56 protein-coding genes (2 of these 56 running past the window's edge) are annotated in these 54761 nt (G+C 71.3%); 25 read left to right on the top strand and 31 right to left on the bottom strand.

The window, feature by feature from the left end; all coding sequences use genetic code 11:
* Positions 1–173, bottom strand: partial view of a DUF4331 domain-containing protein gene (locus OG453_RS16980; RefSeq protein WP_266868719.1) — the start only. Its footprint begins 1387 nt before the window's first position; 173 of the gene's 1560 nt are visible here — the first part of the coding sequence; it begins with the start codon at positions 171–173; its stop codon lies beyond the left edge, outside the window.
* A 192-nt stretch (positions 174–365) separates the two neighbouring features.
* On the opposite strand from OG453_RS16980, the gene OG453_RS16985 reads away from it, so the two are divergent.
* The 4 genes from OG453_RS16985 to OG453_RS17000 all read left to right on the top strand — a co-directional run bounded on the left by OG453_RS16985 (position 366) and on the right by OG453_RS17000 (position 4026).
* Positions 366–920, top strand: coding sequence for a sigma-70 family RNA polymerase sigma factor (locus OG453_RS16985; RefSeq protein ID WP_266868720.1), 555 nt, complete (start codon positions 366–368; stop codon positions 918–920).
* Positions 917–1708, top strand: a complete 792-nt coding sequence (locus OG453_RS16990) for an anti-sigma factor (RefSeq protein ID WP_266868721.1) — start codon at positions 917–919, stop codon at positions 1706–1708. Before OG453_RS16985 ends, OG453_RS16990 begins: the two co-directional genes overlap by 4 nt.
* Positions 1709–1824: 116 nt before the next feature.
* Positions 1825–2094 (top strand): hypothetical protein, encoded by a 270-nt coding sequence (locus tag OG453_RS16995; RefSeq protein WP_266868722.1) that lies wholly within the window; start codon positions 1825–1827, stop codon positions 2092–2094.
* A 204-nt stretch (positions 2095–2298) separates the two neighbouring features.
* Positions 2299–4026, top strand: a complete 1728-nt coding sequence (locus tag OG453_RS17000) for an amidohydrolase (RefSeq protein WP_266868723.1) — start codon at positions 2299–2301, stop codon at positions 4024–4026.
* A gap of 30 nt (positions 4027–4056) precedes the next feature.
* On the opposite strand, the gene OG453_RS17005 is transcribed toward OG453_RS17000, so the two are convergent.
* Positions 4057–4839 (bottom strand): ABC transporter permease, encoded by a 783-nt coding sequence (locus OG453_RS17005; RefSeq protein WP_266868724.1) that lies wholly within the window; start codon positions 4837–4839, stop codon positions 4057–4059.
* 290 nt (positions 4840–5129) lie between these two features.
* Positions 5130–6059 (bottom strand): ATP-binding cassette domain-containing protein, encoded by a 930-nt coding sequence (locus OG453_RS17010; RefSeq protein WP_266868725.1) that lies wholly within the window; start codon positions 6057–6059, stop codon positions 5130–5132.
* Between the two features lie 63 nt (positions 6060–6122).
* On the opposite strand from OG453_RS17010, the gene OG453_RS17015 reads away from it, so the two are divergent.
* Positions 6123–6833 (top strand): TetR/AcrR family transcriptional regulator, encoded by a 711-nt coding sequence (locus OG453_RS17015; RefSeq protein WP_266868726.1) that lies wholly within the window; start codon positions 6123–6125, stop codon positions 6831–6833.
* 33 nt (positions 6834–6866) lie between these two features.
* Here OG453_RS17015 and OG453_RS17020 read toward each other — a convergent pair whose 3' ends face one another.
* The 7 genes from OG453_RS17020 to hmgA form a co-directional block, all read right to left on the bottom strand.
* Entirely contained in the window at positions 6867–9647 is a 2781-nt protein-coding gene (locus tag OG453_RS17020; RefSeq protein ID WP_266868727.1) for a helix-turn-helix transcriptional regulator, read from the bottom strand.
* An 81-nt stretch (positions 9648–9728) separates the two neighbouring features.
* On the bottom strand, positions 9729–9905 hold the full coding sequence (locus OG453_RS17025; protein WP_266868728.1) for a hypothetical protein: 177 nt from the start codon (positions 9903–9905) through the stop codon (positions 9729–9731).
* 89 nt (positions 9906–9994) lie between these two features.
* Positions 9995–10978: a zinc-binding dehydrogenase gene (locus OG453_RS17030; RefSeq protein ID WP_266868729.1), complete on the bottom strand. Its 984-nt coding sequence runs from the start codon at positions 10976–10978 to the stop codon at positions 9995–9997.
* Positions 10979–11040: 62 nt separating this feature from the next.
* Positions 11041–11631 carry an NADPH-dependent FMN reductase gene (locus tag OG453_RS17035; RefSeq protein ID WP_266868730.1) on the bottom strand — a complete coding sequence of 197 codons (591 nt, stop codon included), beginning with the start codon at positions 11629–11631 and terminating at the stop codon, positions 11041–11043.
* 678 nt (positions 11632–12309) lie between these two features.
* Complete coding sequence (locus OG453_RS17040; RefSeq protein WP_266868731.1) at positions 12310–13515, bottom strand: type ISP restriction/modification enzyme; 1206 nt, start codon at positions 13513–13515, stop codon at positions 12310–12312.
* Positions 13516–13540: 25 nt separating this feature from the next.
* Positions 13541–14290 (bottom strand): GntR family transcriptional regulator, encoded by a 750-nt coding sequence (locus tag OG453_RS17045; protein WP_266868732.1) that lies wholly within the window; start codon positions 14288–14290, stop codon positions 13541–13543.
* Positions 14291–14324: 34 nt separating this feature from the next.
* Positions 14325–15650, bottom strand: coding sequence for a homogentisate 1,2-dioxygenase (hmgA, locus tag OG453_RS17050; protein ID WP_266868733.1), 1326 nt, complete (start codon positions 15648–15650; stop codon positions 14325–14327).
* Between the two features lie 101 nt (positions 15651–15751).
* Here hmgA and OG453_RS17055 point away from each other — a divergent pair, with 101 nt between their 5' ends.
* From OG453_RS17055 to OG453_RS17070, 4 genes are all read left to right on the top strand, one after another.
* The gene (locus OG453_RS17055) at positions 15752–16384 is read left to right on the top strand and encodes a TetR/AcrR family transcriptional regulator (protein ID WP_266868734.1); all 633 of its coding nucleotides are present in this window, start codon (positions 15752–15754) and stop codon (positions 16382–16384) included.
* A 137-nt stretch (positions 16385–16521) separates the two neighbouring features.
* Positions 16522–17961 carry a CitMHS family transporter gene (locus OG453_RS17060; RefSeq protein ID WP_266868735.1) on the top strand — a complete coding sequence of 480 codons (1440 nt, stop codon included), beginning with the start codon at positions 16522–16524 and terminating at the stop codon, positions 17959–17961.
* A complete protein-coding gene (locus OG453_RS17065) occupies positions 17961–19202 on the top strand; it encodes an MFS transporter (RefSeq protein WP_266868736.1) in 1242 nt (413 codons plus the stop codon). Before OG453_RS17060 ends, OG453_RS17065 begins: the two co-directional genes overlap by 1 nt.
* A 155-nt stretch (positions 19203–19357) precedes the next feature.
* Positions 19358–20578: a transposase gene (locus tag OG453_RS17070; protein ID WP_266868737.1), complete on the top strand. Its 1221-nt coding sequence runs from the start codon at positions 19358–19360 to the stop codon at positions 20576–20578.
* Between the two features lie 82 nt (positions 20579–20660).
* Here the strand turns inward: OG453_RS17070 and OG453_RS17075 are convergent, their stop codons facing one another.
* Positions 20661–21257: a DUF2867 domain-containing protein gene (locus OG453_RS17075; protein ID WP_266868739.1), complete on the bottom strand. Its 597-nt coding sequence runs from the start codon at positions 21255–21257 to the stop codon at positions 20661–20663.
* Between the two features lie 168 nt (positions 21258–21425).
* Between OG453_RS17075 and OG453_RS17080 the strand changes: the two genes are divergently transcribed.
* From OG453_RS17080 to OG453_RS17090, 3 genes are all read left to right on the top strand, one after another.
* Positions 21426–22814, top strand: coding sequence for an aldehyde dehydrogenase family protein (locus OG453_RS17080; protein WP_266868740.1), 1389 nt, complete (start codon positions 21426–21428; stop codon positions 22812–22814).
* 74 nt (positions 22815–22888) lie between these two features.
* Positions 22889–23971, top strand: coding sequence for a Zn-dependent alcohol dehydrogenase (locus OG453_RS17085; RefSeq protein WP_266868741.1), 1083 nt, complete (start codon positions 22889–22891; stop codon positions 23969–23971).
* Between the two features lie 414 nt (positions 23972–24385).
* Positions 24386–25753 (top strand): MFS transporter, encoded by a 1368-nt coding sequence (locus OG453_RS17090; RefSeq protein WP_266868742.1) that lies wholly within the window; start codon positions 24386–24388, stop codon positions 25751–25753.
* Here OG453_RS17090 and OG453_RS17095 read toward each other — a convergent pair.
* Positions 25719–26762 carry an urea transporter gene (locus tag OG453_RS17095; protein ID WP_266868743.1) on the bottom strand — a complete coding sequence of 348 codons (1044 nt, stop codon included), beginning with the start codon at positions 26760–26762 and terminating at the stop codon, positions 25719–25721. The two genes, OG453_RS17090 and OG453_RS17095, sit on opposite strands and share 35 nt — an antisense overlap.
* A gap of 112 nt (positions 26763–26874) precedes the next feature.
* A complete protein-coding gene (locus tag OG453_RS17100; RefSeq protein WP_266868744.1) occupies positions 26875–27534 on the bottom strand; it encodes a TetR/AcrR family transcriptional regulator in 660 nt (219 codons plus the stop codon).
* 72 nt (positions 27535–27606) lie between these two features.
* On the opposite strand from OG453_RS17100, the gene OG453_RS17105 reads away from it, so the two are divergent.
* The 3 genes from OG453_RS17105 (at position 27607) to OG453_RS17115 (ending at position 29826) form a co-directional block, all read left to right on the top strand.
* The gene (locus OG453_RS17105; RefSeq protein ID WP_266868745.1) at positions 27607–28758 is read left to right on the top strand and encodes an acyl-CoA dehydrogenase family protein; all 1152 of its coding nucleotides are present in this window, start codon (positions 27607–27609) and stop codon (positions 28756–28758) included.
* Between the two features lie 88 nt (positions 28759–28846).
* Positions 28847–29137, top strand: coding sequence for a YiaA/YiaB family inner membrane protein (locus tag OG453_RS17110; protein ID WP_266868746.1), 291 nt, complete (start codon positions 28847–28849; stop codon positions 29135–29137).
* Between the two features lie 56 nt (positions 29138–29193).
* The gene (locus tag OG453_RS17115; protein WP_266868747.1) at positions 29194–29826 is read left to right on the top strand and encodes a TetR/AcrR family transcriptional regulator; all 633 of its coding nucleotides are present in this window, start codon (positions 29194–29196) and stop codon (positions 29824–29826) included.
* Positions 29827–29859: 33 nt separating this feature from the next.
* Here OG453_RS17115 and OG453_RS17120 read toward each other — a convergent pair whose 3' ends face one another.
* Positions 29860–30324, bottom strand: a complete 465-nt coding sequence (locus tag OG453_RS17120; RefSeq protein WP_266868748.1) for a MaoC family dehydratase — start codon at positions 30322–30324, stop codon at positions 29860–29862.
* Positions 30325–30419: 95 nt separating this feature from the next.
* Between OG453_RS17120 and soxR the strand changes: the two genes are divergently transcribed.
* Positions 30420–30887 carry a redox-sensitive transcriptional activator SoxR gene (soxR, locus tag OG453_RS17125; protein WP_266868749.1) on the top strand — a complete coding sequence of 156 codons (468 nt, stop codon included), beginning with the start codon at positions 30420–30422 and terminating at the stop codon, positions 30885–30887.
* Here the strand turns inward: soxR and OG453_RS17130 are convergent.
* Complete coding sequence (locus OG453_RS17130) at positions 30844–32154, bottom strand: uracil-xanthine permease family protein (RefSeq protein ID WP_266868750.1); 1311 nt, start codon at positions 32152–32154, stop codon at positions 30844–30846. The two genes, soxR and OG453_RS17130, sit on opposite strands and share 44 nt — an antisense overlap.
* Before the next feature lie 4 nt (positions 32155–32158).
* Complete coding sequence (locus OG453_RS17135; RefSeq protein WP_266868751.1) at positions 32159–33298, bottom strand: aryl-sulfate sulfotransferase; 1140 nt, start codon at positions 33296–33298, stop codon at positions 32159–32161.
* Positions 33299–33375: 77 nt separating this feature from the next.
* On the opposite strand from OG453_RS17135, the gene OG453_RS17140 reads away from it, so the two are divergent.
* Entirely contained in the window at positions 33376–33960 is a 585-nt protein-coding gene (locus OG453_RS17140; protein WP_266868753.1) for a helix-turn-helix domain-containing protein, read from the top strand.
* Between the two features lie 39 nt (positions 33961–33999).
* Here OG453_RS17140 and OG453_RS17145 read toward each other — a convergent pair whose 3' ends face one another.
* Positions 34000–35067, bottom strand: a complete 1068-nt coding sequence (locus OG453_RS17145; RefSeq protein ID WP_266868754.1) for an RNA ligase (ATP) — start codon at positions 35065–35067, stop codon at positions 34000–34002.
* A gap of 179 nt (positions 35068–35246) precedes the next feature.
* Here OG453_RS17145 and OG453_RS17150 point away from each other — a divergent pair, with 179 nt between their 5' ends.
* On the top strand, positions 35247–36023 hold the full coding sequence (locus OG453_RS17150; protein ID WP_266868755.1) for a hypothetical protein: 777 nt from the start codon (positions 35247–35249) through the stop codon (positions 36021–36023).
* On the opposite strand, the gene OG453_RS17155 is transcribed toward OG453_RS17150, so the two are convergent.
* A complete protein-coding gene (locus OG453_RS17155; RefSeq protein WP_266868756.1) occupies positions 35975–36697 on the bottom strand; it encodes a 3-keto-5-aminohexanoate cleavage protein in 723 nt (240 codons plus the stop codon). The genes OG453_RS17150 and OG453_RS17155 overlap by 49 nt on opposite strands.
* 28 nt (positions 36698–36725) lie before the next feature.
* Here OG453_RS17155 and OG453_RS17160 point away from each other — a divergent pair, with 28 nt between their 5' ends.
* Positions 36726–37247, top strand: a complete 522-nt coding sequence (locus OG453_RS17160; protein ID WP_266868757.1) for a hypothetical protein — start codon at positions 36726–36728, stop codon at positions 37245–37247.
* 40 nt (positions 37248–37287) lie between these two features.
* Here OG453_RS17160 and OG453_RS17165 read toward each other — a convergent pair whose 3' ends face one another.
* The 3 genes from OG453_RS17165 to OG453_RS17175 all read right to left on the bottom strand — a co-directional run bounded on the left by OG453_RS17165 (position 37288) and on the right by OG453_RS17175 (position 40002).
* Positions 37288–37896: a hypothetical protein gene (locus OG453_RS17165; protein WP_266868758.1), complete on the bottom strand. Its 609-nt coding sequence runs from the start codon at positions 37894–37896 to the stop codon at positions 37288–37290.
* A 134-nt stretch (positions 37897–38030) separates the two neighbouring features.
* On the bottom strand, positions 38031–39293 hold the full coding sequence (locus tag OG453_RS17170) for a serine-threonine protein kinase (protein ID WP_266868759.1): 1263 nt from the start codon (positions 39291–39293) through the stop codon (positions 38031–38033).
* Positions 39294–39411: 118 nt separating this feature from the next.
* Entirely contained in the window at positions 39412–40002 is a 591-nt protein-coding gene (locus OG453_RS17175) for a hypothetical protein (RefSeq protein ID WP_266868760.1), read from the bottom strand.
* Positions 40003–40192: 190 nt separating this feature from the next.
* On the opposite strand from OG453_RS17175, the gene OG453_RS17180 reads away from it, so the two are divergent.
* On the top strand, positions 40193–41212 hold the full coding sequence (locus OG453_RS17180) for a LysR family transcriptional regulator (protein ID WP_266868761.1): 1020 nt from the start codon (positions 40193–40195) through the stop codon (positions 41210–41212).
* A gap of 88 nt (positions 41213–41300) precedes the next feature.
* Here the strand turns inward: OG453_RS17180 and OG453_RS17185 are convergent, their stop codons facing one another.
* On the bottom strand, positions 41301–42554 hold the full coding sequence (locus OG453_RS17185; protein ID WP_266869904.1) for an MFS transporter: 1254 nt from the start codon (positions 42552–42554) through the stop codon (positions 41301–41303).
* Positions 42555–42706: 152 nt separating this feature from the next.
* Positions 42707–44038, bottom strand: coding sequence for an erythromycin esterase family protein (locus tag OG453_RS17190; protein ID WP_266868762.1), 1332 nt, complete (start codon positions 44036–44038; stop codon positions 42707–42709).
* Between the two features lie 134 nt (positions 44039–44172).
* Here OG453_RS17190 and OG453_RS17195 point away from each other — a divergent pair, with 134 nt between their 5' ends.
* Positions 44173–44877: an alpha/beta fold hydrolase gene (locus OG453_RS17195; protein ID WP_266868763.1), complete on the top strand. Its 705-nt coding sequence runs from the start codon at positions 44173–44175 to the stop codon at positions 44875–44877.
* Here the strand turns inward: OG453_RS17195 and OG453_RS17200 are convergent.
* Positions 44874–46145: a DUF1343 domain-containing protein gene (locus OG453_RS17200; protein WP_266868764.1), complete on the bottom strand. Its 1272-nt coding sequence runs from the start codon at positions 46143–46145 to the stop codon at positions 44874–44876. The genes OG453_RS17195 and OG453_RS17200 overlap by 4 nt on opposite strands.
* A gap of 158 nt (positions 46146–46303) precedes the next feature.
* Between OG453_RS17200 and OG453_RS17205 the strand changes: the two genes are divergently transcribed.
* Genes OG453_RS17205 through OG453_RS17215 form a run of 3 tightly spaced genes read left to right on the top strand, consistent with a single transcriptional unit; the run spans position 46304 to position 49363 of the window.
* Entirely contained in the window at positions 46304–47068 is a 765-nt protein-coding gene (locus OG453_RS17205) for an SDR family oxidoreductase (RefSeq protein ID WP_266868765.1), read from the top strand.
* Positions 47065–48747: a class I adenylate-forming enzyme family protein gene (locus tag OG453_RS17210; RefSeq protein WP_266868766.1), complete on the top strand. Its 1683-nt coding sequence runs from the start codon at positions 47065–47067 to the stop codon at positions 48745–48747. The genes OG453_RS17205 and OG453_RS17210 overlap by 4 nt, the downstream gene beginning before the upstream one ends.
* A gap of 22 nt (positions 48748–48769) precedes the next feature.
* Entirely contained in the window at positions 48770–49363 is a 594-nt protein-coding gene (locus OG453_RS17215) for a TetR/AcrR family transcriptional regulator (RefSeq protein ID WP_266868767.1), read from the top strand.
* A 93-nt stretch (positions 49364–49456) separates the two neighbouring features.
* On the opposite strand, the gene OG453_RS17220 is transcribed toward OG453_RS17215, so the two are convergent.
* The 3 genes from OG453_RS17220 to OG453_RS17230 form a co-directional block, all read right to left on the bottom strand.
* The gene (locus tag OG453_RS17220; protein WP_266868768.1) at positions 49457–50689 is read right to left on the bottom strand and encodes an acyl-CoA dehydrogenase family protein; all 1233 of its coding nucleotides are present in this window, start codon (positions 50687–50689) and stop codon (positions 49457–49459) included.
* Between the two features lie 7 nt (positions 50690–50696).
* Entirely contained in the window at positions 50697–51728 is a 1032-nt protein-coding gene (locus OG453_RS17225) for a phosphotransferase family protein (protein ID WP_266868769.1), read from the bottom strand.
* 223 nt (positions 51729–51951) lie between these two features.
* Positions 51952–52248, bottom strand: a complete 297-nt coding sequence (locus tag OG453_RS17230) for a hypothetical protein (protein ID WP_266868770.1) — start codon at positions 52246–52248, stop codon at positions 51952–51954.
* Positions 52249–52416: 168 nt separating this feature from the next.
* Between OG453_RS17230 and OG453_RS17235 the strand changes: the two genes are divergently transcribed.
* On the top strand, positions 52417–53352 hold the full coding sequence (locus tag OG453_RS17235; RefSeq protein ID WP_266868771.1) for an NADP-dependent oxidoreductase: 936 nt from the start codon (positions 52417–52419) through the stop codon (positions 53350–53352).
* 25 nt (positions 53353–53377) lie between these two features.
* Here the strand turns inward: OG453_RS17235 and OG453_RS17240 are convergent, their stop codons facing one another.
* The 4 genes in view from OG453_RS17240 to OG453_RS17255 are tightly spaced (at most 40 nt apart) and all read right to left on the bottom strand, a layout consistent with a single transcriptional unit that may run on beyond the window.
* Positions 53378–53698, bottom strand: coding sequence for a DUF202 domain-containing protein (locus OG453_RS17240; RefSeq protein WP_266868772.1), 321 nt, complete (start codon positions 53696–53698; stop codon positions 53378–53380).
* Positions 53695–54087, bottom strand: a complete 393-nt coding sequence (locus tag OG453_RS17245; RefSeq protein WP_266868773.1) for a YidH family protein — start codon at positions 54085–54087, stop codon at positions 53695–53697. Before OG453_RS17245 ends, OG453_RS17240 begins: the two co-directional genes overlap by 4 nt.
* A gap of 40 nt (positions 54088–54127) precedes the next feature.
* Positions 54128–54664 (bottom strand): NUDIX hydrolase, encoded by a 537-nt coding sequence (locus OG453_RS17250; protein WP_266868774.1) that lies wholly within the window; start codon positions 54662–54664, stop codon positions 54128–54130.
* A 15-nt stretch (positions 54665–54679) separates the two neighbouring features.
* Positions 54680–54761, bottom strand: partial view of an SDR family oxidoreductase gene (locus OG453_RS17255; RefSeq protein ID WP_266869905.1) — the 3' portion only. 683 nt of this gene lie beyond the right edge of the window; only the last 82 of its 765 coding nucleotides appear in the window; the start codon falls outside the window, past its right edge; it ends in the stop codon at positions 54680–54682.

Below are 54761 nucleotides of genomic sequence, written 5' to 3' on the forward strand. Positions count from 1 at the left end.
GGCTGCCCCGAGATCAGCGGGGCCTCCCGGTGGCTTGCGGCATCGGCCGCTCCCGGTTCGAGTGCGGTCACGCCGGCGGCTGCGAGCCCCCCGGCGACCAGCGCGCCACAGACAAGCGCGGCGAGGCCGCGCCTGTTGCGACGCCCCGCACGGCTCCTGGCGATAGCTGTCATCGCGTCCGTCCTTACGTTCCTTCGCGCGACCCGGCGCGTGGAGCGCGGGAGCCGCCTGACGAACGCCATTCGGGGCGAACGGCCCGGCGGATTGGCCTCTTTCCCAATCCGGTCCCCTCTCTCGCCCCGAAGACCGGGCGACCGGACAATGAGCCCCGCGCGCAGAAGGGGCCCGGAAAAGGGGGACACCGCATGGACGCCGACGCACTGCTCCCGTTGGTCGCACAGGGCGACCAGCAGGCGTTCGAGAAGCTGTACGGCCTGGTGTCCGGGCCGGTGTACGGGATGGTGCGCAGGGTGCTGCGGGATCCGGCGCAGTCCGAGGAGGTGGTCCAGGAGGTGCTGCTCGAACTGTGGCGCACGGCGGCCCGCTTCGACCCCGCGCGCGGCAGCGCCCTCTCCTGGATCCTCACCCTCGCCCATCGCAGGGCGGTGGACCGGGTGCGCAGCGCCCGTGCGGCGAGCGACCGCGAACAGCGCGTCGCGGGGCGCGCCGAAGTCCCCGCCTTCGACCACGTGGCCGAGGAGGTCGAGGGCAGCCTGGAGCGCGAATGGGTGCGCCGCTGCCTGCGGCGCCTGACGGACCTGCAGCGCCAGGCCGTGACGCTCGCCTATTACGACGGCTATACGTACCGCGAGGTGGCCCGGCGGCTCTCCGTACCGCTCGGCACCGTCAAGACGCGGATGCGGGACGGGCTGCTGCGGCTGCGCGACTGTCTGGGCGCCGCCACGGGAGACGCGGCATGAGGTGGCCCGGCGGCCTGCGGCGGCCGCCCGGGACACGCACAGCCTGGCTGCCGCGCAGGCCCGTGCACTCCCTGGCCGTCCCCTACGCCCTGGACGCCCTCGAACCCCGTGAACTGCGCCGCTTCGAGCGGCACCTGGCCCGCTGCGGCCGCTGCCGGGAGGAGACCAGGCAGCTGGCCGAGGACGCCGTGCGGCTCGCGGGCGCGGCCGCGACCCCGCCGCCGCCCGCCCTGCTCGACCGGGTGATGACCGCCGTACGTACGACGGAGCAGGAGCCGCGGTCGCAGGCGCCCGTCGCCGCGAGCGCGCCCCCACGTACGCGTGCGCTTCTGGTTCCGCTCGCCGGCGCCGCGCTCGCCCTGGTCGCCTGCGTGGTCCTCGCGGTCCAGCTCGCCCGGACCGACGACCGGCTCGACCGCGAGCGGGCCGCCGCACGTGAGATCGCCCACGTCCTGGCCGCGCCCGACGCCCGCGCCACCGGCGAGCACGACGCACGGGGCCGCGGCATCAACGTCGTGGCGTCGGAGTCCAGGCGGCGCGCCGTGGTGACCGTCGTGGGGCTCGACGGGCCGCCACGGGGCCGTGTGCACCAACTGTGGCTGGTGCGCCCGGCGTCGGAGCCCCGTTCCCTCGGTGTGCTCGACGGCGAAACGCCCGTGCTCGCCACAGGGCTGAGTGCTGCCACTTCCTCACTCGCTGTCACCACCGAGCCCGATGGGGGCTCAGATCGGCCCACTTCTGCCCCTCTTGTCCAACTCGCCCTGGAATCAGTTGTATTCGGAGAGTAATCGTCAACCTCCTTGCGCAGAAGGTGAATCCTGCGACCGGGATACACGAGTGTCATGACGGGGCGATAGGGTTAACCTGCCCTGGGCCGGGTGCCCTCGTACGGGTGGGGAGTGACATGGAACAGATAACGGTGCGCAGCAGGGCGCGTGTCCCTGCGATCACTTGCGGGAGCAGCGCGACCAGCTCTCGTCTCGACCGCCATCTCGCGGTGCTGGGCGGCCCTGCCGTTCCGCAGCGCGAGTCGCACGAGGCGACGCTGCTGATGCGTGAGCTGACCTCGCGGGGTTCGGCGCACGACCGCAGCGCGCGCGGTGCGCGTGTGCGGCGGGTTTCCCTTTTTGCTCCGCTGCGCAGGTTGCGGCGGTCGCTTTTCGGGAGTCGTTGACCACGGGGTGGTCGGGGGGCTTTTCCCGCCGCTTCGCGGCGGATCTGTCCCACCCACCCACTCACCCGATCACTCCGCATCCATCACCCAGCACGTCCCTGCGTAACACCCGTGTCATGCGCACCTGTTGACGCCGCAACGATTCAGTCGCACTGTTGCTGATCGATTGGCCGATACACCCAACCTCACCCCCCGGAGGTGCGCGTGTGTGACCTGCACGATCAGCATGAGCATGAAGCACTCCCCGCGAGCGGCCCGCCGTTGAGCCGGCGCCGCATCATGCAACTGCTCGGCGCGGCCGGTGTGACCGGCGCCGTCATGACGGCCGATGCCGATCCGGCGATGGCCGCGAGCGCCGACGACAGCCCCGCCGCCTATGAAGCCCCCGAGAACCTCGCGGCCGACACCCCCGCCAAGCGTTCCGCGCTCGACTGGATCACCTCACACGACGACCGGATCACCGGCCTGAACGCCGAGATCTGGGACAACGCCGAACTTTCCCTGCGCGAGTGGAAATCCTCGATCGCCGAGGCCGATTTCCTCGAACAGGCCGGATTCGACGTGCAGTTCGGCACCGCCGGATTCCCCACCGCCTTCACCGCGACCTTCTCGTACGGCAGCGGCGGCCCCGTCATCGGCTTCAGCGGCGAGTACGACGCGCTGCCCGGCCTCTCGCAGAACAAGGGCGTCGGCCACCACGACCCGCGCGAGTACGTCCACGACCCCTTCGCGCCCAGCTACGGCCCCGGCCACGGCTGCGGCCACAGCGCGCTCGGCACGGCGGCGGCAGCCGCGGCGGCCGCCCTCGCCCAGGCCGCGAAGCGGCACAAGCTGCCCGTGACCGTGAAGTTCTTCGGTTCCACCGCCGAGGAGACGCTGATCGGCAAGACGTACGCCGTCAGCAGGGGCGTGTACGACGGCGTCGACGCGTTCCTGGACTGGCACCCCTCGACGGCCAACGCGACCGGCTGGGGCACCACCACCGCGATGACCGCCGTCACCTTCACCTTCCTCGGCGTGGCAGGCCACGGCGGCACCCCGCTGGGCAACAAGTCCGCGCTCGACGCCGCCGTGATGATGGCGACGATGTCGGAGTTCCTGCGCGAGGAGAACCTCGCGCCGAGCGGCAGGCTGCACTGGGTGATCAACAACGGCGGTGACATCCCGAACGTCACCCCGGAGATCGCCGAGATCAGCTACTACGTACGCGAGGGAAGCCCGGCCCGCGTCCAGGTGCTCCTGGACAAGGTGATCGCCGTCTCCGAGGCGGCCGCGAAGGCGTCCCAGACCTCGGTCCGCCACCGCATCACATCGGCCTGCTGGAACCAGCTGCCCGCCAAGGCCTTCGCCGAGCTCCTGCACGCGAACATGAAGGAGATCGGCCCGCCGCGATTCACCGACGAGGCCCATGAGTTGGCGAAGGAGCTCCAGGAGTCCCTGGGTCTTCCGCAGCGGGGCATGCACGACAAGATCGGTGAACTCACCCCGCCCAACCCGGTGTTCATGGGCGGCGGCTCGACAGACGTCGCGGACATCAGCTGGAACGTGCCCACCGTCTCGATGGGGGCCGCGCTCGCCCCCATCGGCACCAAGATGCACACCTGGTCCACCGCGGCCTGCGCGGCCGCGGCTCCCGGGCAGGCGGCCGTCATCGCCGCCGCGAAGTACCTCGCGGCGACCGCCGTCGACCTGCTCACCCAGCCCGAACGCGTGAAGGCCGTCAAGGACGAGTTCAAGGAGCGGACGAAGGGCGTGAGGTGGAAGACCGCGCTGCCGGACGGCTATGAGCCGCCGATGTACGAACCCCCCGCGTGGTTCCTGAAGAAGACGGGCCAGAAGTGGCCGCCGTCGAACATCACCTGGCCGCCGAAGCGCGTGGTGTCCCAGGAGAAGTTCTCCTCGCTGGGGCCGGAGCTCGACCCCCAGAAGTAGCTTGCGCCAACGGCGAGTTCGGCCGTCCGCTCACCGTCCCCCGCGCGCGTAGCGGCGGACGGCGAGCGGCACGCACAGGGCGAGCAGCACCGCGCACCACAGGACCGAACCGGCCACGGGATGCGTCACCGGCCAGGCGGCGTCCGTCGGCACGGGCGCGTTGCCGAACAGGTCCCGCACCGCCGTGGCCACCGCGCTGATCGGGTTCCACTCGGCGACCGTGCGCAGCCAGCCGGGGAGCCCGTCGGTGGGGATGTACGCGTTCGAGAGCAGCGGCAGCATGAACGTCGCGCTGCCCAGCTGTCCCGCCGCCTCCTCGCTCTGCGACGCGAGCCCGAGCAGGATGCCGATCCACGTCGTGGTGAACCGGAAGAGCAGCAACAGGCCGAAGGCGCCCAGGGCTTGCGGCGCACCGCCGTCGATCCGCCACCCCATCGCGAGCCCGACCAGCATCAGCGGCACAAGCCCCACGGCGGTGGTCAGCAGATCGGCGACGGCCTGCCCGAGCGGGACCGCCGACCGGCTCATCGGCAGCGTACGGAAGCGGTCCATCACACCGCGGTGCGAGTCCTGGGCGGCGGTGAACATGCCGGTCATGATCCCGTTCGCGGCGGTCGCGACGAGCATCCCCGGCACGAGGAAGGCACGGTAGTCGGAGCCGGGCATGGCCAGGGCGCTGCCGAAGACGTACCCGAAGAAGAGCAGAAAGACGATGGGCATCGTCTGCGTCATGATCAGAATGGCGGGCGCGTGCTTGATGCGCTGCAGATGCCGCCCGAGGACGGCGGTGCCGTCATAGAGAATGGCGCTCACAGGAAATCCTTCCGTTCGATCGGCTGAACCACCCACCCAGGTCCCGCACTGCGGGCATTCGGGCGACACCCACCCTGGTCCCGCGCTGCGGGGCAGTCGCGGGGCATTCGGGCGGCACCCGCCCCCGCGCTGCGGGGCGGCCGCGGGGCATTCGGGCGGCGCCCACCCCGGTCCCGCGCTGCGGGGCGGCCGCGGGGTAATCGGGCGGCGCCCACCCCGGTCCCGCCTGCGAGGCAGTCGCGGGGCAATCGGGTGGGTGGGCGGGAAAAAATCCGCCGCGAAGCGGCGGTCTAGGAAACGCGGGAGACGAGCCGCAGAAAGACCTCGTCCAAGGTCGGCGCCCGCAACGTCACGTCGACGACCGGCACCCCCGCAAAGTCCAACTCCCGGACGAGGACGGGCAACGTGACGGAGGGATCCAGCACCACGGCCCCGGCGGTCAGCCGCCCGGCGTCGAGCACCGGCTCGGCCCCGGTCAGCTGATCCAGCACGATCGCCGCCGCAGGCACAGCCGCACCCTCGGAGACAACGACCTCCGCGTAACTCCCGATCTGCGCCTTCAGCGCCGTGGGCGTACCGCGATGCGCCGCCCGCCCCTCGTCGATCAGGACGACCTCGTCGGCCAGCTGATCCGCCTCCTCCAGATACTGCGTGGTGAGGAGCACCGTCGTCCCCTCGGCGGCCAACTCCCGCACGGCGTCCCAGATGCCGCCCCGGCTATGCGGATCGAGCCCGGTGGTCGGCTCGTCGAGGAACAGCACACGGGGCCGCACCAGCAGACTCGCCGCGAGGTCGAGCCGCCGCCGCATGCCGCCGGAGTACGTCCGCGCGGGGCGATCGGCGGCCTCGACGAGCCCGAAGCGCTCAAGCAGCTCGTCGCCCCGCGCCCGCGGAACCCGCAGAAGGCGTGCGAAGAGCCGCAGGTTCTCCCGCCCGGTCAGATCGCCGTCGACCGACGCGTACTGCCCGGTCACCCCGATCACCCGCCGCACGGCGGCGGCCTCCCGCACCACGTCGTGCCCCGCGACCAGGGCCGTGCCGGCGTCCGGCGACTGGAGCGTGGTCAGCACCCGTACCGCGGTCGTCTTGCCGGCCCCGTTCGGGCCGAGCACCCCGCACACCGTGCCCTCCGGGACGGCGAGGTCGAGGCCCCGCAAGGCCTGGACCTCCCCGAACCGCTTCTCCAGACCTTCACTAAGTACAGCGTACGTAGAAGTCATGCCGTCACCGTACCCCACTACGTACGCCGTACGTAACTAACATGGGGAGCGAGGTGATGATCAATGGCGGGCCGAGCGGCCGAACCGGAAGTGATCTGGGCGCGCCCCGAGCGTGCGGGCCGTGGCCCGAAGCCCGCGTACAGCAGGGCGGACATCGCCGCGGCGGCGGTCCGCATCGCCGACGCGGACGGCATCGACGCGGTCTCCATGCGCAGGGTGGCCGGCGAACTGGGCTGCGGCACCATGTCGCTCTACAACTACGTGCCGCGCAAGGAGGACCTGTACGAGCTGATGGTCGACGCGGCGAGCGGCGAGTACGTGCTCCCCGCGGGACCGCCGGGCGGCGACTGGCGTACGGAGATGATGGCGGTCGGCCGCCAGACGCGCGAGATCATGCACCGCCACCCCTGGCTGGCGCGGATCATGTCGACGCTTTACGGCTACAGCCCGAACGCCCTGCGCTTCCTGGAGCACTGCCTGGCCGCCCTGGACGGGCTCGACGCCCCGTCCGGCACCAAGATGGAGCTGATCGGGATGCTCAACGGCTCCGTCATGACGTACGTGGCCAATGAGTTCGCCATGGCGGAACGCGCGCGGGCGCTGCCGTGGTCGGAGGAGCAGGAGCAGGCCGTGCGGTTCGCGTATCTCGCGGGGCAGGTCGGCAGCGGGGCGTATCCGCGGCTCGCCGCCATGCTCACCGAGGGGCCGCCGCCGGGGGACGCGGACGAGGTCTTCGAGCGGATGCTGAACAGGCTCTTCGACTCCTTCTCCTGAGCAGACCCCGCGCCGGCCCCTGTGCTCACGGCCCTACGCCGTCGGCTCCTCCTGCTCCTCCCGGAACTCGAGCCGGGCCAGCTCGCCGCGCGACGCCACGCCCAGCTTCGGATAGGCGTTGTACAGGTGGTAGCCCACCGTGCGCGGCGACAGGAAGAGCCGGGCGCCGATGTCCCGGTTGGTCATGCCGGTCGCCGCGAGCCGCACGACCTGGCGCTCCTGCGGGGTGAGCCGCTCGACGGGGGCGCGGTCATCGGTGTGCCGCGCCCGGCTCTCGCCGGTGGCGCGCAGCTCGGCGCGGGCCCGTTCGGCCCACGGCGCCGCCGCGAGCAGCTCGAAGGTGTCCAGGGCGGAGCGCAGCGGGGTGCGGGCCTCGCTGCGGCGGCCCGCGCGCCGCAGCCACTCCCCGAAGAGCAGCTCCGTGCGGGCCCGTTCGAAGGGGCGGCCGTCGTCGGTGTGCAGCGCCAGTGCTTCCTCGTACGCCGCTCCTGCCGCCGCCTCCGGGGCGAGCAGTGCACGGCAGCGGGCGGCCAGGGCGCCCGCCCAGGCCGCACCCGTGTGCCCCGCCCACTCGGCGAAGCCGGCCGCCAACTCCCGTACGGAATCGGCCTTTCCGGTCCGTGCGGCAGCCTCCACCCGGTCCGGCGCGCAGTACAGGACGGCGACCGTATGGCCCGACGGGCTCGCCGCGACATCCTCGTACGCGCGGCGGGCCGCCTCGTAGCGGCCGTGGCCCAGCTCAAGGAGGCCGATGGCGACCGCGCCCCACACCTGGCCCGGCAGCACCTGCCGCAGATCGGCGCCCCGGCCCGCGAGATCGCGGCAGCGCTCCTCGTCGCCGTCGAGCGCGGCGAGGTAGGCGAGGACGGCCGTCAACTGGCCGACATAGTGCGGCTGTCCGGTGTCCTGCGCGATCCGCAGACCCTCGGCCGCGCCGGGCAGCGCGCAGCCGTGCCGGCCCAGGAAGATACGGGTGCGTGTACGCATGAGCAGCACGAGCGGCAGCGGGCCGAGTGCGCCCTGCTCACGGCATTCGCGCTCAAGATCGGCGGCCAGGTCGTCGCCGGCCGCCAGCTCGCCGAGCGGCGCGAACCAGGACGCGATGGAGATCCGTTCGCGCAGGCTGTGCCCGTGGTCGTCGCGCTCGGTCCGCAGGCTCCCGAACAGCGCGCGCAGCGGCGGAAGTCCGGCGCCCGGGTCACCCGCCGCGAGCCGGGCGAGGCCCTCGGCCGCCGGGAGATAGGGCGGCGCGTCCGGCGGCGCCTTGAGATCGAGGGCGGCAAGGCGGGCGCTCATCCCCTCGATGGACTGCCGGTGCCCGGAGAGCCAGGCGGCGGTCATCGCCTCGTACGCCATGAACGCGGCCGTCTGCGGAGCGTGCGGGGCGATCTCGGCGGCCGTGTCGAGGAGCACGGAGCTTGAGGCGTCGAGCCTGCCCTGCTCGCGGGCGACGGCGGCCCGCGCCTGCGCGAGCCGCGCGAGCTCCGCCGGGTCGGTGAGGTGCGGGGCGGCGCGCAGCGCCAGTTCGGCCGCGCGTTCGTTCTGGCCCGCGTCCGCCGCGGCCGACGCGGCGAGCGCGAGACGCCGGGCGCGGTCGGCGCCGTCCGGGCTGAGCTGGGCCGCGCGTTCGCAGGCCGCGGCGACGGCCGCGTAGCCGCCGCGCTCGCGTGCGTGCTCGGCGGTCCGCTCCAGGACGGCGGCGACGTACTCGTCCGGCTCGGTCGTGGCGGCCGCCAGATGCCAGGCACGCCGGTCGATGTTGCCGACGCAGGGCAGCGCGTCGGCGAGCGCGCGATGCGCGGCGATGCGGTCGCCGACCGGGGCGCTCTGGTAGGCGGCGGCGCGGATCAGGGGGTGCCGGAAGGTGAACCGGCCGCCGTCCAGGCTGAGCAGCTCCTTGCGTTCGGCGGGCTCCAGATCGGTGACCGAAGCGCCGAGCCCGCTCGCCGCGGACGCCGTCACCGCGAGGTCCCCGGTGCCCTCCGCGGCCGCGATCACCAGCAGCGAACGGGTCGCGCGCGGCAGCGCGGAGATGCGGTCGGCGAACGTCTGCAGAAGACGGGAGTGGCTGGGCAGCGCGCTCAAGTGGTATCCGTAGGCGGGTATCTGGCCCTCGCGCTGGGCGGCGGGCAGCTCGCGCAGGGCGAGCGGGTTGCCGCCCGACTCGCCGCGGATCTGATCGCGTACGTAGCGGGGCAGATCCCCCGCGTGCTCGGCGAGGAGCTCGCCGGCGGCCCCGTCGTCGAGCCCGCCGAGCCGCAGCTCGGGCAGCCCCTGGGCGGGGAACGGCGGGGCGTGCGCGTCGCGCGCGGCGAACAGCATCACGACGCCCTCGGCGGCGAGACGCCGGGCCGCGAAGAGCAGGGCGTCGGCGGAGGCCTGGTCCAGCCAGTGGGCGTCGTCGACGAGGCAGAGGAGGGAGCCGCCGTCGCTGTCGGCGAGATCCGCGAGGAGGGTGAGTACGGCGAGGCCGATGAGGAAACGGTCGGGCCGTGCGTCGCTCCGGTTCGGGGCGAGGCCGAGGGCCGCGCGCAAGGCGGTGGCCTGCGGTTCCGGGAGGTCGTCGATGCGGGCGGTCACGCGGTGCAGGAGCAAGTGCAGGCCTGCGAAGGGGAGTTCGCTCTCCGCCTCGATGCCGGTCGCTTGGAGGACGCGGGTCCGCTGGGCCGCGGCGGTCGCCGCGGTGTGCCGCAGCAGTTCGGACTTGCCGATGCCGGCCTCTCCCCGCAGGACCAGGGCGGTGCTTGTGCCCTGCCGGGCGTGGGACAGGATGTCGTCCAGCCTCGTCGTCTCTTCGTCGCGTCCGTAGAGCATGGGTTTGACCTTAACTGGCTGTTGGTGGGGGGCTTTTCGAGCCCGCCGCTTCGCGGCGGATGTTTCCCGCCCGCCCACCCGTTACCCCGCAGCGGACCGGTGCGTCAGGACCACCTTTCCGCGACCGTGGCCCGTCCCGACATCCCGCTGCGCGTCCCCCGCCCGCGCCAACTGCGCGGCCGGCGTGCCGAGTTCGCCCGCCGCCGCGTTGATCAGGACCGTGTCGCCCGGGCCGACCCGCATCGCGGTCAGCGCCATGTCTCCTCGGGCTTGCGCACCAACTGGTCGGTGCCCACGACGGCGTACTGCGCGTACGCGCCGAGCAGGGATGAAGGCGCCCCCGGCGGCTATGGGATCAGGACCACCTTCCCGACCGTCTCCCTGCCCACGAGGGCCGCATGCGCCGCCCCCGCGTCCCGCAGCGGGAACGTCGTCACCGCCGGGACGAGCGTGCCCCGTGCCGCCTCCGCGAGCGCCCGTTCCTGGAGGCCCCGCAGGCCGCCGGGGACGCGGGCGATGCGTGGGCCCAGTGCGTAGGCCGCCGTCAGGAGGTTCGCCTGCAGGTCCTTGGCGGTGAACTCCGTGGGGGTGCCCGACGACCAGCCGTACATCACGAACCGGCCGCCGCAGCCCAGGAGTTCCAGCGCGGCGCGCCCCGCCTCGCCGCCCACGCTGTCGAACACGACGCTCACCTCGCGGCCGCCGAGCGCCGCACGCACCTCGTCCGCCCAGCCGGGCCGCGTGTAGTCGACGGCCACGTCCGCGCCGCAGGACCGCACCCGCGCGACCTTGCGGGGGCCGCCCGCCGCGCCCACCACGCTCACGCCCGCGTTCCTCGCGGCCTGCACGAGCAGGGTGCCGATGCCGCCGGCGGCCGCCGTCACCAGCGCCACGTCGTCCGGTTCAAGGGCGGCGACGTGCAGGACGCCGAGCGCCATCCTGCCGGTGCCGACCATGGCGATCGCCGCCTCGTACGAGAGGGCGTCCGGCAGCGCGAACAGCGCCTCCGTCTCGCGCACGGCCAGCTCCGCATAGCCCGCGTTGACCAGGCCGAGGTGGGTGACGACCCGGCGTCCGAGCCACTCGTCGGCGACCCCCTCGCCCAGGCCGTCGACGACGCCCGCCACCTCGCGTCCCGGAGTGATGGGCAACTCCGGGACAGGGAAGGGGAGTTTGCCGGAAGTCCCCGCCTGGAGCGCGGTGTCGACGAGGTGGACTCCCGCCGCCCGTACGGCGATCCGGACCTGCCCGGGGCCCGGCACGGGGTCGGGCAGGTCCTCGTACCGCAGGTTCTCGGGTCCGCCGAAGGTGTGCAGCCGAATGGCACGCATGGTCAACTCGCTTTCGTCGTACGAGGATCAGGAGGGGCGGGAGTCAGAGGAGGGGGCAGGGGTCACGCGGCGTAAGGGCGGGCCGCCTTCGCGTCCCGGAGCGTCACGCCCCACCACGTGAGCTGATCGAGCAGCACCTTGGCGGCGCCCGCCGGGCCCGCCTCGTCGTGCGGCCGCCCGTCGGGCCCGAACCGCTGCCATACGCCGTGGAAGCTGACCGTGTCCCGCATCGTCGGCGCGTGCAGCTCGGCGAAGACCAGCCGCAGCTGCTCCACCGCGCGCAGCCCGCCGGCGACACCTCCGTACGAGACGAAGCCCACCGGCTTGGCCTGCCACTCCTCCCGGTGCCAGTCGATGGCCTGCTTGAGGTCACCGGGGAAGCTGTGGTTGTACTCGGGCGTGATGACGACGTACGCGTCGGCCGCCGCGATGCGCGGAGTGATCGAGCCGATGGCGGGAGCGGCCGGGCTGTCGAGGATCTCCGGGCGCTCACCGCCCGCGCCCGCCAGGTCGATCACGTCGACGGCGAGGTCGTCGCGCTGCCCGGCGACCGAGACGAACCAGTTGCGGACGGTCGGTGCGAAGCGGCCCTCGCGGGTGCTTCCGACGATGACCGCCACCTGAAGTCGCTGCGTGGTCAGCTGCGTGGTCATGGGGGTTCCTCCATAGCTCTCGGGGCTCGGCTCGTGGCTGCCGTGCCGACACCGAGAAAGCTAGGGAGGGCCGAGGGTGCGCGGCCTCTGTCGGACGACGGGGATCGTGACCGGGGGATGACCGGGGTTCCGGCCGAACTCGCCACCTGGTCACCCCCAGTCGTACGACAGAGGCGAGACGACAGCCCCGGTTCCTGGCGTCAGACCCATGACGCAGACGACACGCGACACCACGCCCCCCCGCCAGCAGCGGCAGCGGCACCGACACCGCAAAGACCCCTCGACCGGTCGGCAGGGGCTGACGCGGCCCGACCGTCCCTGGTGGGCGACGGCCTGGTCCTGGGCGGTGCGGTGACCGCGCTCCTGGTGGGCTTCGACCGGATCGAGGCCGGGCAGCCCGTGGTCGCCGCGCTGTTCGGGGCGGCCGGCGCGGCGCGCGCGGTGTGCTGGGCGCGGATGCGCTCGGCGGCCCCGGTGATCGGCCTCCTGTGGCGCGGGCCCATCGGCCTTCCGATGCTCGCCCTCCTGCTGACCGGCACCTTCGTGGGCCTGTCCTACTTCCTGCTGCCCTTCTGCATCGCGGACGTCCTGGACCGGGGTGCCGCCATGAGCCTGTTCAGGAGGCGCTGCGGGGTAATCGGGCGGGTGGGCGGGAGAGGCTTTTCTGCGGGGTGCCCCTCAGATCAGCGCGAACTGGCCCCCCGGGCCCTCTTCGTGGTGGTCCAGGACGGATGCCGGACGTCGTGCCGCGGCCGGTACGGGCAGGATGCCCGCCTTGTGCAACTCATCGGCGGTGACCGTCGGCGAGTCGGCGAGGGAGCCGCTCAACTCCCGCTGCTGCGGCTCCAGTTCATGGAGCAACGCCAGCACGGTGATGAGTTCAAGGAGCTCCGACGTCCACGCCTGCGGCCACGCCGAGGGGCGGATCGCCTCCAGCGTGCCGGGCTCGCCCGGCTCCGTGCGGCGGGTGAACCACAGGTCGAGCACCCTGACCCCGCTCACCTCGTACTCCCATGCCTCCCTCGGCACCGGCGAGACGCGGCCCTCGTCCAGGAACAGCGCCTCCTCGTCGGCGTCGTAGGACAGTTCCGAGGGGCGGGCGGGCAGCGGCGCCCGTACGTAGGGCCTGCGTCCCCCGGGGAGCTTCGGCCGTGCCCCGTCGCCGCGCGCCTGCAGCCGCAGGACGCGGCGGCCGAGCTCCGTGCCCCGCGCCCACACCTCGGCGTCGGAGGTCAGCGGCACCCGGCATCCGGCGGCCGACGTGTCGGCCACGGAAAGGGTCCAGGCGAGGAGCTCCCCGGCGTCGACGTCGTGCCCGAGCAGGTCGGAGAGATGCCCGAGCAGACCGGGCGCCACATTGGGCTCAAGCCCTCCGGGGCGGCGGAAGAGCGGGCGGATCCTGCCGGGGCGCCCGGCGGGGGAGCGGCCGTCGGGCAGCACGGCCGACGCGAGCACGGCGGGCCCCGCGGAACCGGCGACGTGCCCCTGCTCCACCAGGAACAGCTGGCCATCGCCCGCGACGCGCCACAACTCCGGCCGCGCGGCGTCGATGAGCCGGTGGTCCGGGATCAGCCACTGCTCGTCGAAGGGGCCGTGCAGGACGCGCACCGGCTCGGGACAGCGGCCCGTCTCGCCGGCCAGCGGGCCCGTTCCTGCCCGGTGGCCGGGGAGTTGGGCGACCGAGGTGTGCAGGGTGCGCGAGCGTGACGGGGAGAGCAGCCGGTCGCGCTCGGTGTCGTCCGCGCGGACGAACGCGTCCCAACGGGCCCTGAGGGATGCGGCGTCCGGACCCATCGGCCACCCCCGGCCGGTCCTCAGGGGCGCGACGGACCACGGCATCAGGTCGGCGAGCAGCGGCGCTTCGTCGTGCGTCACGCCCGGCATCGTACGACGTCGGAGGCGGGCGCCATCAGGTGGCGTCGAGGGTGACCGTGAAGGAGAAGCGGTCGCCGCGATAGTGGATGCGGGCCACATCGAGGGCGCGCCCGTCCTCGTCGTACGTGATGCCCGTGTAGTGCAGGATCGGGCTGAGCAGCGGCACTTGGAGGAGGCGGGCCGTCTCCGGGTCGGCGAGGGTGGCCTCGACGGTGTCGGTGATCCTGCTGATCTTGACGCCCACCACGTCGCGCAGGACCTTCGTCATGGGCCAGCGCGCCAGATCGTCGAGCTCGACCCGTTCGGCCAGCTCGGGGCGGATGAAGTTATGGGCGTGATTGGTGGGTTCGCCCGTCTTCTCGTCGCTGCGCAGACGGTGGTACGTCGTCACCTCGGCGACATCGGGGAAGTACTCGGCGAGCTCGCCGGAGACCGGCGCCGTGCCGTGCGAAAGGAGTTCGGTGCTCATGCCCGACTGCTGGGCCACGATCGCGTCGACCGAGCCGAGCAGCCGGACGGGAGAGCCCCGCCGGACGCTCGGCTCGATGAACGTGCCGCGCCGCCGGTGCCGGGTGATCAGGCCCTCGTCCTCCAGCTCCTTGAGGGCCTGGCGCATGGTGAGGACGCTCACCCCGTAGTGCCCCGCGAGCTGCTCCTCGGTGGGCAGCCGCAGCGGGGCGTCGGGTGTGCGGCCGAGTATCGAGGCGCGCAGGGACTGCGACACCTGATACCACAGCGGCAGCTTGCGATTCAGGACGATCGAGTCCGGGGCGAAGGCGGTCACGGTCTCTCCGAATCAGTACGGAATCAGAGCTGGATCAGCTACGGAAATGGCGCTCCAGACCTTGCCACACGTCGTCGTACCCGCGCTGCAGGTGGGACGCCTGAGCTGCCTGTTCCGTCGCCGTCACCGGCCAGCGCGTCTCGAACATGAAGGCAAGGCCGTCGTCGATCTTCTGCGGCTTCAGCTCGGCGGCCGAGGCCTTGTCGAAGGTCTCGCGGTCGGGTCCGTGCGCCGACATCATGTTGTGCAGCGAGCCGCCGCCCGGCACGAAGCCTTCCGCCTTCGCGTCGTACGCGCCCTCGATGAGGCCCATGTACTCGCTCATCACGTTCCGGTGGAAGTACGGCGGCCGGAAGGTGTTCTCGCCCACCAGCCAGCGCGGCGCGAACACGACGAAGTCGACGCCCGCGAGGCCCGGGGTGTCCGACGGCGAGGTAAGCACGGTGAAGATCGACGGGTCCGGGTGGTCGTAGCTGATCGAGCCGATCACATTGAAGCGGTGCAGGTCGTAGACGTACGGGACGTGATTGCCGTGCCAGGCGACCACGTCGAGCGGTGAGTGGTCGTAGGTCGCACGCCACAGGTTGCCGCAGAACTTGTTCACCACCTCCACCGGCCGCTCGACGTCCTCGTACGCGGCGACCGGCGCCCTGAAGTCCCGCGCGTTCGCCAGGCCGTTGGCGCCGATCGGGCCGAGGTCGGGGAGCTGGAAGGGCGCGCCGTAGTTCTCGCACACGTACCCGCGTGCGCTCTCGTCGAGCAGCTCCACGCGGAAGCGGACGCCGCGCGGGATCAGCGCGACCTCGCCGGGTTCCGCGTGCAGCAGCCCGAACTCGGTGCGCAGGAGAAGGCCGCCCTGCTCGGGCACGATCAGGAGCTCGCCGTCCGCGTCGCTGAACACCCGGTCCGTCATGGCGGAGTTGGCGTAGTAGAGGTGAATACCCATGCCGGTGCGCTGTGTCGCGTCGCCGTTGCCGCCGAGCGTCCAGAGCCCCGCGAGGAAGTCCGTGCCGGGCGCAGGCTCGGGGAGCGGGTTCCAGCGCAGCCGGTTCGGGTCGGGCGCCGCCTCGGCGAAGGGCGCCGTACGGATCGCGCCGTTGTCGACGCGCGTGAACCGCGGATGCGCCGCGGAGGGGCGGATGCGGTAGAGCCACGAGCGCCGGTTGTGTGCGCGGGGCTCGGTGAAGGCGGTTCCGCTCAGCTGCTCCGCGTAAAGACCCAGCGGTGCGCGCTGGGGCGAGTTGCGACCGTGCGGCAGTGCGCCGGGCACCGCCTCGGAGCTGTGTTCGTTGCCGAAGCCGGAGAGATAGGCCAGCCCTTCGGCGGTCTTCCGTGCGTCGGTGGTGTGATCCCCGCTCATCATCGCTCCCTCGTCAACGATTCCTATAGGACACCGTAGGATTCACGTTTTCCTTCCGCAAGGGGAAGCGCCGAATGTGAGCGGTGCTCTACTCTCCCGGGATGCCCCACCGGAACCCGCCCCCGACCGGCCCTCTGCGCCGCACACCCGTGCAGCAACGCAGCGCGGAGCGCCTGACCCGGATCCTCGACGCCTGCGCCGACCTCCTGGACGAGGTCGGCTACGAAGACCTCAGCACCCGCGCCGTCGCCCGGCGCGCGGACGTCCCGATCGGCTCCGTCTACCGCTTCTTCGGCAACAAACGGGCCATGGCCGACGCCCTGGCCCACCGCAACCTCGATCTGTACGGGGAGCGCGTCGCGGCCCGCGTCGCCGGCGTCGATCGCGGCGACTGGCGCGGCGCCGTCGACGCCGCCTTCGACGAGTACCTCGCCATGAAGCGCACCGTCCCCGGCTTCGGCCTGGTCGACTTCGGCATCCCCTCGGCCCCCGACGCGATGCCCGACGCCAACTCCGACGTCGCCGAACGGGTGGCCGCGCTGCTCGCCGACCATCTCGACCGTCCACTGGACGCACGGCTGCGCCGCACCGTGCTCGTCGGGGTCGAGGCGGTCGACGCGGTCCTCCAGCTCGCCTTCCGCGTCGACGCGTCGGGAGACCCGGCCCTCATCGACGAGACACGGACGCTGCTGCACGCGTACTTCGCCGGCTCCCTCGACGCGCCACCGCGCTGACTCACCACCTCGTTGACCTGGAGTTTTGCGCTTATTGCTCGCGCGTCAACATCTTGTTAACGCTCAAATGCCGGCCCTAACGTCATCCGGACCGCCAGACCTGGTGGGAGTTCGATGGTGAACGTTAGGTAGCCCCCATGCTGACAATCCTCGGATTCGTCATGATCGCCACGTTCCTGGTGCTGATCATGATGAAGAAGATGTCGCCGATCGCGGCACTGGTGCTGATCCCCGCGCTCTTCTGCGTGTTCGTAGGAAAGGGAGCCCATCTCGGGGACTACGTCCTCGAAGGCGTCGGCAATCTGGCGCCCACGGCGGCCATGCTCATGTTCGCCATCGTGTACTTCGGCGTCATGATCGACGTCGGCCTCTTCGACCCGATCGTCCGGGCCATCCTGCGCTTCTGCAAGGCGGACCCGGTGCGCATCGTGGTCGGCACCGCGCTGCTCGCCGCGATCGTCTCGCTCGACGGCGACGGCTCGACGACCTTCATGATCACGGTCTCGGCGATGTATCCGCTCTACAAGCGCCTCAAGATGAGCCTCGTCGTCATGACGGGTGTCGCGGCCACCGCCAACGGCGTCATGAACACCCTGCCCTGGGGCGGCCCGACGGCCCGTGCCGCGACCGCGCTGAAGGTCGACGCGGCCGACATCTTCGTCCCGATGATCCCGGCACTCGCCATGGGCCTGGTCGCCGTCTTCCTCCTCTCCTACGCACTGGGCCTGCGCGAGCGCAAGCGGCTCGGCATGCTCTCGCTGGACGAGGTCCTGGAGAAGGAGACGGCGAGCGAGACGGTTCTGGTGGGTACGGGTGGCGGCACCGACGGACGTACGTCGCTCACGAAGAAGACCACCGGGGGCACCGGAGCCACCGGGGGAGCGGGTTCGGGAACGGACGCCGACGCCGCCGACGAAGCCGACGAGGACGACGGCTTCCAGGGGCTCGACCCGAACCGCGCGACGCTGCGCCCCAAGCTCTACTGGTTCAACGCGGGCCTCACCGTCCTGCTCCTGACCGCCATGATCATGGAGTGGCTGCCGATCCCGGTCCTCTTCCTGCTCGGCGCCGCGCTCGCCCTGACGGTCAACTTCCCGCACATGCCCGACCAGAAGGCCCGGATCGCCGCCCACGCGGAGAACGTCCTCAACGTCACCGGCATGGTCTTCGCGGCCGCCGTCTTCACCGGCGTCCTGCAGGGCACCGGCATGGTCGACAGCATGGCCAAGTGGCTCGTCGACGCCATCCCCAGTGGCATGGGCCCGCACATGGGCCTGGTGACGGGTCTCCTCTCGCTCCCGCTCACCTACTTCATGTCGAACGACGGCTTCTACTTCGGTGTCCTGCCGGTGCTTGCCGAGGCCGGCCAGGCGCACGGCGTCGGCACCCTCGAGATCGCCCGCGCCTCGATCGCCGGTCAGGCCCTGCACATGTCGAGCCCGCTCGTGCCCGCCGTGTACGTCCTGGTCGGCATGGCCAAGGTCGAGTTCGGCGACCACACCAAGTTCACCGTCAAATGGGCCGTGCTCACCTCGCTGGTGGTGCTCGGCTCCGGAATCCTCTTCGGCATCATCTGATGCCATCGACACCGGGCCGTGCCTGGTTGCTGCGCCTCGTCATCGCCTTCAGCTTCGCGCAGGGGGCGGTGTCGATGGCGCGTCCGGCCGTCTCCTACCGGGCCCTGTCCCTGGGCGCCGACGAGCGGGCGATCGGTGTCATCGCCGGGGTCTACGCCCTGCTCCCGCTCTTCGCGGCCGTGCCGCTCGGCCGCAGGACCGACCACGGGCGGTGTGCGCCGCTCCTTCCGGCCGGCGTCGTGCTGATATCCGGCGGGTGCGCGCTCAGCGGCACGGCGGGCTCGCTCGGCGCGCTGGCCGCCTGGAGCGGCGTGATGGGGCTCGGCCACCTCTGCTTCGTGATCGGCGCGCAGTCGATCGTCGCGCGGCAGTCCGCGCCCGACGAACAGGACCGCAACTTCGGGCACTTCACGATCGGCGCCTCGCTGGGGCAGCTGATCGGGCCGGTCGCCGCGGGGTCCCTCATCGGCGGGGACATGGGCCGCAGCAGTGCGCTCGCCCTGATCGTGTCGGCGGTGGTCGCGGCGGTCTCCCTCACCTCGCTGTGGCGCATCGAGCACGTCAGGCCGTCCGGCGGCGGCCCGAAGCGGGGCGAGAAGGTGCCGGTGCTCGGCATCCTGCGCACCCGGGGCGTGCCCGCGGGGATCTTCATCAGCCTCGCGGTGCTTTCCGCGACCGACATCCTCACGGCGTATCTGCCGGTGGTCGGCGAGCACCGGGGCATCGCGCCCGCCACGGTCGGGGTGCTGCTCTCGCTGCGGGCCGCCGCGACGATCGCCTGCAGGCTCGTCATGACGCCGCTGATCAGTCTCCTGGGCCGTACGACGCTGATCGTCGTGACGTGTGCGGTGGCCGCCCTGCTGTGTGCGGGGATCGCGCTGCCGGTGCCGGTGTGGGGGCTCGGCATGATGCTGGCCCTGCTCGGCTTCTGCCTCGGGGTCGGCCAGCCGCTGTCGATGACGACGGTGGTCCAGGCGGCCCCGGAGGGCGCCCGCTCGACCGCGCTCGCGCTGCGGCTGACGGGGAACCGGCTCGGGCAGGTGGCCGCGCCGGCGGGGGCAGGGTTGATTGCCGGAGTCGCGGGGGTTGCTGCCCCGTTCGTGATGCTCGGTGGGTTGTTGCTGGTGGCGGCCGGGTTGGGGCTGAGGCGCAGCCCAGCGGGGCCTTCCCCAACCCCGCCCCTTCCCGAAACTGAGGGCTCCGCCCCCAGAGCCCCGCTTCTCAGACGCCGGAGGGGCTGAACTACCCCAGCACGGGTGCGAACGCGTGTGCCTGTGGTCGCTGGTTGGGGTGGTGGCTGCAGGAATGGGGCACGTGCGTGCGGCAGTCGTACCTATGGTCCTTCGGAGGGTTCGGGATGCGGTGGCGGCCCGGTCGGGGGCTGTGAGGGGGCGAGATGGCGCAGGTGAGGGAGGCCGCGGAGGCCGGGCATGCCCGGTACACCTACCGGCTACGCGTGTCGTCCACCGCCCGCACCGCGTTGGCGGCGGAGTGGGACCGATGCCGGTGGGTGTGGAACGAATGCGTCGCCAAGTCCAAGGCCGTACACCTGCACAACGCGGCCACCGGCCAGAAGGCCACGTGCGGCCCAGCTCAGCTCCATAGGATGCTGACCGAGGCCCGCGCCCGTACGCCGTGGCTGCGCGCGGGTTCGTCGGTTGCCCAGCAGCAGATCATCCGCGATTTCGGCCGATGCCGCGCCAAGGCGCACAGGGACGTCAAGGAGCGGCTGCCGGTGGCACGCCGGGCTGGGATGCCGAAGTGGAGGACCAAGCGTGAGGCACTGCCGACCCTCAACTACACCCGGCCTGGTTTCCGGTTGAAGGACGGCCGTCTGCACTTGGCGGGCGGCATCGCCGTGGCGGTGGTGTGGTCGCGGGAGCTGCCCGCCGACCCGTCCTCGGTGCGCGTCTATCAGGACAGCCTGGGGCACTGGTACTGCTCGTTCGTCGTTCCAGCCCAGGTTCAGCCCTTGCCGGAGACCGGCCGCGCACTCGGCGTCGACTGGGGCGTGAAGGAGACCGCGACCACCACATCCGACGCGTACGACCTGCCGCACGCCGAGCACGGCAACAAGGCCAAGGAGAAGCTGACCCGGTACGACCGGATGATGGCCCGCCGCAAACCGAAGAAGGGCCGGCCCGGATCGAAGGGCTACCGCGAGGCGAAGAAGCTGCGGGCCAAGGCGCACAAGAAGGTGGCCCGGCAGCGTGCGGACAGCGGCCGCAAGTGGGCCAAGAAGGTTGTCCGCGACCACGATGCCGTCGCTGTCGAGGACTTCCGTCCGAAGTTCCTCGCCAAGACCACGATGGCCCGCAAGGCCGCTGACGCCGCCATCGGCGCCACCAAGGCCGCACTGATCGAGATGGGCCGCAAGCACGGGCGGGACATCCGCCTCGTCCACCCCGCGTACACCACGATGGACTGCGCGCAGTGCGGAGCGAGAGCCAAGCACGTACTGCCGCTGGGGATGCGCACCTACACCTGCACCGCGTGCGGAGCCGAGTCCCCCCGGGACAAGAACTCCGCACGCGTGATGCTCGTCCGGGCAGGTCTCAACCCGGCTGGTGCTGAGGGCGGAAGACCTCCTGGAGCGCTGCTCCAGGAGGCGGCCTGAGCCAGGAATCCCCTCCCTTCAAGGAGGGGAGGATTCAAGAGGGAGTCCTCCTCATAGGCTGGCCGCGCCCTGGGGCGGGCGATCAGTCGACGCGCCTCTCGGCCGAATCCGCCTCCCACTCGCGGCCGATCGACCGGATCAGCGCCGGGTACACCCCCAGGTACCGGAAGGGGGCGATGGCGGCCATGTAGGCGGAGCCGAGCAGCCCGTTGGGCTTCACGATGACGGCCATCTGGCCGCGGTGGCCGCCGGATCCGTCCGGCACCCAGCCGATGTGCATCAGCCCGTGCACCGTCTTGTTGCCCATCTCGGCGACCCACTCGTCGTGCGTCTGGTAGACGGACGTGAACGGACCCGTGGGGAAGTCGGGCCCCCGCGTGCCCTCGCGGAGATCGGCGGGCAGTCGATCCCGCAGTGACGCCACCCGCCCGCCGACGCCGTCGCGGGACCTGTCCAGGCCGAGCAGCCCGCCGAGTTTCCAGCGCGCCGCGAAGAGGAAGCGCGGTACGGGCGACTGGAGATGGGCGCGGCGGTCGTTGGTGAACTGCCGCACCAGCCGGTCGAGATCGTCGGGGCCGCCGGGTGTCGGCAGTGCCCACACGTCGTGGACCCGGAAGTCACCGGCGATCTCGTGGATCCGCCAAGGGCGTGAGGTGTGCGCGGACATGGGGAGTCTCATGGGCGGGCCTCAGATCTATACGTTGCCGTATAGATCAAGCTAGCAGCGCATGTACGGCACCGTATAGATGGGGTCGTGGCCGGGAAGTGGGCCCTTGGGGCAGGCGCCCCTGGTGTCGAAAAACTATCAGCGCTAGTTTGGTGCGCGGACGACTATCAGGAGGATGCGATGAAGGCCCACGACGGGATGTACATCGGCGGCGCCTGGCGCCCCGCCGCAGGCACGGACACGATCGAGGTCGTGAACCCGGCCGACGAACAGGTCATCGACCGGGTGCCGGCCGGCACGGCACAGGACGTAGACGCCGCGGTGCGCGCCGCCCGCGACGCCTTCCCCGCCTGGTCCACGACACCGCCCGCCGAGCGTGCCGCGCTCATCGGTGCGCTGCGCGACCAACTGGTCGCCCGCAAGGACGAGATCGCCGAGACCGTGACGGCCGAGCTCGGCGCCCCGCTCCCGTTCTCGCAGATGGTGCACGCCGGGGTGCCGATCCTGGTCGCGGGCTCGTACGCGGATCTCGCCGCGACGTACTCCTTCGAGGAGAAGATCGGCAACTCCACCGTCTACCTCGAACCGGTCGGCGTGGTCGGCGCGATCACCCCCTGGAACTACCCCCTCCACCAGATCGTCAACAAGGTCGCCCCCGCGCTCGCCGCGGGCTGCACCGTCGTCCTCAAGCCCGCCGAGGACACCCCGCTCACCGCCCAGCTCTTCGCCGAGGCCGCGCACGAGGCGGGCATCCCCGCCGGTGTCTTCAACCTCGTCACCGGCCTCGGCCCGGTCGCGGGCCAGGCGCTCGCCGAGCACGAGGGCGTCGACCTCGTCTCCTTCACCGGCTCCACCGCCGTCGGCAAGCAGATCGGCGCGACCGCGGGCGCCGCGGTCAAGCGCGTCGCCCTGGAACTCGGCGGCAAGTCCGCGAACGTCATCCTGCCGAGCGCCGACCTCGCCAAGGCCGTGAACGTCGGCGTCGCCAACGTCATGTCCAACTCCGGCCAGACGTGCAGCGCGTGGACCCGCATGCTGGTGGACTCCGCGCGCTACGACGAGGCCGTGGAGCTCGCCGCGGCGGCCGCCGCCAAGTACGGCTCGCGCATCGGCCCCGTCGTCAACGCCAAGCAGCAGGCGCGGGTTCGGGGTTACATCGAGAAGGGCGTGGAGGAGGGTGCGCGCGTGGTGGCCGGCGGCGCCGAATCCACGGCCGACCAGGGCTATTTCATCCAGCCCACCGTCTTCGCCGACGTCACCCCCGAGATGACCATCGCCCAGGAGGAGATCTTCGGCCCGGTCGTCTCGATCATCCGGTACGAGGACGAGGACGACGCCTTGCGCATCGCCAACGGCACCGTGTACGGGCTCGCGGGCGCGGTCTGGGCGGCCGACGACGCGGAGGCGGTCGCCTTCGCCCGCCGCATGGACACCGGCCAGGTCGACATCAACGGCGGCAGCTTCAACCCTCAGGCGCCGTTCGGCGGTTACAAGCAGTCGGGGGTCGGCCGCGAGCTGGGCCCGCACGGCCTGACGGAGTACCTGCAGACCAAGTCCCTCCAGTTCTGAGCTCTGAGTCCTGAGCTCTGAGTCCTGAGTCCTGATCCTCTTCCTGTTCCGCGCCTTTTGAGGAGTACGTCATCGTGGTCCGCGCCGCTGTTCTGCCCGCCGTCGGGTCCCCTCTGGAGATCGCCGAGATCGACCTGCCCGAGCCGGGCCCCGGCCAGGTGCGGGTGCGCCTGGCCGCCGCCGGGGTCTGTCACTCCGACCTGTCCCTGACCGACGGCACGATGCGGGTCCCGGTGCCGGCGGTGCTCGGACACGAGGGCGCGGGCACGGTGGTGTCCGTGGGTGCCGATGTCACCCATGTCGCGCCGGGCGACGGGGTGGTGCTCAACTGGGCGCCGTCCTGCGGCAGTTGTCACGCCTGCTCGCTCGGCGAGGTGTGGCTGTGCGTGAACGCGCTGGCGGGCGCGGCCGACGTCTACGCCCACCGCTCCTCGGACGGCGGCGATCTCCACCCCGGTCTGAACGTCGCGGCGTTCGCCGAGGAGACGGTGGTCGCCGCCAACTGCGTACTGCCGGTCCCGGACGGCGTCCCGCTCGCCGACGCGGCCCTCCTCGGCTGTGCGGTGCTCACCGGGTACGGCGCGGTGCACCACTCGGCGAAGGTCCGCGAGGGCGAGACGGTGACCGTCTTCGGGGTCGGCGGGGTGGGCCTCGCCACGCTCCAGGCGGCGCGGATCGCGGGGGCCTCGCAGATCATCGCGGTCGATGTCTCGCCGGAGAAGGAGGAGTTGGCGCGTTCGGCGGGGGCGACGGAGTACGTCGTCGCCTCCGAGACCACCCCCAAGACGATCCGCAAGCTGACCGGTGGTCAGGGTGTGGACGTGGCGGTGGAGTGCGTGGGCCGCGCGGTGACGATCCGGGCGGCGTGGGAGTCGACGCGGCGCGGCGGGCGGACGACGGTGGTCGGCATCGGCGGCAAGGACCAGCAGGTCACCTTCAACGCCCTGGAACTCTTCCACTGGGGGCGGACGCTTTCGGGCTGCGTGTACGGGAACTCGGACCCGGCGGTGGACCTGCCGGTCCTGGCGGAGCATGTCCGGGCGGGGCGCCTTGACCTGGGGGTCCTGGTGACCGACCGGATCGCCCTGGACGGCATCCCGGCGGCGTTCGAGAACATGGTCGCGGGGAAGGGCGGCAGGGCGCTGGTGGTGTTCTAGGCGGGGGCCAAGCGGTTTCCTCTCCCCAACCCCGCCCCTACCCGAATCTCTTCCGGCTCCGCCGGCCGCGAGGTGGCCGCAGATCACCGCCTTCGGCGAGTTCGTCCTCAAACGCCGGACGGGCTGAAATACCTGCGGCCGGGCTCGAAGACCTACTGACGGGGTGGGCGGGCAACTCCGGGTAATCGGGCGGGTGGGCGGGAAAGATCGCCGCGAAGCGGCGGTACGGCGGCGCGGCCGACGACGGCGAAGGCGCCGGACGGGATGCGCTGCGGGGCCTCAGACGCACCGTTCGCTGCCCAGGGGCAAGAAACTGTCCGAACCGTTGACCACATACCCACCGGTCGGTACGTTCCCTGCAATCACGGCGCCACCCCCCGTCCCGTCCCCGGAACCACCGGAGTGTGCACCCGCATGGACCCCGCACCGACCTCCGCAGCCCCCCTCTCCGCTCCCACCCAGAAGTCCCAGGACCCGGCGGATCCCCACCGCCGCAAGGTCGCCACCGCCGCCGCCCTCGCCTCCGCTGTCGAGTGGTACGACTACTTCGTCTTCGGGATAGCCGCCGCCCTCGTCCTCGGCGACCTCTACTTCCCCGCGGGCAGCTCCTCCGCGGGAGTCCTCGCCGCCTTCGCGACCTTCGCCGTCGGCTTCCTCGCCCGCCCCATCGGCGGCGTCATCGCGGGCCAGCTCGGGGACAAGCGGGGCCGCAAGCCCATGCTGGTCCTCGCGCTGACGCTGATGGGCGTTTCGACCACCGGCATCGGTCTGCTGCCGACGTACGAGACCGTCGGCATCGCCGCTCCGATCCTGCTCGTCACCCTCCGCGTCCTGCAGGGCATCGCGGTCGGCGCGCAGTGGGGCGGCGCGATGCTGATGGCCACCGAGTACGCCCCGGAGGGCAAGCGCGGCCTCTACGGCAGCCTGGTCCAACTGGGCGTCCCCATCGGTGTGGTGACCGCCAACACCGTCTTCCTGGTCGCCGGTGCCGCCACCAGCGAGAGCGCCTTCGAGGCGTGGGGCTGGCGGGTGCCGTTCATGGTCGGGATCCTCGTCCTCGTGCTCGCCTGGTACATCCACACCCGCGTGGAGGAGACCCCCGAGTTCCGCGAGGCGGAGAAGGCGCTGGCCGAGAAGGAGAAGAAGGAGCAGGGTGAGAAGGGCGACGGGGGCAGCAAGAGTTCTCCGCTGCGCACCATCCTCCGCCACCACCTCGGCACCGTCTTCCTGGCCGGCGGCTCCTTCGCGGTGAACACGGCGACCTTCTACATCATCATCACCGGCGTCCTCGACTACACGACCCGCGAACTCGACATGAAGCGCAGTGCGGTCCTCACCGTCTCGCTCTGCGTCAGCCTCACCCAACTCGCCCTGATCCCGGCCTCAGCGGCGCTCTCCGACCGCATCGGGCGACTGCGGATCTACGCCATCGGCGCGGCGGGGCTCGCGGTCTGGGCGGTGCCGATGTTCCTGCTCATCGACACCGGATCGCTGCTGTGGCTGGCCGTCGGGACGTTCGTCACCAGCTGCTTCCTGAGCATCATGTACGGGCCGCAGGCCGCGCTCTTCGCGGAGCTTTTCACGGCCGAGATGCGGTACACGGGAGCCTCGCTCGGCTACCAGATCGCGGCGGTGTTCGGCGGCGGGCTCGCGCCGTTCGTCATGGTGCTGCTCCTTGAGGCGACGGGCACGTCGATGGCCGTATCGGCCTACATCATCGGGCTCGCGGTGATCGCCCTCGTCTCGATCAAGGTGCTTGCGGGGCGGGCGAGTTCCCGCTGACGCCCCCGGTCGCGGCCGATTCCGGCGCCGTCCGCCCCGACGGCGCCGGAATCGTCGTACGCAATCGGGGGAAGGAGGGGGCCGCCGCGAGGAAGACGAGCGTCGTCAGGATGAACGGCCAGGTGAAGGCGTGCCCGCCGGACGGTGCGAGGAGTGCGGAGAGCGCGGGGCCGACGGCGGTCGCGGTGGCCGCGCCCACGAGCGCGTACGCCAGAGTCGCCCCCCGGACCGGCAGGAAGGTGCCGCACAACGCGAGGGCGACGAGCACCGAGTTGTATCCCATCGAGCCGTCGGCGATCCGTGCGGCGGGCGCCCCGAGCGCCCACGCCGAGCCGATGCCGACGAGGCTGCCCAGGCACGCAACGGCGCCCGCGCGGCGGCTCGCGACGAAGAGGCCGAGGAGCAGGAGAGCGCCGACGTACCACTGCGGCATGAAGAAGATCTGGGCGAAGTCGGCGAAGAAGGCCTTGGTCAGGTCGGTGAGTTGGAGAGTGGTGGGGCCCGTTGCCTCCCGTGGGAGTGCGGCGGGGCCGTTCGCGTGGTGCCCCACCCGCTCGAAGCCGGGCGCCGCGAGCGTCATCGCGCCGGCCAGCAGGCAGTACGGCATGGTCAGGGGCGGAAGCCGCCAGACGCCGAGCAGCTGCGTCATGGCCGCCGTCACGACCGTGACGACCACGCACCCCGCAAGCGCGAGCCCGGCCGTGGACAGGTGCTCCGCGCCGAGGAACACGGCGAAACACAGCGCGGTGAGGCAGGCGTTGAAGCCTTCGAGGCCGGTGGATACGCCTTCGCGCGGCGCCCCGAGCGCTCGCGCGGTGGCGGTGCCGACCGCCGTGCCCGCAAGGCCGTAGAGCCCGTACTCCCAGCCCGCGGCGAACAGCGCGACGCAGAAGACGGCGCCTGCGGCCGCGCTGGGCAGGAAGGTGACCTGCGCGTGGCCGCGCAGGACCTGGGCGGCGAAGGGGAGCACCCCAAGAGGCGGGCGCCTGGCATCCGTTGAGGGCCGCACGACTCACTCCCGTGTTACGTCCATGTTTCGCCCGGCAAGGCGGATGCACTTTACATCTACGCACTTGTCGGGCGGTATGGCGCCTTGGTGTGCCGTGAGCCCCGCGCCCCGGTCAGGCGGCGGGCGTCGCCACCTGCTCGTACTGCAGGGCGAGACCGTCGAGCAGGGCCCGCAGACCGGTCTCGAAGGCCCGCTCGTCGATCTGCTGCTGGCGGTCGGCGAGCAGGTGGGCCTGGCCGAGGTGCGGATAGTCGGCCGGGTCGTACGCCGCCTCGTCGTCCACGAAGCCCCCGGCGAACGAGCCGAGCGCCGAGCCCATGACGAAGTACCGCAGCAGCGCGCCGATGGACGTCGCCTGCGCCGCGGGCCAGCCCGCGTCGACCATCGCGCCGAAGACCGCGTCCGCGAGGCGCAGTCCGGCCGGGCGGCGGCCAGGACCGTGGGCGAGCACCGGGACGATGTTCGGGTGCCGGGTGAGCGCCGCCCGGTAGGACACCGCCCAGTCGTGCAGGGCCGTGCGCCAGTCGCGCTCGTCGGCGGTGTCGAACATCGACAGGTCGACCTGGGCGCTGACCGAGTCGGCGACCGCCTCCAGGATCTCGTCCTTGGTGCGGAAGTGGTTGTAGAGGGAGGGCCCGCTCACTCCGAGCTCGGCGGCGAGCCGGCGCGTCGACACGGCCGTGAGTCCCTCGGCGTCAACGAGCGCGCGCGCCGCTTCGACGATGCGATCTCGGCTGAGGAGGGGCTTGCGCGGTCGGGCCATGCGGCACATAGTAGGGCTGCCGACAGAAACTAGCACTGCTAATTTAAATCCGGGAGAACCGGGAAAAGTGGGGTGTTCTCGATGAATCTGGAGCTCAGCGAGGAGCAGATCGCCGTCAAGCGGCTCGCCAGGGACTTCGTCGAGCGCGAGATCGCCCCGCACGTCGTGGAGTGGGACCGCGCCGAGAGCGTGGACCGGTCGATCGTGAAGAAGCTCGGCGAGGTCGGCTTCCTGGGTCTGACCGTCGACGAGGAGTACGGCGGCTCGGGTGGCGACCACCTCGCGTACTGCCTGGTGACCGAGGAGCTGGGCCGCGGCGACTCCTCCGTGCGCGGCATCGTGTCGGTCTCGCTGGGCCTTGTCGCCAAGACCATCGCGTACTGGGGCGACGAGGAGCAGAAGCGGCGGTGGCTGCCGGGGCTCACCTCCGGGGAGCTCGTCGCCTGCTTCGGGCTCACCGAGCCGGGCACCGGGTCCGACGCGGGGAACCTCTCGACCAAGGCCGTGCGTGACGGCGACTCCTACGTCATCAACGGCTCCAAGATGTTCATCACGAACGGCACCTGGGCCGATGTCGTGCTGCTCTTCGCGCGGTCGACCGACGCCCCCGGACACAAGGGCGTCTCCGCTTTTCTCCTGCCCACCGACACCCCAGGCCTGAGCCGCCGCACCATCCACGGCAAGCTCGGCCTGCGCGGCCAGGCCACCGCCGAGCTGGTCCTTGAGGACGTCCGGGTCCCGGCGTCGGCCATGATGGGGCCCGAGGGCAAGGGCTTCTCGGTCGCCATGTCGGCGCTCGCCAAGGGGCGGATGTCGGTCGCCGCGGGCTGTGTGGGCATCGCCCAGGCCGCCCTGGACGCGGCGGTGACGTACGCGACCGAGCGCGAGCAGTTCGGCAGGACCATCGCCCACCACCAGCTGGTCCAGGAGCTGATCACCGACATCGCGGTCGACGTGGACGCGGCCCGGCTGCTCACCTGGCGGGTCGCCGACCTCATCGACCGGGGGCAGCCGTTCACCACGGAGTCCTCCAAGGCGAAGCTGTTCGCGTCGGAGGCCGCCGTCCGCGCAGCCAACAACGCGCTGCAGGTCTTCGGCGGCTACGGCTACATCGACGAGTACCCGGCGGGCAAGCTGCTGCGCGACGCCCGCGTGATGACGCTCTACGAAGGCACGAGCCAGATCCAGAAGCTGGTCATCGGGCGGGCGCTGACGGGGGTCTCGGCGTTCTGAGGCCGCGGGGCCCGGCGGGCGTACTGAGTACCGGAGTTGAGTACGAGAGCGGATGTGGCGGCGGTGATCCCGGGCCAGGCTCTGGGGCATGAGTGAGACACCGGTCAAGCAGCAGAACACCACCGCCTACTTCGGCCAGGCGGTCGCCTCGTTCGCCGTGGCGCTCGCCGCGACGGCCGGCGGCATCTACAGCCTCGACGTCAGCGGCTGGATCCGCGCCTTCCTCGCCGTCTCCGTGCTGTACCTGACGACGTCCGCGTTCACGCTCGCCAAGGTCGTCAGGGACCGGCAGGAGGCCGACCAGATCGTCAGCCGCGTGGACCAGGCCCGCCTGGAGAAGATGCTTGCCGATCATGACCCGTACAAGCCGGTGGCCTAAGCGCTTGCTCACCACCAGGGGTATGGTGTCCCTTCCGACCGGCGGAAGGAGTGGGCATGAGCGCGGCGGAGGAGACCGAGGTCGAGGCAGCGGACCAGCCATGGGGCGAGGTCACGCCTGACGCGGCACGGCGACTGCTCGTCGCCGCCGTCGAGGCCTTCGCCGAGCGTGGGTACCACGCGACGACGACCCGGGACATCGCGGGCCGCGCGGGCATGAGTCCCGCGGCGCTCTACATCCACTACAAGACCAAGGAAGAGCTGCTCCACCGGATCAGCAGGATCGGCCACGACAAGGCCCTCGCGATCCTGCGGACCGCCGCCGACGGCCCCGGCGGCGCGGCGGAGCGGCTCGCCGCGGCCGTGCGGTCCTTCGTCCGCTGGCACGCCGCCCACCACACCACCGCGCGGGTGGTCCAGTACGAACTGGACGCGCTCGGCGACGAGCACCGCACGGAGATCGTCGCGCTGCGCCGGCAGTCGGACGCGGCGGTGCGGGACATGATCAACGACGGGGTGCGGGCGGGGGAGTTCGACGTCCCCGACGTGCCGGGCACCACGCTCGCCGTGCTCTCGCTCTGCATCGACGTGGCGCGCTGGTTCAACGTCGCGGGGCACCGGACGCCCGACGAGGTCGGCGCGCTCTACGCCGACCTCGTGCTGCGGATGGTGGGGGCCCGCAAGCCCTGACCCGGGCGGGTCTCAGACGTACCCTTGCGGGTCTCAGAAGTAGTAGCGGGACACCGACTCCGCGACGCACGCGGGCTTGTCGGCGCCCTCGCGCTCGACGGTGACCGTCGCCGTCACCTGCACACCGCCGTCCTTGGTCCCCTCGACCTCCTTGAGGACCGCGGTCGCCCGCACCCGGGAGCCCGAGGGTACGGGGGAGGGGAAGCGGACCTTGTTGGTGCCGTAGTTGACGCCCATCTTCATGCCCTCGACGCGCATCACCTGCGGCACCAGGCTCGGCAGCAGCGACAGCGTCAGATAGCCGTGCGCGATGGTCGTCTTGAAGGGGCCCTTGGCCGCCTTCTCCGCGTCCACGTGGATCCACTGGTGGTCGCCCGTGGCGTCGGCGAACTGGTCGATCCGCTTCTGGTCGACCTCCAGCCAATCGCTGTGCCCGAGCTGCTCGCCGACTCCGGCACGCAGGTCGTCGGCCGACGCGAAGATCCTCGGCTCTGCCATGTCCCTGGCCTCCTCAAAGAATTCGAACTAAGCGCTTGCTCAGCATGCTGGGTGCGTCGGTGTGTGTCAACGGATCAGCCATTAGGGTCTGAGGGGTGCCCCAGATCCCAGAGAAGATCCACGAGCTCTCGGTCGGCCAGCTGTCGGCCCGCAGCGGCGCCGCCGTGTCCGCCCTGCACTTCTACGAGTCCAAGGGCCTGATCAGCAGCCGCCGCACCTCGGGCAACCAGCGCAGGTACCACCGTGACGCGCTGCGCCGCGTCGCCTTCGTACGGGCCGCGCAGCGCGTCGGCATCCCGCTCGCCACCATCCGTGACGCGCTCGACTCGCTCCCCGAGGAGCGCACCCCCACCCGCGAGGACTGGGCGCGCCTCTCGGAGACCTGGCGCTCGGAACTGGACGAGCGCATCAAGCAGTTGGGCCGCCTGCGCGATCACCTCACGGACTGCATCGGCTGCGGCTGTCTCTCCCTGGAGACGTGTGTGCTCTCCAACCCGGACGACGTCTTCGGCGACCGCCTCACCGGCTCCCGTCTGCTGGTGGAGCGGCAGACGCGGAAGTGACCTCGGGCGGTTCGCCCGGCCCCAGCCTGCGGAAGACGGCGCTGAGCAGCACCGCCGCCAGCGCCCCCGCGGCCACCCCGCTGCCGAGGACGGTGTGCGCCCAGGACGGCAGGCCCGAGTACATCTCGGGGGCCATGACCGGGAGCAGTCCCGCGACCAGGGCGAGCGCGACGACCACGCTGCCGGTGCCGTGCGTCAGGTCGACCCGGGAGAGCATGCTGAAGCCGAGGACCGCGATCACCGCGTAGATCACCAGACCCGCGGCGCCGACCACGGGCTCGGGGATCGCGGCGAGCAGCCGGGTCAGCGGTGTGAACAGACCGCACACGACGAGCAGCACACCCGCGCCCGCCGTCACGAACCGGCTGCGTACGCGGGTCAGTTGGACGATGCCGATGTTCTCGGCGCTGGTCACCATCAGCGACGTACCGAAGACGCCGGAGCCCAGCGAGACCAGGGCGTCGGCGCGGGCGATGCGCGGCACGTCGCGGCCCGCGTCCGGGGTGCGGCCGACCGCCTCGCTGTTGAGCACGGTCTGCCCGGTGGCCTCGGCGAGCGAGGCGAGCGCGAAGACGAGGAGCGGGATCGCGGCGAGCAGGTCGAAGTGCGGGGCGCCGTAAGGGAACGGCTCCGGCAGCGCGAACGCGGCGCCGGACGCGAGATGGATGTCGGTGCCGAGCAGCAGCGCGACGACGGTGCCGCCCGCGAGTCCGAAGAGCACCGCCATCTGCCGCCATACGCCGCGCAGGACGAGGAAGAGGGCGGCGATGACGCCGAGCGTGGCGAAGCCGGGTCCTGGGTCCGACGCCACCATCGGCGCCGTCACCTTGATCATGTTGATGCCGATCAGGACGACCGTCGTGCCCATCACCAGCGGCGGGAACAGCCGCACCACCCGTCCGTAGAACGGCAGTACGCAGATCAGGAAGGCCGCGGCGAGCAGCACGGACCCCGAGGCCGTCGCGGGCCCGTACTCCTGCGCGATCTGCAGGAAGATCGCCACCGCGGCGCCGCCCGGCAGCATCAGGAACGGCAGCCGCGCGCCGACGCGCAGCGCCCGCACGCCCAGGGACTGGAGCAGTGCGCCGACCCCGCACAGCACCAGGGTGGCGCTGAGCAGCGAGGCGGTCTGCCCGGCGTCGAGCCGCAGCGTCGTGCCGATCAGGATCACCGAGGAGACGGGGGCCGCGACGCCGGCAAGCAGATGCTGGACGGCGAGCGGGGCGAGGCGTGGCAGCGGCAGGCGTTCGTCGACGGCGGCGGCCACCGGGTCAGCCCTTCGCTGAGTCGTGCGCCGAGGTCAGCCAGGGCAGTTCGGACGCCGCGTAACGGTAGGCGCGGAAGACGGCGTTGGGTTCGGAGGGGAAGAGCTTGCGTACCTCCTCCTCCTGGTAGCCGCCGAAGTACGGCACGACGTACTCCCAGCAGAGATAGCCGTCCTCGGTGATCTCGAAGAGGCGGCCCGCGGGGGAGTCGGTGACCAGGGTGTTGCCGTTCGGCAGCCGTTGCGCGCTGCCCATGAAGGGCGCGAAGAACGACTCGCGGGCCGGGTCGTGGTACTCCCAGACGACCTTGCCGCTCGCCCGCTCGATCTCGATGACGCGGCTGAACGGCACGTCCCAGTGCGGCCGGAAGACGCCGTTGTCGAAGACGAGGAAGTTGCCGTCTCCCAGCTCGGTGGGGCAGTGCTGCTGGGAGACGACGCCGGGCTCGGAACGCCAGATGATCTCGCCGGTCTCGCGGGAGATGACGACGACGGCGGAGACCGAGCGGAAGCTGGCGAGGATGTTGCCGTCGCTCGTCGGCAGGACGCTGTTGATCAGCGGGTAGTGCTCACGGGCGTAGTCCGGGTGGAGCGGGAAGTCCTCGCGGCCGAGGTGCTCGGAGACCTTCCACTCCCACGTCCTGTTCCCGTCCGCGTCCACCTCGACGATCGTGTCCGCCCACACCGTGGTGCCGTCGGCCTCGGAGCCTGGCACACCGCCGCGCACGGCGGCCGCGTCGGAACCGGTCAGCGGCTCCAGGGCGGTGTAGAGCAGCCGTCCGTCGCCGTAGTGGTGCGCGTCGTGGTGCTGGAGCGGGTCGCGGTGCTCGCGCAGGACCGTGCCGTCCGGGGCTATCTCCTGCATGATCCCGCCGCGGTACTTGTGCCACATCGGGAAGAGCGCGGGCTCGTCGGGGAGTACGCCGTTGTACGCGAGGTTCCCGTTCGGCAGGATCCGCGCGTGCCGGCCGGGGCGGTGCGGCAGATTCCACTGGTGGGCGATCTCGCCGCGGGTGTCGATCAGATAGACCTCGCCGTCGCCGGTGAGCGGCGCGAAGAGGGTGTAGCCGCCGTAACTGGCGTCCTCGTCCAGGGCCATCAGGCCGGTGCCGCGGCGGCGGCGCTGATTCTGGTCCACGCGGGCCATGGTGGGTCCGTCCTCTCGTCTACTTAAGTTTCTTAAGTGGTGCGGAAGACGTTAACCCAAGAGATAGGCTTCGCGATATGGGTAGGACTGACGACGCGGAGACCCCGCAGGTAGGACCCGGGATCCGCAGGCTGCGCCGCGCCCTGGACCTGACCCTGGCCGAAGTGGCGGCGCGGGCGGGGGTGTCGGCACCCTTCCTCAGCCAGGTGGAGAACGGTCGCTCCCGGCCCAGCATGGGATCCCTGCAGCGCATCGCCGACGCCCTCGACACCACGGCCGTCCAGCTGCTCGCCGCGGCGCAGGCGCCGCGCCCGGTCGACGTGGTGCGGGGCGACTCGGTCGCCGTGAGCGAGGGTGAGGGTGCGCGCGAGGCCCGGATGCGCCCTCTGGTCCGCGGTCACCAGCGGCTGCACGCCCTGGAGTTCACCGGTGACCACGGCTGGGGCCGCGAGTTCCGCCACCGCAACGACGAGGTTCTGTACGTCGCCGACGGCTCGGCCGAGGTGGAGGCGGCGGGCTCCGTCTACCGCCTCGAGCGGGGTGACACCCTGTACTGCGCGGCGGAACTGCCGCACAGGTGGCGGCCGTTGGAGGAGGGGACCCGGGTCCTTGTGGTGGGGATCGCGGACCATGTCCAGGTGGTGGACGGGAGTCTCAGCTGACGAACAAGCTTTTCCCGCCCACTCACCCGATTACCGCACCTACTCGAACTCCGTACCGCCCTTCCGCGTCAGATAAGCGGCACTGACCGCCTTGGCGATCGCACGCCCGCCCGTCACCGCGCTGTACCGCTCGACCGCGGGCCGGATCACCAGGCCCTCCCGCAGATGCAGCTCGCGCCCCGACACCGTCTCGCGCCCCGAGGCGGTCGCGAGCACCACATCCGTGTCGTACGGACCCTCGTACAGCCGTGGCACCAGCGGCAGTTCACCACCGAGCACCGTCGCCGGGTCCAGCCAGCGCAGCGCGCCGTCGATGTCCGCGCAGACGTCGAAGGCCGCGTAACCGATCGTGTCCCGGCGGCCGTCCGCGCCGTACGTCAGGTCCTGCACACCCGCGCCGAACACCTCGCCGTAGACGCCGATCCGGCGTGCGCCGAGCCGCTCGGCCAGTGCGGCCGCCGCTGTCGCCACCCCGTGGGCGTGCACCGCGCGCCAGTACAGATTGCGCGGATCCTCCTTCAGGGCGAGGGACTTGGAGCCGAAGCCCTTCGACGAGACATGCACCAGGCCGTCGTCCGCCACATACGTCAGGAGGCAGGCCGAACCGTGCAGCTTCTCCGTGAGGACCACCGGCTCGCCGGGCTCGAAGATGTCCGGGTAGCGCTGGACGTTCTCGATGTCGACCCACGGCAGCAGATCCGGCGCGGCCTCCACCTCGCCGTTCATCGTGGGCGGCACCGGCGGCACCCATTTGACGACGCCGAGCCGCTCCGCGAAGTCCGTGCCGTCCGCCGCGGCGGCCGCCAGGTCGACATCCGCGAGCGCACGGGGCCGGCACACGATGCCCTGCGACAGCTCGCCCCGCAGCCGTACCGCCTTCACCCGGTCCGACTTGCCGCCCGCGAGCCGCCCCGTCAGACCCAGCTCCTCGATCAACTCGACCGGAAGCACGGACTGTTCGGGGATGTAGAGGGCGCTCTCGCCGGTGCGGTAGGCGCCCTTGGCGACCACGGCCCGGTACAGGCCCACCTGGGCCAGTTCGAGGGCGTCGGCGTTGGGATGCTCATGGATGGTCAGCACTTCGGCGGTGACGCGCAGCGTCGACATGGGAACGGGCTCCTAGGGTTCGCGCACCTCGGGCGGGCGCGGCTGAACTGTCATCGACCCCAACTCTCCCGACGACAAAGCGATGGAACGACCGAATATCGCCCTGATAGCGTCACGCTCTTCGGACGACGGCGGCACATCTGCCCGCCGCGCTCCGGAGTCCCGTCAGGAACCCCGCCATGACCGTCACGCCCCGCCTCGCCGATGCGCTCGACCGCATCCATGACCTCTTCGGCGGTCTGACCGCCGCACCGGGCGAGACCGGCTGCACCTACTGCTACGGGGAGCAGGACATCGCTCTCCTGCACCGGCCGGACGTGCCGCTCCCGGATGATCTCCTGTGCTCGTTCCTGCACGAGGTGCCCGACCACTTCGACGACCACCCGGCCGTGATCCGCCGCCTCCTGCCGCAGTTCTGCACGTGGCTCGCCGCGGGTTCCTTCGAAGGGATCGGCTACGCGTCCTGCGGTCTCGGCCGCTCCGGCTGGCCCGGGTGGCCGGGGCCGCAGGCTGCCGCTGTCCGGGAGTTCATCGACGCCTGGTGGGATGACTTCCTGCGCCGGGACAGCTCTCCGTACGACATCACGGACGTCTTCGCCTACTGCGCCGACCTGGGCGGGACCGTCACTCCGCTGCTCGCGCGGTGGGCCGACGAGCCCGTCGGCGGGCCCGGCGACCAGGAGCTCGCGCACGCCTGTGAGGCGTGGGAGCAGGATCTGCTGGGCGACGACGCGGGCGGCGTCGTGCCGTGGTGGTACTGGTTCGACCGCGACGAGCCCGTCCGCGAGGTGCAGCTGTGGCTGGCCGGGCACGCGCCGCCCCGGCTGCGCGCGGCCGGCGCCGACCCGGACCTGGTCACCCGGATCGAGCTCCTCGCCCTGCCCTACGACGACCGCTGGGCCCACCCCTACTGGGACGCCGCCGACAGCTCCGCGAGCGCCGCCGAGACCAACTGAGCGTTCGACGCCGCCCGTTGCCCGTCCGGCAGGAACAGGGTGTCCTCCAGGCCGACGCGGGTCGCGAGGCCGAGCCGCCCCGCCACACGGAGGACCGGCCACGCCCCGCCCTCCTCGCCGTGCAGCAGGACGGGGCGGCCGTGCGCGGGGCCGATCGCGGCGAGCAGCGCGCGGGCCGACTCCGGGGCCGTCCCGGGGTCGGGGTCCGTCACCTCGGCGAGGACCCGCAGGACGCGCGGGCCGAGCGGGGATGCGGCGAACCGCCGCGCGCCGTCCGTGCCGGACCACAGGCCCGCCTCGACGCCCACGCCCCGGTCGAGCAGCGCCTGGGCCACCGCTTCCGCGCCCGGCTCGTGCCAGTTGACCGACGCGTGGTCGGGGAGCACCGTCCAGGCGCGGATCAGCGCCACCCGCCGGCCGGGATCCGTTTCGGCCCACGCGCCGGTGGTCACCCCTATAGGGACGGAGGCCGCCGCACGTACCGCGTCGAGCGTGGCCGCAACCGCGCTCGGCGCCAACGTGTCTTGTCCACAAGGGGACTTGGGGTGTACATGGACATCCCGCGCACCGGCCGCGACGGCCCGCGCCACGGACTCGGCCATCGCCCCGGGCGACACCGGGATCACCGCACCATCGCCCGCCCCGCGGGCGCCGTTCACACAGAGCTGCATCACCACAGGACAACACACAGGGGGAGGGCCGATGGGAATCGCCGTCTGCTCGTTGAAGTGGGAAGCCGCGAGGACAGGGCCACAGAAGATCACGTACGACAGCGACGGCTACCACCTCGTGCGGTTTCCGTACGACGACGCCGAGGAGTCGTACGACCCGTGGCACATGCACGACCCCGGCAAGGGGCACACCACCAGCCCGTCCCGGTTCCCGGATGCCCGCTCCGGGCTCATCTGGCCCAGTCACGACGGCTGGGGCACCCTGTCCGCGATGATCTTCTGGGGAGCGGACGACCGGTGTACGGAGTACCGGACGCGCTACGTACGTGATCCGCTCGGCGGCGCGACGGGGTACGACTCGACGGCCACCACCGACTGGGTGCCCACCCGGGGCGGGCAGTACCGGACGTACAGCTGGCAGATGTTCGTGCATCCGCAGACGCCGGTCGGCCTGAAGGTGTCGGCGCGCGGCGCCGGCGACGTGAAGATCGCCGCGCCGCTCGTGCTCGCCGAGTTCAAGCTGGCCGTCCAGACGGACGTCATGACCCCCTGAACACCTTCTGATCAGGCTGAAACGGTTCTGATGGTTCTGATCAGGCGGAGACCAGTGGCCGTTCCCGCCTCGTTCGCGCCCGTGCCGTCGTCGCGGGCGTGAGCACCGGAATCGGCACCACGATCCCGCAGTTCGTGCAGACCGGGCCCGAGGACGGCTCGTGCGCCAGGCCGTGCTTCCAGACGAGTTCGGGCCGCACACACACCGGGCAGACCGTGCCGGGGTCCCGTTCGAGCGCCGCTATCAGCCGGTGGAGCACCTCGGCGAGCGGCTCGGAGGGATGGATGCCGGGGTCGTCGCACCAGGCGACGCCGCAGCCGCCCCACGTGCACCGGTGCCAGTCGTCCACACTGCCCGGCCGGCGCAGACCGTCGTGCTTCTCCTTGCGGCGGCGCTCCGCGAAGCCCTCTTCGTAGGCGAGCCAGACCGCCCGCGCCGCCTCCAGTTCGTCGAGCGCCGCCACGAGCCGCGCCGGGTCGGGCGACCGGTCCTCGGGCCCGAAGCCCGCCCGGGAGCACAGATGGTCCCAGGTCGCCCGGTGGCCATAAGGGGCGAACCTCTCCAGGCACTTGCGCAGCGAGTACCGCCGCAGCGCCAGATCGCTCTGCGGATCACGCACCTGTCTCGCGAGACTCCGGAATCCGGCCATCGCCCTGCACCTCCGTCGCACGTTCTCGGACGTTGCCGAGTAGACGTATCGACACGCGATTCGGCTCCCTCGACTTCCATCCGATTTTCGATGGCAGACATAAGGCGACGGTGAGCTGAAGCTATGTGGGGAGGTCAGGCAAGGGCGATCCGTCCCGCGGCGAACACGACGCGCGCCAGTTCCTCATGGCAGATGTCGCTGTGCGCGCCGGCGGGCGGACCGCCGCGCCGCACCACCGCCGCCGCGTCCACGCTCACGCACCCCTTGGCGGGGATGGCCCGGCCCAGCTTGATGCGCTTGGCGCCGTCGACCGCGCGGATCCCGTTGTAGCCGATGGCGCCCCAGCGCTCCCACAGGCCCAGGAAGGTCGAGGAGTCCCCCGCGATCTTCGAGGCGAGCGGATAGATCTTGCCCAGGGCGTCGTCGTGGCGTGAGTAGCAGGACACTAGCGGGCCGTCGATGCGGCGCTGTACGCCGTGCAGCGCACCGGCCCGGCGCGGGTCGTGCGGCAGCCGGCCGGAGAACGCGTAGTGCGAGAAGGCGCCTTGGAGCAGCGTCGTCGACTTCACGCCGCGCACCGACTCCGGCATTCCGCGCAGCGCGTACGACACGAGCCGCGCGCCGAAGCTGTGCCCGATGAGATGCACCCGCAGCGCGGGCGCGTCGCCGACCAGCAGCCCGACCGTGGGGCCGAGGCCCAGCTGGCCCACCGTGCCCGCCCGGCGCTTCATCGCGTAGTAGCTGGCCTGGCGCAGGAGTTCGTGCGCCCCGTTCCAGAGCCGCTTGCGCAGACTCCCGAAGAGTTCCTGCTGCCCCGTGCCCTCCATCGCGGCGGCGAACAGCTCGCACACCTCGACGGCGTCGTCGGTCAGCATGGCCGGCTCGCCGCTCCAGATGTCGTCGGCGAAGCGCCGCGCGGGGCTGTTCTCGTGCACGGAGACGAGATCGCGTACGTGGCGGCCGTACTCGTAGAGGCGGGACGCGACCCCGGAGCGCTCGGCCAACAGGGCGCCGATGCGCTCCAGTTCGTCGTCATGGCCGGGGAACGTCGCGGCGAGCAGCCGCCGGGTCGGCTCGTCGAGCAGGGGCCCCGCACCCGCGCCCGCGGCGGCCGCGGCGGAGCGCTCGAAGTCGGGGATCGGCTCGTCGGGGAAGCGGATCGCGGGCCAGATCACGCCCACGTATCCCAGGCGTACGCCCGTGCCCGCGAGGCCTTGGCAGGGGGCGAAGAACCGCCGGTAGAGGTCGGTCGCCATGTCCTGGTCGTTGTTCCAGCCGTGCGCGAGGACGAGCAGATCGGTGACGCGCTCGCGGGCCACCCCGGCGATGAGGCGGTCGCGCTGCGCGGTGTCGGCATCCCCGTCGGCGTCGAAGGTCAGTTCCCAGTAGGGCTCCACGCGGGCATCGTCCTGCGGCCCCGCGGCTCTGACCAGAGGTCCTGCACGGTGGGTCGCACGCGTGGGGCAGGTGCCGTCCCCCGGACGGCACCTGCCCCACGCGGTCACCGGCCGTCGGCTAGCCGGTGGCCTTCTGCGCCCGTGCGAAGCGGTTGACGGGCGGCAGCCAGCACAGAACGATCGCCGCGATGGCCGCGAACACCGCCACGCGGCTCGTCCACAGGACCGAGTCGGGCTCGTAGTCGCCGAGGATCAGGAGGTGCGGGAACAGGGCGATCACGGCCCAGATCGTGATGAGGACGCGGGCCCAGACGGCGGCCTTCTTGCGGGCGGCGAGCGCGAAGATCAGCAGGCAGACCGCGGTGAATATCGCGAAGCCGGCACGGGCGGACAGGGTGCCCGCGCGGTCGCTGATCATCTCGTCCCAGATGGGACCCGAGAGGGCCTTGATGTCCGCCGCTGAGGTCCCCGAGGGCAGTCCGACGACGTCCGGGTGGTCCTGGATGACGTCGTTGATGTTCTCCTCGGCCATGTCCTCGCCGCCGGCGAAGACGAGGGCGGCGCCGATGATCGCGGCGACCGCGGAGAGGACCGTGGTCCACACCAGAGCGGTGAGGGTGCCGGGTCGCCTGACCGCGCGGCCCGAGTGGCTCGCAGGGCCCGCGGGGTGGGGACCGTGGTGCGCGGGTGCGGCCTGGTAATGGCTCACGAGCGTAAGTCTCCTCAGAGATGATTGGTCGAGCGGGATTGGCTCGACCATTCCACGGGTACCGGGAACGCATCCAGCTTTTTCTGGAAGAAATCGCCAGATAATTTAGGGTGTTCTCCGGATCAGTTTCTACGGCGGCTATGCTGCAATGCCATAAAACACAAAGGAGTCGGAGAGCGAGTCGCCGAGCATGGCCTTATCCGGTCCGCAGCAGTACCCCACGGAGCTGCTGGACACCACGATGGATCAATTACGTACGCTGCTCGCCGTGCACGAGACGGGCACGGCGCTCGCCGCCGCCCGGCAGCTGGGGCGCGAGCAGTCCAGCGTGCAGAAGCAGCTGGACACGATGAACCGCACCTTCGGAGCGCTGTGCGGCGAAGCCCTCGTCCTGAAGCGGGGGCGCGGCAAGGACGTCCTGTTCACCCCCACCGGCGAGACCCTCGTCGACCTGGCAAGGCGCACGCTCGGCCAGTGGACCGAGGGTCTGCACGACGCGCGCCGCCGCCTCGGGCGCACCCTGTCGGTCGGCTCCACCCGCTACACGCTGGGGTTTCTCCTGGACGCGGTGGAGCGGGTGAGCGACGCCTACGAACGCCGCGGCGTCGATCTGAAGGTCACCCATGTCCGCACCGGGGACCTCTTCGCCAAGCTGCGGAGCAAGGAACTCGACCTGGTCTGCGGCAGTGTCGTGGTCATCGAGGGCGAGGAGGCCGAGCTCGATCCCTACGAGGTCATCGAGTGGCGGCGCAGCGGACTCTCGCTGCTCACGAACCTGCCCGACGACCGCCTTCCGGGGTCTTCGGTCGGCGCGAGCGAACTGCCCAAGCTGCCGCTCGTGGTGTCGGCCGGCGGTCTGATCGGCCGCTTCCTGACCTCCTGGTACGGCGCCGACTACCGCAAGGAGCTGTCCATCGCCGCCGAGATAGAGGCCGCGCACTACGGCTTCGAGCTGCTGCGATCGGGCGTGGTCAGCGGGGCGATGCTGGTCACGCGGGGCATCGCCGAGGCCGCCGAGAGCGGCAGCCTCCCGGAGGCCGGGGGGCTGCGGCGGCTCGACGTCATCGGCGACGTGGGACCGCGGACGGAGGTGCTCGTGGGTGTGTTCACGCGGCGCGGCGACCGCGATTCCTACGATTCGGGGCATCCCTTGAACCTGCTCTGCGACGCGCTCGCCAAGGAGAATGAGCGGTGGTGGCTCAGTCGCTGAATTGTCCATTCCGTATATGACCGGAGTATGTGGTCTAGACGTGTGGAGAATTCATCTTGCGCGCGTGCTTCATATTGCATTTACTCGGTTATGCAAGGTCCCGTTCACGGGTTTCCGGCAGGGCGAGCACACACAGCAGGGACACAACCGCCATGGCGCTCACGTACCAGCCGACGGACGAGGAGCCGAACGCCGACTGCAGCCGTGTCGCGACCAGCGGGGAGACCGCGCCGCCCAGGACGCCGCCCAGGTTGTAGGCGAGCGAGGCGCCCGAGTAGCGCACGTTCGCGCCGAACAGCTCCGGCAGATAGGCGCCCATCGGGCCGTAGACCACGCCCATGCAGAACAGCGCGCCGCCGACACCGAGCGCCATGAGCACCGGCTGCTCGGTGTCCAGGAGCGGGAAGAGCACCAGACCCCACACCACCGCGAGCCCCGCCCCCGCCAGGATCAGCTTGCGGCGTCCCGCCCCGTCCGAGCGGGTCGCGGCGAGCCAGGTGCCGGCCGCGAGGAAGAGACAGGCGACCAGCGAGAGGCCGAGCATCGTGTCGCGGGAGACGCCCAGCGTGCCGGTGGCGTACGCCAGGCAGTAGGTCGTCGCCGTATAGAAGAGTCCGTACGCGACGATCATCCCGCCCGCGCCGAGCAGCAGTTCGCGCGGATGGCGGCGCAGCACGTCGAGCGCGGGGACCTTGCTCGCCTCCTGGGCGTCCATGACCTTCGCGAAGACCGGCGTCTCGCTGATCCGCAGGCGCACGAAGAGCCCGACGCCGACCAGCAGGAAGGAGAGCAGGAACGGCACGCGCCAGCCCCAGCCGCGGAACGCGTCGTCGGAGAGCACGGCGGACAGCAGCCAGAAGACCCCCGTCGCGGCGAAGAACCCGACGGACGGGCCGAGTTGGGGGAAGGCGGCGTAGAGCCCGCGCTTCTTCTTCGGCGCGTGCTCCACCGCGAGCAGCGCTGCGCCGCCCCACTCGCCGCCGAGCCCGATGCCCTGCAGGAAGCGCAACAGGATCAGCAGGACCGGCGCCCAGATGCCCAACGTGTCGTATCCGGGCAGGAGTCCGACTAGCGCCGTCGAGAGCCCCATGAGCAGCAGCGAGGCCACAAGCACCGACTTGCGTCCCACCCGGTCGCCGAAGTGCCCGAAGACCACGGACCCGATGGGCCGCGCCGCGAACGCCACCGCGTACGTGGAGAAGGAGGCGAGGGTGGCGTTGACCGGGTCCAGGGTCGGGAAGAACGCGTCGTTCAGGACGAGGGCGGCCGCCGTGCCATAGATGTAGAAGTCGTAGAACTCGATGGCCGTCCCGATGAAGGAGGCGACGGCCACCCGGCGCAGGCTCTCCGGACTGCCGTCCGTGTCTTCTCTGTCCTGGACGTCTTCCGCGGCCTGGACCTGCTGTTTCTCTGCTGCTGTCGGTTCGCTGTGCACGACCGGCACTCTCACGTTGGATGTAGGGCACAGTCAATACCTGGAACAGGCCGTCTCGGTCATTGAGACTGCCGGTGTGCCGCCGTGACCCGGTCGAGGTGGATGAGGATGTCGTGCGAGGGCGCGAGCCGGATCCTGTACGGCCCGTCCGGCCATCCGCTGCCGATGCTGCGCGTCACCCGGGCCTTGCTCAGCCACGCGCGGGTCGGGTCCGGCAGGGAGCGCAGGTCCACGAAGTAGTCGTCGAGGCGCACCTTGTCGAGCGTGTGCTCGTTCATGCCGCGCGTCGCCGGGCCCACCGTGACGGACTTCCACTTGCCGTTGTCGGGGCCCTGGGCCATGAACGACCCCTGGTCGAAGGTGAACCCCAGGCTGACGTACCGCTCGCCGAGCCGCTCGCGCAGGAAGGCGCCCTGCATCTTCGGGTAGCGCGGGTCATGACTCTCGTACGCCACATGGGCGTTGTGGGCCGACAGGAGCACCTTGTCGCCCGTCCTGCGCTGCCACCAGGCGGTGTTGTCCGCCATGATGCGGTCGCGGTGCAGCATGGCCTCCTTCGAACCCTCGGGGGTTTCCAGGTCGAAGGCGTAGAGCGTGGCGGTCTGCGAGATCGACCGGGCGTGCTGCAGCGCCCACGCGAACTTCCCGCCGGGGTGGTCGGGTTGGCGCTGCTTCAGCAGACCGAAGGCCTTCCGTGCCTGCCCGGCCAGCTTCCGCCGCTCCTCCAGCGGCCTGCCCATGTAGGCGTCCCCGTCCGCGAGGCGGCGGATCGGCGCGTACAACTCCTTGATCCTGGGCAGCAGTTCCGGCTCGTGCGCGCGGACGTACTCCTCAACGCCGCCGAACAACTCGGCGCCCAGTTCGGGGTAGTTGAGGTCGTTCCCCATGAACCGCAGCTGCTGCCGGTGCGGGTGCTTCTCGTTGTACGCGCGCATCCAGGTCAGCAGCTCGACGTACTCCTCCGTGTCCCAGGGCGTCTTCGCCAGCTCCTGGTGGACCAGCTCGCGCACGTCGCCATCGCCCCCGCGCACATACGCGTCGAAGCGCAGCCCCGTCGTCCAGCTGACCTCCTGCGCGAACGTGGTGAAGCCCTTCTCCTCGACCAGATACCGGAACACCCGGTCCTTCATCGTGAAGAACTCGTGCGAGCCGTGCGTGGCCTCGCCGAGCCCCACCACCGAGGCATCGCCCACCATCCGGCCCAGCGGCCGAAGATCCCGAGTGCTGCCGCCCGGATCGGTGGAGCGCAGCGGGTGGGCCGCGCGCTCGATCGCCGGGACCGGATCCGCCACCCGGGGCGTCGCGCGGGCGGCCTGGGGAGCGAGCAGCGCCCCCGTCCCGACCGCCGTGACCAGCAGGAGCGGGACCCTTCGCCGCGTCACGCCTGTCATTCCGTACCTCCTCGAATCGCCCGTCATCAGCCGGAAACCACGATTCCGGGCGGTCCGCCGCGCCACCATCCAGCAGGCACCCCAACCCCGGTGGGGTCTGCTCCACCACGGCTCTGGCGTGTACGTTCTCCTCCATGGCGGAATTCGTACTCGTGGCGGGCGCGTGGCTCGGATCGTGGGCCTGGGACGACGTGGCGCGGGAACTGCGGGCGGCCGGGCACGGCGCCCACCCGCTGACGCTCTCCGGCCTCGCCGACAAGCAGGGCGTGCCGGCCGGACAGCAGACCCATGTGCGGGACATCGTCGGCGAGGTGGAACGGCTCGGCCTGCGTGATGTCGTCCTCGTCGGGCACAGCTACGCGGGCATCCCCGTCGGCCAGGCCGCCGAGCTGATCGGCGACCGGCTCACCCGTGTGGTGTTCGTCGACTCCAACGTCCCCATCGACGGCGAGTCGTTCGCCTCCGGGTGGTGGCGGGGCCAGGAGGCGTTCGAGGAGACGCTCGCCGAGAACGACGGCTGGTGGCCGCCCCCGGCCGCGGCCGAGTTCGACGGGCAGGGGCTCGACAGCGAACAGGTCGCCCGGTTCGCGAGCGGCTCGACACCGCACCCCGGCGCCACGCTGACCGAACCCGCGGAGCTCGCCCGCCCGCTCGACGAGCTCCCGGCGACGTACATCAAATGCCTGCTCGACGGCCGAGAGCCGATGGACGACGTGGCCGAGCTGCTCAAGAGCGAGCGCTGGCGGCTCGTCGAGATGGACACCGGCCACTGGCCGATGTTCTCCCAGCCGCGGGAACTGGCAAGGATTCTGCACGCGAGCGCGCGGCGGTCGCTCTAGGGATAGCGCAGATACCGGCGGCGCATCGCGCGGAAGCCCGCGAGGTCGTCCTGCCAGGCGGCGACCACCTCGTCCGTGTCCGCGCCCGCGTCGATCTGGGTGCGGACCCGGGTGGTGCCCGTGAGCTTGTCGATCCAGTTGTCCGAGCGCCAGGCGAACCCGCTCCACACCTTCTTGGCGGTCACGAGCAGCGTGATGCCGGTGCGCACCGGGTCGTACGACTCCCGGTCGTGGACGTGGAGCTGGACGCCGCCGATCGTCTTGCCCTGGAACTTGGAGAACGTCGGCGCGAAGTACGCCTCCCTGAAGTGCACGCCGGGCAGGCCGAGTTCCTTGACGGCCGCCGCCCACTTGCGGTCGATGCCCTCCGCGCCCAGGAGCTCGAAGGGGCGGGTCGTGCCGCGCCCCTCCGAGAGGTTCGTGCCCTCGAAGAGGCAGGTGCCGCTGTAGACAAGGGCGGTGTCGGGCGTCGGCATGTTCGGGCTCGGCGGCACCCACGGAAGGCCGGACGCGTCGTAGAAGTCCGAGCGCTTCCACCCCGTCATCCGCACGGTCTCCAGCTCCACGGGCCGCTCCAGGAACTCGCCGTTGAACAGGAGCGCGAGCTCCGTCACCGTCATCCCGTGCGCCTGCGCGATCGGCTGCCGCCCGACGAACGTCGCGAACTCCTTGTGCAGGACGGGCCCGTACGCGCCGCGCCCCGTCACCGGATTCGGCCGGTCGAGGACCATGAACCGCTTGCCCGCGAGCTCGGCCGACTCCATGCAGTCGAAGAGCGTCCAGATGTACGTGTAGAAGCGCGCGCCCACGTCCTGGATGTCGAAGACGATCGTGTCGACCCCGGCCGCGGTGAAGATGTCGGCGAGCGCCCGACCGCTCTTCTGGTACGTGTCGTAGACGGGAAGCCCGGTCGCCGGATCGTCGTACCGCCCCTCGGAGCCACCCGCCTGCGCCGTTCCCCGGAATCCGTGCTCGGGCCCGAACACCGCGACCAGATCCACCCGCTCGTCGGCGTGCATGACGTCCACGATGTGGCGTACGTCCCTGGTGACACCGGTCGGGTTGGTGACCACGCCGACCCGCTCGCCGTTCAGCGGCGCGTACCCGTCGGCGGCAAGGCGCTCGAAGCCGGTGCGCAGGCGCCGCCCGCCGCCCGAACCGCCCCCCTCGGCCGAAGCGGCGGAAGCGGGGGAGGCCGCGGTCAGGGCGGTGAGGGTGGAGGCGGCGAGCAGGCCGCGTCTGGACAGGCTGCGTCGGGACAGGTTCATGCAGAGACCTCCGTGAGCGCGGTGGCTGTCATGGCCACGCACGCTAGCGCGCGGACCCCCGGCGGGGAACGAACCCGGCTGGACGACCCCCTTCCGCCATCGCATACCGACTGGTTAGTCTGCGATCACAGCGGAGCCGCAGCCGAAGGAGACCGAACGTGGAGACCCTGCAGGACAAGGGAGTTGTCGTCACCGGTGCCGGAGGCGGCATCGGGGCCGCGCTGGCCCGCCGCTTCGCCGCGGCGGGGGCGCGCGTCGTGGTCAACGACCTGGACGCCGGCAAGGCCGAGGCGGTGGCCGGCGAGATCGGCGCCGTCGCCGTGCCCGGAGACGCCTCCACGATCGTGCCCGCGGCGACCGAGGCGCTCGGCGGCACCGTCGACGTGTACTGCGCCAACGCGGGTCTCGGATCCGGCGGCTCGGAGGCCGCGCCGGAAGACGTCTGGGCGAGGGCCTGGGACGTCAACGTCATGGCCCACGTCCGCGCGGCGCACGAACTGCTTCCCGGCTGGCTGGAGCGCGGCAGCGGCCGCTTCGTCTCCACCGTCTCGGCGGCCGGACTGCTCACCATGATCGGCGCCGCGCCCTACAGCGTCACCAAGCACGGCGCGTACGCCTTCGCCGAATGGCTCTCGCTCACCTACCGCCACCGGGGGATCAGCGTCCACGCGATCTGCCCGCAGGGCGTGCGCACGGACATGCTCGCCGCCACCGGCAGCGCGGGCGACCTCGTGCTCACGCCCACCGCGATCGAACCCGCCGACGTCGCCGACGCGCTCTTCGCCGGGATGGCCGAGGACCGCTTCCTGATCCTGCCGCACCCCGAGGTCGCCGAGTACTACCGGATCCGCGCCGCCGAACCCGACAAGTGGCTGACGGGCATGAACCACATCCAGCAGAAGTGGGAGGCGACGGAGCGGTGAGCGACACGTCCTCCAGCGCCTCCATATACGACGCCAAGCCCTGGCTCGGCCGCCTCAACGAAGCCCAGCGCGGGCCCGTCGAGCCCGCCGACTCCGTCGTGCACGCCTTCCGGGCCGCCCTCGCCAGGGCCCCAGAGCACACGGCCCTCGCCTACTTCGACGGACGCCTCACCTACCGCGAGACGGACGCCCTCACCGACTCCGTCGCCGGACACCTGGCCGCGCGCGGGCTCGCGCGCGGCGACCGGGTCGCCATCCTGCTGCAGAACACGCCGCACTTCGTGATCGCGCTGCTCGGCGCGTGGAAGGCGGGCGCCACGGTCGTGCCGGTCAACCCCATGTACAAGACGGCGGAGGTCGGGCATGTCCTCGCGGACGCCGACGTGACCGCGCTGATCTGCGCGGACCGCGCATGGGAGACGTATCTGCGCGAGACGGCCGCCGCTTCTCCCGTACGCATCGTGCTCACCGCCTGCCAGCTCGATCTGCAGAGCCGCGACGACGCCCGGGTGCTCGACTTCGAGCGTCTGCCGCAGGCCGCCGACGCCGAGGACCTCGTGACGGTCGCCCGCCAGGGACTCCCGGCGCCCACGGACCGTGAACTCGGCCCGGCGGACGTCGCGTTGATCAGCTACACGTCGGGCACCAGCGGCACCCCCAAGGGCGCCATGAACACCCACGGCAACATCACCTACAACGCCGAGCGGCAGCGCACCGGCTCCGGAATCCCGGAAGGCGCCTGCTATTTCGCGATGGCGCCGCTCTTCCACATCACCGGCATGGTCGCGCAGATCGCCGGCTGTATCGCCAACGCGGGCACCCTCGCGCTCGCCTACCGCTTCGACGCGGGAGTCGTCCTCGACGCCTTCGCCGAGCACAAACCCGCGTACACCGTGGGCCCCTCCACCGCCTTCATGGCGCTGGCCGCCCACCCCTCCGTGACGCGGGAGCACTTCGACTCCTTCGCGATGATCTCCTCGGGCGGTGCGCCGCTGCCGCCCGCCCTGGTGGAGAAGTTCGCCGCGAACTTCGGGCCCTACCTCCACAACGGCTACGGCCTCACCGAGTGCACCGCCCCGTGCGCCTCCGTGCCGCCCGGCCTCCAGGCACCGGTCGATCCGGTGTCGGGGACCCTCGCGGTCGGCGTACCGGGGCCGGAGACCGTCGTACGCATCGTCGACGACTTCGGCAAGGACGTCCCTTTCGGGGAGCAGGGCGAGATAGCCGTGCGCGGCCCGCAGGTCGTCCCCGGCTACTGGAAGCGGCCCGACGCCACCGACGAGGCCTTCCCCGACGGCGAGCTGCGCACCGGCGACATCGGCTTCATGGACGCCCAGGGCTGGCTCTACGTGGTGGACCGCAAGAAGGACATGATCAACGCGTCCGGCTTCAAGGTCTGGCCCCGCGAGGTGGAGGACGTCCTCTACACCCACCCCGCCGTCCGCGAGGCGGCGGTGGTCGGCGTCCCGGACAGCTACCGGGGAGAGACGGTCAAGGCGTACGTGAGCCTGCGGCCGGGGGCCGAAGAGGCACCGGAGGCGTTGGCGGACTACTGCAAGGAGCGGCTCGCGGCGTACAAGTATCCGCGGGCAGTCGAGATCCTGCCGGAGCTCCCCAAGACGACAAGTGGGAAGATCCTCCGGCGGGAACTGCGTTCCCGTACAGACAACGGTCAGTGACATCGGAAGGAAGGTGGCGGCAGTGGCCAGGACGACGGACGGTGACGGTACGCCCGTCCCTCAGCGGCTGCTCGCCGCCGCCACGCGGCTTTTCGCCGAGCGCGGCTACGACCGCACATCGGTGCAGGAGATCGTGGAGTCGGCAGGCGTCACCAAGGGCGCGCTCTACCACTACTTCGGCTCCAAGGACGATCTCCTGCACGAGGTGTACGCGCGCGTGCTCCGTGTCCAGCAGGAGCGCCTCGACGCGTTCGCGGACGCCGACGCTCCCATCGAGCAGCGGGTGCGGGACGCGGCGGCGGACGTCGTCGTGACGACGATCGACAACCTCGACGACGCGTCGATCTTCTTCCGCTCCATGCACCACCTCAGCCCGGAGAAGAACAAGCAGGTGCGGGCCGAGCGCCGCCGCTACCACGAGCGTTTCCGCGCGCTGATCGAGGAGGGCCAGGAGGCCGGCGTCTTCTCCAAGGCGACCCCGGCGGACCTGGTGGTGGACTACCACTTCGGCTCCGTCCACCACCTGTCCACCTGGTACCGCCCGGACGGCCCGCTCACCCCGCAACAGGTCGCAGACCACTTGGCGGACCTGCTGCTGAGGGCGCTGCGCCCGTAAGGAGCGCCCCTTCGGGGCGCCCCGAAGGGGCGCGGGGAACTGCGCGCCCAGCCACGACGGAGTCGCAGCGACGCACAGTCCCCCGGAAGGCGCTTACAGGTACTTCTTAAGCTCCCGCCGCGCCAGCGACCTCTGATGCACCTCATCCGGCCCATCAGCCAACCGCAACGTCCGCGCCGCCGCCCACAGTTCAGCGAGCGGGAAGTCCTGACTTACACCCCCCGCACCGTGCAGCTGGACGGCCTGGTCCAGGATGCCGACGACCGTACGCGGCGTCGCGATCTTGATGGACTGGATCTCCGTGTGCGCACCCTTGTTGCCGACGGTGTCCATCAGCCAGGCGGTCTTGAGCACGAGCAGCCGCAGCTGCTCCACGGCGACCCGGGCGTCCGCGATCCACTCCTGGACGACGCCCTGCTGGGCGAGCGGCTTCCCGAAGGCGGTCCGTGCCACGGCCCGCTGACACATCAGCTCGATGGCCCGCTCGGCCATGCCGATCAGCCGCATGCAGTGGTGGATGCGGCCGGGACCGAGCCGCGCCTGGGCGATGGCGAAGCCGCCGCCCTCCTCGCCGATCAGGTTCGAGACGGGGACGCGTACGCGGTCGAAGACGACCTCGGCGTGACCGCCGTGGTAGTGGTCCTCGTACCCGTACACCCGCATGGCGCGCCGGACTTCGAGCCCCGGAGTGTCCCTCGGGACGAGCACCATCGACTGCTGGCGGCGGATGTCGGCGCCGTCCGGGTCGGTCTTGCCCATCACGATGAAGACCTTGCAGTCCGGGTTCATCGCCCCGGAGATGTACCACTTGCGCCCGGTGATGACGTATTCGTCGCCGTCGCGCTCGATGAGCGTGGTGATGTTCGTGGCGTCCGACGAGGCCACCTCCGGCTCGGTCATCGCGAACGCCGAGCGGATCTCACCGGCGAGCAGGGGCTCCAGCCACTGCTTCTTGTGCTCGTCGGAACCGAACTGGGTGAGCACCTCCATGTTGCCGGTGTCCGGGGCGGCGCAGTTCAGCGCGGTGGGCGCGAGCTGCGGGGAGCGGCCGGTGATCTCGGCGAGCGGCGCGTACTGGAGGTTGGTCAGCCCGGCGCCGTGCTCGGCGTCGGGAAGGCTGTGCTGGTCTACAAAGAAAAGGTTCCAGAGGCCCTGCCTGCGGGCCTCGGCCTTCAGCTCCTCCACGATCGGGGGCGTGTCCCACGGAGAGGCAAGCTCGGCCCGCTGCTCGTCGGCGACCGCCTCGGCCGGGTAGACGTGCTCGTCCATGAAGGCGAGCAGCTTGGCGCGCAGCTCTTCGGTGTGCGCGTCGTAGGCGAAGTCCATGGCGGGCTCAGCCTTCCTTTCGTTCCTGGAGCGTGCTGAGGCCGTGCTCGATGAAGACGGGGACGAGCTCGCCGATGCGGTCGAAGCCCGCGCCGACCGTCTGGCCGAGCGTGTAGCGGTAGTGGATGCCCTCCAGGATCACGGCGAGCTTGAACCAGGCGAACGCCGTGTACCAGTCGACCGCCGACACGTCGCGCCCCGAGCGCGCGGCGTACCGCTCGACCAGTTCGGCGGCCGCCGGGTGTCCGGGGGCGCCGGCCGTGGTGCTGATGGGGGAGTCGGGCAGGTCGAGCCGGGTGCTGTACATGACGAGCAGGCCCAGGTCGGTGAGCGGATCGCCGAGCGTGGACATCTCCCAGTCGAGGATCGCCTTGATCTTGTCGTCCGGGCCGATCAGGACGTTGTCGAGGCGGTAGTCGCCGTGCACGACGGTGGCCGCGGGGGAGACGGGCAGCTTGCGGCCGAGCGCCGCGTGCAGCTCGTCGATCCCCGCCAGGTCGCGGTTGCGCGATGCGTCGAGTTGCTTGCCCCAGCGGCGCAGCTGCCGGTCGAGGAAGCCGTCGGGCCGCCCGAAGTCACCGAGGCCGACCGCCGCAGGGTCCACGGAGTGCAGATCGACGAGGGTGTCGACGAGGCCGGTGACGGCGGCCCGGGTGCGCTCGGCGCCCAGCGGTGCCAGCTCGTCGGCCGTGCGGTACGGCGTGCCCTCCACGAAGTCCATCACGTAGAAGGGCGCCCCGATCACGGAGTCGTCCTCGCAGAGCAGCACCGGCGTCGGCACCGGTACGTCGGTGGGGTGCAGGGCGCTGATCACCCGGTGCTCGCGCTTCATGTCGTGCGCGGTCGCAAGGACGTGCCCGAGCGGCGGCCGCCGCACGACCCAGCGCGTGCTGCCGTCCGTCACGGCGTACGTGAGGTTCGACCGGCCGCCCTCGATCAGCCGGGCGGTGAGCGGTCCGCCCACCAGGCCCGGCCGTTCGCGGTCCAGATGGCCGCGCAGCTGGTCGAGATCGAGGCCTGGCGGGTGGTCTGGGCTCATCTTCGCTCCTGATCGGACGGTCGACGTCGAATGCGGTGCCGGTGGTGTCGGCTGTGCCGCTCTTTATGATGCCGACCAGTCGGTATGTCGTCCAGAGCGCAGCGGGAACGTGATCAGGATCGCGGTCGCGCTCACCACCCCCGGCATGCCGATCCCCCGCCACAGACTGCCAGTTGGCGTCCGTGCGGGGGAAGGCGGCCGGTCCGTTCGGGGCGCGTGGCCCTCAGTGGTCGTCCCAGTGGCCGTCGTGCGGTGCGTGCCGGTGGCCGTCGTGGAGGTAGTCGACGTGGTCGCCGTGCAGGACCGACGTGTGTCCGCAGCCGTCGCCGTGCCGGTGGTCGTGTCCCTCGTGGATGGCGTGGCCGCTGGGCTCGCACTCGTCCCAGTGCCCGGAGTGCAGGCGGTGCATGTGGCCGTCGTGCGCGTAGTCGACGTGGTCGCCGTGCGGCACCTCCGGGTGCCCGCAGGCCGGGCCGTGGATGTGCTCGTGCACCGGGTGCTCGTGATGAAGCTGGGTCATGACGGGTACACCTTCTGTGGGAGGGGGTGACCCTCTCAGGCTAGCCCTCGATGCCCTTTTGATGGGGATATGGAAGCCTTGTTGATGTTTCCATCACTTCGCTTCCACTTCGCTTCTGTCACCGCACGACGGCACCCCTCACAAGGGCGATTCCACGAAGGCGATCCCATGAAGGCGATCAGCTACCGCCAGTACGGCGGACCCGAAGTTCTCGAGTACGGCGATGTCCGTGACCCGAAGGTCGGCCCCGACTCCGTCCTGGTGAAGGTCCGCGCCGCGTCCGTGAACCCCGTCGACTGGAAGTGCCGCGAGGGCCACCTCGACGCCATCATCGACCCCGTCTTCCCGGTGATCCCCGGCTGGGACGTCGCGGGCGTGGTGGTGCAGCCGGGCGCGTCCGTGCCGGAGTTCTCCGTGGGGGACGAGGTCATCGGATACGTACGCGAGGACTTCCTCTCCCGCGGCACCTTCGCCGAGTACGTCGCCGCCCCCGTGCGCACCCTCGCCCGCAAGCCGCGCAATCTGACCTTCGAGGAGGCGTCGGGCCTGCCGCTCGCCGGGCTCACCGCCTACCAGGTGATCACCAAGGCGCTCGCCGTGACGGAGGGCGACGTGGTGCTCGTGCACGCGGCGGCCGGCGGCGTCGGCTCGCTCGCCGTCCAGCTCGCCCGGCACGCGGGCGCCCGTGTCATCGGCACCGCGAGCGAGTCCAACCACGACTTCCTGCGCGAACTCGGCGCGGAACCGGTCACCTACGGAGAGGGCCTGGCCGAGCGGGTGCGGGCGCTGGCGGCGGAGGGGGTGGACGCCGCCTTCGACACGGTCGGCGGTGACGCCCTCAAGGTGTCCGCCGAGGTCCTCGCGCCGGGCGGCCGCCTCGCCTCGATCTCGGACCCCGCGGTGATCGGCCTGGGCGGCGACTACTGCTGGGTGCGCCCCGACGCCGACGACCTGCAGCGCTTGGCGCAGCTAGCGGAGCAGGACGTCGTCACGGTCCATGTCTCCGAGACGTTCCCGCTGGAGCGGGCGGCCGACGCGCACCGCCTGAGTGCGGAGGGCCGCACCCGGGGCAAGATCGTCGTGACGGTGGACTGGACGGACTGAAACGGGGCCACCGGGGCTCAGCGGCTCAGAGCACCATCGCCGTCGCGCACACCGCGAGCGCCATCGTGCACAGCGTCGCCGTCGCCGCCGCCCGCCGCGTGAGCGGGCGCGGCCTGCTCGTGGCGGACAGATCGGTGAGCCTGCGGTGCGCCACCGCGAGGAAGCCGAGCCAGAGCAGCAGGCCGAGGGCGCAGGCCAGGACGGACAGCATGGTGGCGCCGTCGTGCAGCGCCGCCCGTGCCGCGAGGACCGCGGCGACGGTGCTGGACAGCGTCGTACGCCGCCACGCGAGCCGCGTGCGCTCCGGCTGCAGCCCCGGATCGCGGACCGCGGCCTGATCCGTCATCCTTCCCACCCGAAGAGCACGATGACGACCATGGCGAGCGCCACCACCGCGACGGCCAGGCTCAGCAGCATCGGGAAGCGCGACGTGGGCAGATCCTCGCCCCGCCGCATCGCCCGCTCGCAGCGCACCCAGTGGTTGAGTGCGCGCAGCGAGCAGAGCACACCGGCGGCGAGCAGGGCCAGGGCGAGACCGATGCGCCATCCCCAGCGCAGGTCCGGCAGGAACTGGTCCACCGCGAAACCCCCGCCGATCAGGGCGAGCGCGGTGCGCAGCCAGGCGAGGAAGGTCCGCTCGTTGGCAAGCGAGAAGCGGTAGTCGGGGGTGTCGCCCTCCTCGCTGATCCGCTCGGGGGCGAACCACAGGCGCAGGCTCTGTACGAAGTTGCTCACCCGCCGCACACTAGCCCGCGCCACCTCGAGCCACCTCGCGCTACCGTGCGCGGAACTCCCGCAGCCGCTCGAAGGCGGCGAGCCCGTCCGGCGTCCACTCCCACTCGCCGAGCCGCCGCTCCAGCTCGTCCTCGGTGAGGAAGGCGTGCCAGTCGACCTCCTCGACCTGGGGGCTCACCGGCAGATCGCAGACCACCTCGTAGACGTACGACCACCAGGAGTGCCCCGCGCCGTCTTCGTACAGGAACTTGAACAGCGGGGTGGGCTGCGGGAGTCCACTGACCCCCAGCTCTTCCTGCGCCTCGCGCAGCGCCGCGTCGTCGTAGGACTCACCGGCCCCGACGACCCCTCCGACGAACACGTCGTAATGGGAGGGGAAGACGAGCTTGGTCGGTGTCCGGCGGTGCACGAAGACACGGCCCTCGGGGTCCCGCACGAGGATGAACGCGCAGCGGTGGCGCAGGCCCCGCGCATACACCTCACCGCGCGGGGCCTCGCCGACGACCTCGTCGTTCTCGTCGACGATGGCCAGGATCTCGTCGCGGGGGTCGGCCTGCCCTGATGTCACGTCAGTCATGCCGACCATCCAACCTCACTGCCCCATGACGTACTTCACGGTGGGTCCCGCGGTCCAGCCGCCGTCGACGGCGATCTCGGCGCCCGTCATGTACGAG

This window comes from Streptomyces sp. NBC_01381, assembly GCF_026340305.1.
In the GTDB taxonomy this organism is placed as follows: domain Bacteria; phylum Actinomycetota; class Actinomycetes; order Streptomycetales; family Streptomycetaceae; genus Streptomyces.

Coding starts and splice junctions, on each gene's coding strand:
- OG453_RS17225 (WP_266868769.1), bottom strand. CDS start 51,728: ATGAGCCCAGACCACCCGCCAGGCCTCGATCTCGACCAGCTGCGCGGC.
- OG453_RS17110 (WP_266868746.1), top strand. CDS start 28,847: ATGAGTGAGACACCGGTCAAGCAGCAGAACACCACCGCCTACTTCGGC.
- OG453_RS17145 (WP_266868754.1), bottom strand. CDS start 35,067: ATGTCGACGCTGCGCGTCACCGCCGAAGTGCTGACCATCCATGAGCAT.
- OG453_RS17150 (WP_266868755.1), top strand. CDS start 35,247: ATGACCGTCACGCCCCGCCTCGCCGATGCGCTCGACCGCATCCATGAC.
- hmgA (WP_266868733.1), bottom strand. CDS start 15,650: ATGAGCGGGGATCACACCACCGACGCACGGAAGACCGCCGAAGGGCTG.
- OG453_RS17230 (WP_266868770.1), bottom strand. CDS start 52,248: ATGACCCAGCTTCATCACGAGCACCCGGTGCACGAGCACATCCACGGC.
- OG453_RS17160 (WP_266868757.1), top strand. CDS start 36,726: ATGGGAATCGCCGTCTGCTCGTTGAAGTGGGAAGCCGCGAGGACAGGG.
- OG453_RS17105 (WP_266868745.1), top strand. CDS start 27,607: ATGAATCTGGAGCTCAGCGAGGAGCAGATCGCCGTCAAGCGGCTCGCC.
- OG453_RS16985 (WP_266868720.1), top strand. CDS start 366: ATGGACGCCGACGCACTGCTCCCGTTGGTCGCACAGGGCGACCAGCAG.
- OG453_RS17070 (WP_266868737.1), top strand. CDS start 19,358: ATGGCGCAGGTGAGGGAGGCCGCGGAGGCCGGGCATGCCCGGTACACC.
- OG453_RS17025 (WP_266868728.1), bottom strand. CDS start 9,905: ATGGCGCTGACCGCGATGCGGGTCGGCCCGGGCGACACGGTCCTGATC.
- OG453_RS17235 (WP_266868771.1), top strand. CDS start 52,417: ATGAAGGCGATCAGCTACCGCCAGTACGGCGGACCCGAAGTTCTCGAG.
- OG453_RS17055 (WP_266868734.1), top strand. CDS start 15,752: ATGCCCCACCGGAACCCGCCCCCGACCGGCCCTCTGCGCCGCACACCC.
- OG453_RS17010 (WP_266868725.1), bottom strand. CDS start 6,059: ATGACTTCTACGTACGCTGTACTTAGTGAAGGTCTGGAGAAGCGGTTC.
- OG453_RS17075 (WP_266868739.1), bottom strand. CDS start 21,257: ATGAGACTCCCCATGTCCGCGCACACCTCACGCCCTTGGCGGATCCAC.
- OG453_RS17080 (WP_266868740.1), top strand. CDS start 21,426: ATGAAGGCCCACGACGGGATGTACATCGGCGGCGCCTGGCGCCCCGCC.
- OG453_RS17040 (WP_266868731.1), bottom strand. CDS start 13,515: ATGCCGGGCGTGACGCACGACGAAGCGCCGCTGCTCGCCGACCTGATG.
- OG453_RS17015 (WP_266868726.1), top strand. CDS start 6,123: ATGGCGGGCCGAGCGGCCGAACCGGAAGTGATCTGGGCGCGCCCCGAG.
- OG453_RS17220 (WP_266868768.1), bottom strand. CDS start 50,689: ATGGACTTCGCCTACGACGCGCACACCGAAGAGCTGCGCGCCAAGCTG.
- OG453_RS17120 (WP_266868748.1), bottom strand. CDS start 30,324: ATGGCAGAGCCGAGGATCTTCGCGTCGGCCGACGACCTGCGTGCCGGA.
- OG453_RS17250 (WP_266868774.1), bottom strand. CDS start 54,664: ATGACTGACGTGACATCAGGGCAGGCCGACCCCCGCGACGAGATCCTG.
- OG453_RS17140 (WP_266868753.1), top strand. CDS start 33,376: ATGGGTAGGACTGACGACGCGGAGACCCCGCAGGTAGGACCCGGGATC.
- OG453_RS17165 (WP_266868758.1), bottom strand. CDS start 37,896: ATGGCCGGATTCCGGAGTCTCGCGAGACAGGTGCGTGATCCGCAGAGC.
- OG453_RS17030 (WP_266868729.1), bottom strand. CDS start 10,978: ATGCGTGCCATTCGGCTGCACACCTTCGGCGGACCCGAGAACCTGCGG.
- OG453_RS17135 (WP_266868751.1), bottom strand. CDS start 33,298: ATGGCCCGCGTGGACCAGAATCAGCGCCGCCGCCGCGGCACCGGCCTG.
- OG453_RS17065 (WP_266868736.1), top strand. CDS start 17,961: ATGCCATCGACACCGGGCCGTGCCTGGTTGCTGCGCCTCGTCATCGCC.
- OG453_RS17240 (WP_266868772.1), bottom strand. CDS start 53,698: ATGACGGATCAGGCCGCGGTCCGCGATCCGGGGCTGCAGCCGGAGCGC.
- OG453_RS17090 (WP_266868742.1), top strand. CDS start 24,386: ATGGACCCCGCACCGACCTCCGCAGCCCCCCTCTCCGCTCCCACCCAG.
- OG453_RS16990 (WP_266868721.1), top strand. CDS start 917: ATGAGGTGGCCCGGCGGCCTGCGGCGGCCGCCCGGGACACGCACAGCC.
- OG453_RS17195 (WP_266868763.1), top strand. CDS start 44,173: ATGGCGGAATTCGTACTCGTGGCGGGCGCGTGGCTCGGATCGTGGGCC.
- OG453_RS17035 (WP_266868730.1), bottom strand. CDS start 11,631: ATGACCACGCAGCTGACCACGCAGCGACTTCAGGTGGCGGTCATCGTC.
- OG453_RS17060 (WP_266868735.1), top strand. CDS start 16,522: ATGCTGACAATCCTCGGATTCGTCATGATCGCCACGTTCCTGGTGCTG.
- OG453_RS17200 (WP_266868764.1), bottom strand. CDS start 46,145: ATGAACCTGTCCCGACGCAGCCTGTCCAGACGCGGCCTGCTCGCCGCC.
- OG453_RS17100 (WP_266868744.1), bottom strand. CDS start 27,534: ATGTGCCGCATGGCCCGACCGCGCAAGCCCCTCCTCAGCCGAGATCGC.
- OG453_RS17020 (WP_266868727.1), bottom strand. CDS start 9,647: ATGCTCTACGGACGCGACGAAGAGACGACGAGGCTGGACGACATCCTG.
- OG453_RS17115 (WP_266868747.1), top strand. CDS start 29,194: ATGAGCGCGGCGGAGGAGACCGAGGTCGAGGCAGCGGACCAGCCATGG.
- OG453_RS17180 (WP_266868761.1), top strand. CDS start 40,193: ATGGCCTTATCCGGTCCGCAGCAGTACCCCACGGAGCTGCTGGACACC.
- OG453_RS16995 (WP_266868722.1), top strand. CDS start 1,825: ATGGAACAGATAACGGTGCGCAGCAGGGCGCGTGTCCCTGCGATCACT.
- OG453_RS17190 (WP_266868762.1), bottom strand. CDS start 44,038: ATGACAGGCGTGACGCGGCGAAGGGTCCCGCTCCTGCTGGTCACGGCG.